General features: G+C 65.9%; 51 protein-coding genes, 1 tRNA gene and 1 pseudogene (1 of these 53 only partly in view). 28 read left to right on the top strand and 25 right to left on the bottom strand.

Annotated features, from left to right (window positions below; genetic code table 11):
* The 5 genes from metZ to BMX96_RS17110 form a co-directional block, all read left to right on the top strand.
* On the top strand, window positions 1-843 hold the 3' portion of the coding sequence (metZ, locus tag BMX96_RS17130; RefSeq protein ID WP_091846629.1) for an O-succinylhomoserine sulfhydrylase. 339 nt of this gene lie to the left of the window's left edge; 843 of the gene's 1,182 nt are visible here — the last part of the coding sequence; its start codon lies beyond the left edge, outside the window; it ends in the stop codon at window positions 841-843.
* Between the two features lie 142 nt (window positions 844-985).
* Window positions 986-2,026 (top strand): GTP cyclohydrolase FolE2, encoded by a 1,041-nt coding sequence (gene folE2 / locus BMX96_RS17125; protein WP_407944680.1) that lies wholly within the window; start codon window positions 986-988, stop codon window positions 2,024-2,026.
* Complete coding sequence (locus BMX96_RS17120) at window positions 2,023-2,655, top strand: GNAT family N-acetyltransferase (protein ID WP_091846591.1); 633 nt, start codon at window positions 2,023-2,025, stop codon at window positions 2,653-2,655. The genes folE2 and BMX96_RS17120 overlap by 4 nt, the downstream gene beginning before the upstream one ends.
* A gap of 57 nt (window positions 2,656-2,712) precedes the next feature.
* Window positions 2,713-3,288 carry a DUF6151 family protein gene (locus BMX96_RS17115; protein ID WP_091846590.1) on the top strand — a complete coding sequence of 192 codons (576 nt, stop codon included), beginning with the start codon at window positions 2,713-2,715 and terminating at the stop codon, window positions 3,286-3,288.
* Window positions 3,285-4,766, top strand: coding sequence for a TrkH family potassium uptake protein (locus BMX96_RS17110; RefSeq protein WP_091846589.1), 1,482 nt, complete (start codon window positions 3,285-3,287; stop codon window positions 4,764-4,766). Before BMX96_RS17115 ends, BMX96_RS17110 begins: the two co-directional genes overlap by 4 nt.
* Before the next feature lie 7 nt (window positions 4,767-4,773).
* On the opposite strand, the gene BMX96_RS17105 is transcribed toward BMX96_RS17110, so the two are convergent.
* Window positions 4,774-5,766 carry a P1 family peptidase gene (locus BMX96_RS17105; RefSeq protein ID WP_091846588.1) on the bottom strand — a complete coding sequence of 331 codons (993 nt, stop codon included), beginning with the start codon at window positions 5,764-5,766 and terminating at the stop codon, window positions 4,774-4,776.
* Window positions 5,767-5,915: 149 nt separating this feature from the next.
* Here BMX96_RS17105 and BMX96_RS17100 point away from each other — a divergent pair, with 149 nt between their 5' ends.
* The 3 genes from BMX96_RS17100 to BMX96_RS17090 all read left to right on the top strand — a co-directional run bounded on the left by BMX96_RS17100 (window position 5,916) and on the right by BMX96_RS17090 (window position 8,225).
* Complete coding sequence (locus tag BMX96_RS17100; protein ID WP_091846587.1) at window positions 5,916-7,127, top strand: aminopeptidase P family protein; 1,212 nt, start codon at window positions 5,916-5,918, stop codon at window positions 7,125-7,127.
* A 107-nt stretch (window positions 7,128-7,234) separates the two neighbouring features.
* Window positions 7,235-7,552 carry a hypothetical protein gene (locus BMX96_RS17095; protein WP_091846586.1) on the top strand — a complete coding sequence of 106 codons (318 nt, stop codon included), beginning with the start codon at window positions 7,235-7,237 and terminating at the stop codon, window positions 7,550-7,552.
* A 19-nt stretch (window positions 7,553-7,571) separates the two neighbouring features.
* Window positions 7,572-8,225 carry a DUF1523 family protein gene (locus tag BMX96_RS17090; protein ID WP_073129913.1) on the top strand — a complete coding sequence of 218 codons (654 nt, stop codon included), beginning with the start codon at window positions 7,572-7,574 and terminating at the stop codon, window positions 8,223-8,225.
* A 27-nt stretch (window positions 8,226-8,252) separates the two neighbouring features.
* On the opposite strand, the gene rpe is transcribed toward BMX96_RS17090, so the two are convergent.
* A complete protein-coding gene (rpe, locus tag BMX96_RS17085; protein WP_073129918.1) occupies window positions 8,253-8,933 on the bottom strand; it encodes a ribulose-phosphate 3-epimerase in 681 nt (226 codons plus the stop codon).
* Window positions 8,934-9,083: 150 nt separating this feature from the next.
* Between rpe and deoC the strand changes: the two genes are divergently transcribed.
* A complete protein-coding gene (gene deoC / locus BMX96_RS17080; protein ID WP_073129922.1) occupies window positions 9,084-10,061 on the top strand; it encodes a deoxyribose-phosphate aldolase in 978 nt (325 codons plus the stop codon).
* Window positions 10,062-10,097: 36 nt separating this feature from the next.
* The gene (locus BMX96_RS17075) at window positions 10,098-12,431 is read left to right on the top strand and encodes an aldehyde dehydrogenase family protein (protein WP_091846585.1); all 2,334 of its coding nucleotides are present in this window, start codon (window positions 10,098-10,100) and stop codon (window positions 12,429-12,431) included.
* 27 nt (window positions 12,432-12,458) lie between these two features.
* Here the strand turns inward: BMX96_RS17075 and BMX96_RS17070 are convergent, their stop codons facing one another.
* The 3 genes from BMX96_RS17070 to BMX96_RS17060 are packed head-to-tail and all read right to left on the bottom strand — an operon-like array spanning window position 12,459 to window position 14,988.
* Window positions 12,459-13,214, bottom strand: coding sequence for a LamB/YcsF family protein (locus tag BMX96_RS17070; RefSeq protein ID WP_091846584.1), 756 nt, complete (start codon window positions 13,212-13,214; stop codon window positions 12,459-12,461).
* Entirely contained in the window at window positions 13,211-14,233 is a 1,023-nt protein-coding gene (locus BMX96_RS17065) for a 5-oxoprolinase subunit C family protein (RefSeq protein WP_091846583.1), read from the bottom strand. The genes BMX96_RS17070 and BMX96_RS17065 overlap by 4 nt, the downstream gene beginning before the upstream one ends.
* Window positions 14,230-14,988, bottom strand: coding sequence for a 5-oxoprolinase subunit B family protein (locus BMX96_RS17060; RefSeq protein ID WP_091846582.1), 759 nt, complete (start codon window positions 14,986-14,988; stop codon window positions 14,230-14,232). The genes BMX96_RS17065 and BMX96_RS17060 overlap by 4 nt, the downstream gene beginning before the upstream one ends.
* Before the next feature lie 101 nt (window positions 14,989-15,089).
* Between BMX96_RS17060 and BMX96_RS17055 the strand changes: the two genes are divergently transcribed.
* The 3 genes from BMX96_RS17055 to BMX96_RS17045 all read left to right on the top strand — a co-directional run bounded on the left by BMX96_RS17055 (window position 15,090) and on the right by BMX96_RS17045 (window position 17,949).
* Window positions 15,090-16,058, top strand: coding sequence for a TRAP transporter substrate-binding protein (locus BMX96_RS17055; protein WP_091846581.1), 969 nt, complete (start codon window positions 15,090-15,092; stop codon window positions 16,056-16,058).
* A gap of 65 nt (window positions 16,059-16,123) precedes the next feature.
* Window positions 16,124-16,648, top strand: coding sequence for a TRAP transporter small permease (locus BMX96_RS17050; RefSeq protein ID WP_091846580.1), 525 nt, complete (start codon window positions 16,124-16,126; stop codon window positions 16,646-16,648).
* On the top strand, window positions 16,648-17,949 hold the full coding sequence (locus tag BMX96_RS17045) for a TRAP transporter large permease (RefSeq protein WP_091846579.1): 1,302 nt from the start codon (window positions 16,648-16,650) through the stop codon (window positions 17,947-17,949). Before BMX96_RS17050 ends, BMX96_RS17045 begins: the two co-directional genes overlap by 1 nt.
* A 19-nt stretch (window positions 17,950-17,968) precedes the next feature.
* On the opposite strand, the gene BMX96_RS17040 is transcribed toward BMX96_RS17045, so the two are convergent.
* From BMX96_RS17040 to BMX96_RS17025, 4 genes are all read right to left on the bottom strand, one after another.
* Complete coding sequence (locus tag BMX96_RS17040; protein ID WP_073129948.1) at window positions 17,969-18,484, bottom strand: winged helix DNA-binding protein; 516 nt, start codon at window positions 18,482-18,484, stop codon at window positions 17,969-17,971.
* Between the two features lie 144 nt (window positions 18,485-18,628).
* Complete coding sequence (locus tag BMX96_RS17035; protein WP_091846578.1) at window positions 18,629-18,814, bottom strand: hypothetical protein; 186 nt, start codon at window positions 18,812-18,814, stop codon at window positions 18,629-18,631.
* Window positions 18,815-18,958: 144 nt separating this feature from the next.
* Window positions 18,959-19,034, bottom strand: a tRNA-Ala gene (locus BMX96_RS17030).
* A gap of 98 nt (window positions 19,035-19,132) precedes the next feature.
* Entirely contained in the window at window positions 19,133-19,465 is a 333-nt protein-coding gene (locus BMX96_RS17025) for a TIGR02300 family protein (protein ID WP_091846577.1), read from the bottom strand.
* Window positions 19,466-19,484: 19 nt separating this feature from the next.
* On the opposite strand from BMX96_RS17025, the gene BMX96_RS17020 reads away from it, so the two are divergent.
* Both BMX96_RS17020 and BMX96_RS17015 read left to right on the top strand, forming a co-directional pair.
* The gene (locus BMX96_RS17020) at window positions 19,485-20,282 is read left to right on the top strand and encodes a M48 family metallopeptidase (protein WP_330220654.1); all 798 of its coding nucleotides are present in this window, start codon (window positions 19,485-19,487) and stop codon (window positions 20,280-20,282) included.
* Between the two features lie 32 nt (window positions 20,283-20,314).
* Complete coding sequence (locus BMX96_RS17015; protein WP_091846627.1) at window positions 20,315-20,986, top strand: GntR family transcriptional regulator; 672 nt, start codon at window positions 20,315-20,317, stop codon at window positions 20,984-20,986.
* Between the two features lie 104 nt (window positions 20,987-21,090).
* Here BMX96_RS17015 and BMX96_RS17010 read toward each other — a convergent pair whose 3' ends face one another.
* From BMX96_RS17010 to BMX96_RS17000, 3 genes are all read right to left on the bottom strand, one after another.
* The gene (locus tag BMX96_RS17010) at window positions 21,091-22,710 is read right to left on the bottom strand and encodes an acyl-CoA dehydrogenase family protein (protein ID WP_091846576.1); all 1,620 of its coding nucleotides are present in this window, start codon (window positions 22,708-22,710) and stop codon (window positions 21,091-21,093) included.
* A gap of 81 nt (window positions 22,711-22,791) precedes the next feature.
* Window positions 22,792-23,424, bottom strand: coding sequence for a ferric reductase-like transmembrane domain-containing protein (locus BMX96_RS17005; RefSeq protein ID WP_091846575.1), 633 nt, complete (start codon window positions 23,422-23,424; stop codon window positions 22,792-22,794).
* Window positions 23,396-23,887: a peptidase associated/transthyretin-like domain-containing protein gene (locus BMX96_RS17000; protein ID WP_091846574.1), complete on the bottom strand. Its 492-nt coding sequence runs from the start codon at window positions 23,885-23,887 to the stop codon at window positions 23,396-23,398. The genes BMX96_RS17005 and BMX96_RS17000 overlap by 29 nt, the downstream gene beginning before the upstream one ends.
* A gap of 468 nt (window positions 23,888-24,355) precedes the next feature.
* Here BMX96_RS17000 and BMX96_RS16995 point away from each other — a divergent pair, with 468 nt between their 5' ends.
* Window positions 24,356-26,344 carry a bifunctional 2',3'-cyclic-nucleotide 2'-phosphodiesterase/3'-nucleotidase gene (locus tag BMX96_RS16995; RefSeq protein WP_091846573.1) on the top strand — a complete coding sequence of 663 codons (1,989 nt, stop codon included), beginning with the start codon at window positions 24,356-24,358 and terminating at the stop codon, window positions 26,342-26,344.
* A gap of 640 nt (window positions 26,345-26,984) precedes the next feature.
* Here the strand turns inward: BMX96_RS16995 and BMX96_RS16990 are convergent.
* Both BMX96_RS16990 and BMX96_RS19415 read right to left on the bottom strand, forming a co-directional pair.
* Window positions 26,985-28,433: a calcium-binding protein gene (locus tag BMX96_RS16990; RefSeq protein ID WP_091846572.1), complete on the bottom strand. Its 1,449-nt coding sequence runs from the start codon at window positions 28,431-28,433 to the stop codon at window positions 26,985-26,987.
* A gap of 558 nt (window positions 28,434-28,991) precedes the next feature.
* The gene (locus BMX96_RS19415; RefSeq protein ID WP_139210137.1) at window positions 28,992-29,306 is read right to left on the bottom strand and encodes a hypothetical protein; all 315 of its coding nucleotides are present in this window, start codon (window positions 29,304-29,306) and stop codon (window positions 28,992-28,994) included.
* A 58-nt stretch (window positions 29,307-29,364) separates the two neighbouring features.
* Between BMX96_RS19415 and BMX96_RS16985 the strand changes: the two genes are divergently transcribed.
* The 11 genes from BMX96_RS16985 to BMX96_RS16945 all read left to right on the top strand — a co-directional run bounded on the left by BMX96_RS16985 (window position 29,365) and on the right by BMX96_RS16945 (window position 40,247).
* Complete coding sequence (locus BMX96_RS16985) at window positions 29,365-29,604, top strand: hypothetical protein (protein ID WP_139210136.1); 240 nt, start codon at window positions 29,365-29,367, stop codon at window positions 29,602-29,604.
* Between the two features lie 164 nt (window positions 29,605-29,768).
* Entirely contained in the window at window positions 29,769-31,064 is a 1,296-nt protein-coding gene (xylA, locus tag BMX96_RS16980) for a xylose isomerase (protein WP_091846570.1), read from the top strand.
* 241 nt (window positions 31,065-31,305) lie between these two features.
* Window positions 31,306-31,467, top strand: a complete 162-nt coding sequence (locus BMX96_RS19710; protein WP_175481778.1) for a hypothetical protein — start codon at window positions 31,306-31,308, stop codon at window positions 31,465-31,467.
* Window positions 31,464-32,606, top strand: coding sequence for a Gfo/Idh/MocA family protein (locus BMX96_RS16975; RefSeq protein WP_091846569.1), 1,143 nt, complete (start codon window positions 31,464-31,466; stop codon window positions 32,604-32,606). The genes BMX96_RS19710 and BMX96_RS16975 overlap by 4 nt, the downstream gene beginning before the upstream one ends.
* Window positions 32,603-32,725 carry a hypothetical protein gene (locus tag BMX96_RS19765; protein WP_330220653.1) on the top strand — a complete coding sequence of 41 codons (123 nt, stop codon included), beginning with the start codon at window positions 32,603-32,605 and terminating at the stop codon, window positions 32,723-32,725. Before BMX96_RS16975 ends, BMX96_RS19765 begins: the two co-directional genes overlap by 4 nt.
* A 190-nt stretch (window positions 32,726-32,915) precedes the next feature.
* Entirely contained in the window at window positions 32,916-33,866 is a 951-nt protein-coding gene (locus tag BMX96_RS16970; protein WP_139210135.1) for a hypothetical protein, read from the top strand.
* A gap of 120 nt (window positions 33,867-33,986) precedes the next feature.
* Complete coding sequence (locus BMX96_RS16965) at window positions 33,987-35,195, top strand: hypothetical protein (RefSeq protein WP_139210134.1); 1,209 nt, start codon at window positions 33,987-33,989, stop codon at window positions 35,193-35,195.
* Window positions 35,196-35,217: 22 nt separating this feature from the next.
* The gene (locus tag BMX96_RS16960) at window positions 35,218-36,843 is read left to right on the top strand and encodes a hypothetical protein (protein ID WP_139210133.1); all 1,626 of its coding nucleotides are present in this window, start codon (window positions 35,218-35,220) and stop codon (window positions 36,841-36,843) included.
* A 10-nt stretch (window positions 36,844-36,853) separates the two neighbouring features.
* Window positions 36,854-37,900, top strand: a complete 1,047-nt coding sequence (locus tag BMX96_RS16955) for an aminotransferase class I/II-fold pyridoxal phosphate-dependent enzyme (protein WP_091846565.1) — start codon at window positions 36,854-36,856, stop codon at window positions 37,898-37,900.
* Between the two features lie 250 nt (window positions 37,901-38,150).
* Window positions 38,151-38,981, top strand: a complete 831-nt coding sequence (locus BMX96_RS16950) for a peptidoglycan recognition protein family protein (protein ID WP_214606867.1) — start codon at window positions 38,151-38,153, stop codon at window positions 38,979-38,981.
* A gap of 189 nt (window positions 38,982-39,170) precedes the next feature.
* A complete protein-coding gene (locus BMX96_RS16945; RefSeq protein ID WP_139210132.1) occupies window positions 39,171-40,247 on the top strand; it encodes a hypothetical protein in 1,077 nt (358 codons plus the stop codon).
* Here the strand turns inward: BMX96_RS16945 and BMX96_RS16940 are convergent.
* The 3 genes from BMX96_RS16940 to BMX96_RS16930 all read right to left on the bottom strand — a co-directional run bounded on the left by BMX96_RS16940 (window position 40,244) and on the right by BMX96_RS16930 (window position 45,396).
* Window positions 40,244-41,635: a sigma 54-interacting transcriptional regulator gene (locus BMX96_RS16940; RefSeq protein ID WP_091846562.1), complete on the bottom strand. Its 1,392-nt coding sequence runs from the start codon at window positions 41,633-41,635 to the stop codon at window positions 40,244-40,246. The two genes, BMX96_RS16945 and BMX96_RS16940, sit on opposite strands and share 4 nt — an antisense overlap.
* Before the next feature lie 123 nt (window positions 41,636-41,758).
* On the bottom strand, window positions 41,759-43,018 hold the full coding sequence (locus BMX96_RS16935; protein ID WP_269085890.1) for an RNA polymerase factor sigma-54: 1,260 nt from the start codon (window positions 43,016-43,018) through the stop codon (window positions 41,759-41,761).
* 428 nt (window positions 43,019-43,446) lie between these two features.
* The gene (locus BMX96_RS16930; protein WP_091846560.1) at window positions 43,447-45,396 is read right to left on the bottom strand and encodes a DEAD/DEAH box helicase; all 1,950 of its coding nucleotides are present in this window, start codon (window positions 45,394-45,396) and stop codon (window positions 43,447-43,449) included.
* Between the two features lie 468 nt (window positions 45,397-45,864).
* Here BMX96_RS16930 and BMX96_RS16925 point away from each other — a divergent pair, with 468 nt between their 5' ends.
* On the top strand, window positions 45,865-47,544 hold the full coding sequence (locus BMX96_RS16925; protein WP_139210131.1) for a hypothetical protein: 1,680 nt from the start codon (window positions 45,865-45,867) through the stop codon (window positions 47,542-47,544).
* 283 nt (window positions 47,545-47,827) lie between these two features.
* Here BMX96_RS16925 and BMX96_RS16920 read toward each other — a convergent pair whose 3' ends face one another.
* The 8 genes and pseudogenes from BMX96_RS16920 to BMX96_RS19705 all read right to left on the bottom strand — a co-directional run.
* A complete protein-coding gene (locus BMX96_RS16920) occupies window positions 47,828-48,442 on the bottom strand; it encodes a LysE family translocator (protein WP_091846558.1) in 615 nt (204 codons plus the stop codon).
* Between the two features lie 39 nt (window positions 48,443-48,481).
* Entirely contained in the window at window positions 48,482-48,670 is a 189-nt protein-coding gene (locus BMX96_RS19410) for a hypothetical protein (RefSeq protein WP_139210130.1), read from the bottom strand.
* A gap of 308 nt (window positions 48,671-48,978) precedes the next feature.
* Window positions 48,979-50,742: an alpha-amylase family glycosyl hydrolase gene (locus tag BMX96_RS16915; RefSeq protein WP_091846557.1), complete on the bottom strand. Its 1,764-nt coding sequence runs from the start codon at window positions 50,740-50,742 to the stop codon at window positions 48,979-48,981.
* On the bottom strand, window positions 50,739-50,969 hold the full coding sequence (locus BMX96_RS19980; RefSeq protein ID WP_236737116.1) for an alpha-glucosidase C-terminal domain-containing protein: 231 nt from the start codon (window positions 50,967-50,969) through the stop codon (window positions 50,739-50,741). The genes BMX96_RS16915 and BMX96_RS19980 overlap by 4 nt, the downstream gene beginning before the upstream one ends.
* Entirely contained in the window at window positions 50,930-52,366 is a 1,437-nt protein-coding gene (locus tag BMX96_RS16910; protein WP_236737115.1) for an alpha-amylase family glycosyl hydrolase, read from the bottom strand. Before BMX96_RS16910 ends, BMX96_RS19980 begins: the two co-directional genes overlap by 40 nt.
* Window positions 52,367-52,799: 433 nt before the next feature.
* On the bottom strand, window positions 52,800-53,936 hold the full coding sequence (locus tag BMX96_RS16900) for a mechanosensitive ion channel family protein (RefSeq protein WP_091846555.1): 1,137 nt from the start codon (window positions 53,934-53,936) through the stop codon (window positions 52,800-52,802).
* Between the two features lie 149 nt (window positions 53,937-54,085).
* Complete coding sequence (locus tag BMX96_RS16895) at window positions 54,086-55,663, bottom strand: sodium:solute symporter (RefSeq protein WP_236737114.1); 1,578 nt, start codon at window positions 55,661-55,663, stop codon at window positions 54,086-54,088.
* Window positions 55,664-55,951: 288 nt separating this feature from the next.
* Window positions 55,952-56,535: pseudogene (locus BMX96_RS19705) on the bottom strand (C45 family autoproteolytic acyltransferase/hydolase); the annotation flags it as partial.

Raw genomic sequence — 56,535 nt, 5'->3', positions numbered from 1 at the left:
TGCCTCTACATCCTCGAAGAGATCCTGACCCGCTTCGGGGTCGAGGTCACCTTCGTCGACGGCACCGACCTGGACCAGTGGCGCGACGCGATCCGGCCCGACACCAAGGCCGTGTTCCTGGAGACGATCAGCAACCCCACGCTCGAGGTGATCGACCTGCGGGCCGTGGCCCGGCTGGCCCACGCGGCCGGGGCGACGGTGGTGGTCGACAACGTCTTCGCCACGCCGATCTTCAGCCGGGCCTTCGAGATGGGGGCCGACGTGGTGATCTATTCGGCGACCAAGCATATCGACGGGCAGGGCAGGGGCCTTGGCGGCGTCATCCTTGGCAGCCGCGAATTCATCCGCAAGACGGTCGAGCCGTACCTCAAGCACACGGGCGGGGCCATGTCGCCCTTCAACGCCTGGATGATGCTCAAGGGTCTCGAGACGCTGGATCTGCGCGTGCGCGAACAGGAACGCACGGCGCGGCATCTGGCCGCAGCGCTGCAGAGCCACAAGGGCCTGTCGCGCGTGATCTACCCGGGGCTGCCGGACAATGCCCAGGCGCAGGTCGTGGCCGAGCAGATGGGCGGCGCGGGCACGGTCATCGCGCTGGACGTGACGGGCGGACGCGACGCCGCCTTCCGGGTGCTGAACGCGCTGAAACTGGTCACGATCTCCAATAATCTCGGGGATGCGAAGTCCATCGTGACCCATCCGGCCACCACCACGCACCAGCGTCTGAGCGAGGCGCAGCGCGCGCATCTGGGCATCACCGACGGGCTGCTGCGGTTGTCCGTGGGGCTGGAGGATGCGGGCGATCTGATGGTCGACCTGACCGCCGCGCTGGACGTCATTTGACATCCTGATGGCGCGGCGCGTCTGGATTTCGGGACGCCCGCGCCTACATGCCCGTTGCTCGGAACGGGGCGAGGACAAGGGCATGAACATACATCTTCACGACCACGACGGAGACATGTCACGGCAGGAGGCGCAGCGCCTGATGGCACGGCTGCGTGCCTGGGCCCGATCGGCGGACCCTGATGATCTTGCAACGCTCGACCCGGCGATTCGATCCCTCGCCGGTGGCCTGGGCGACGATTACCCGGCGCTGGACGATGTCTACGACGATACCTTCCGCGCCGATGCCGCGTATCGCGCGACGATGCCCGACCTGCAAAACGGCCCCGCCTCGCTGATCGAGGGCGCGCCGCGCCAGATCCAGCACGTGGGCATAAGCAATTTCCGCCTGCCCATCCGGTTTCGCACGCGCGACAACGGCGACCTGACGCTCGAGACCTCGGTGACGGGCACCGTGAGCCTGGAGGCCGAGAAGAAGGGCATCAACATGTCGCGCATCATGCGCACCTTCTATCGCCGCGCCGAGGAGACCTTCAGCTTCGCGGTGATCGAAGCGGCGCTGGATGACTACAAGGCCGACCTCGAAAGCTTCGATGCGCGCATCCAGATGCGGTTTTCCTTCCCGATGAAGGTGGAAAGCCTGCGCTCGGGGCTGACGGGATACCAGTATTACGACTTCGCGCTCGAACTGGTCGAGAAGGCCGGCGTGCGCCGCAAGATCGTCCACCTCGACTATGTCTATTCGTCGACCTGCCCCTGTTCGCTGGAACTGAGCGAGCACGCCCGGCGCGAACGGGGCCAGTTGGCCACGCCGCATTCCCAGCGCTCGGTCGCGCGGGTGTCGGTGGTCCTGGACGAGGGTCACGGAACCCTGTGGTTCGAGGACCTGATCGACCTCTGCCGCGCCGCCGTGCCGACCGAGACGCAGGTGATGGTCAAGCGCGAGGACGAACAGGCCTTCGCCGAGCTGAACGCCGCCAACCCGATCTTCGTCGAGGACGCGGCGCGGCTGTTCGCGCTGCAATTGCAGGACGAGCCGCGCGTCGGTGATTTCCGCGTGGTCGCCTCGCACCAGGAAAGCCTGCACAGCCACGATGCCGTCAGCGTCCTGACCGAGGGCCCGACCTTCGACCACGACAGCCTTGACCCGCGGCTGTTCGCGACGCTGTTCCACGTGGGGTGAGCCGGGGCAACGCGCGCTGGGCCGGCGCCGACGACCGCACGGCGCTGGACCTGACGTTGCCCGATGGCGGACGGGCGCGGTTCCGGCCGCTGGTCCCCGACGATGCGCAAAGCCTCGAGCGCGGGTTCGAGTTGCTGTCGCAGCAGTCGCGCTACATGCGGTTCCTGCGCGACAAGCCCGAATTGAGCGGCCCCGAGATCACCGCCTTCACCACGCCCGACGGGACCGAGCACGAGGCGATCGGCGTGGCGCTGCTGGATGCCGATGGCGGCGAAACGCCGGCCGGGGTCGCGCGCTACTATCGCACACGGGACGCGAAGGCGGCCGAATTCGCCCTGACCGTGATCGACCACGCCCAGTCGCGACGGCTGGGCGCGCTGCTTCTGGGCTTCATCGCCGGCGTCGCGCGGGACCGGGGAATCGCTCGGTTCCTCGCATTGGTGCATCGCGACAACCACGTGATGCGCCATATCCTGTCGGATCTCGGCGCTGTCACGGGGTCGCGGCTGGGCGATGACGTGGAAATCGTCCTCCCGTTGCAGCAGGACGCGGCCGATTATCCGGGCACGCCCTCGGGCGATGCGATGCGGATGGCACAGAATGCGCGGCAGCGGCGCGATGTGCCCTGACACCCGCGCGCCGGGCGTGTTAAGCAGCACTTCGGCGAACGGGCGAAAGGCGAATCCATGAGCGACCGGATTTGGCGATGCCGCTGCGGCGCGGTCCAGGCGACGGTCGCCCAGGTGCCGCAAAGCGGTGTGCCCGCCGTCTGCTACTGCACCGATTGCCGCGCCTTCGCCCGCCTGCACGGCGCCGCGGACACTCTCGACCCGGCAGGGGGCGTCGCCCTCTATTCCACCACGTCCGACAGGGTGCGCATCCTGCAAGGGGCCGAGCACCTCGGATGCGAGCGGTTGACCCGTCGCGGGCCGTTGCGCTGGTTCACCACCTGCTGCGACACGCCGCTGGGCAACACCGCACCGTTCCGCGGCGTGCCGTTCTTCAGCCTGATGACCGCGGGCCTGGAGGACGCGCCAAAACCGCGCGTCCGGCTGCATCGCGGATCGGCGACCGGCCGGGTGCCGCGCCCCCATGGCAGCCTTTACGCGCTGGCGCTGGGCGTCGCGCGCCGCGTTCTCGCCTCGCGCCTGTCGGGCCGCTGGCGCGAGACGCCGTTCTTCGACGCGGACGGCCGCCCGGTGTCCAAGCCGGGCCGCCCGGACCAGGATGACCTGCGTCTCGCCTACGGGGCCCGGACATGAGCGGCACCGCGGCGACCCCTTCTGCCCACACCTTCGACCTGCGGCCCGTCGGCTACCTGATCGGGCTTCTCGTCACCTGCCTTGGCGCGACCATGCTGGTGCCCTTCGCCGTCGACCTGGTGGTGGGCAACGGGCAGTGGCCGGTCTTCCTGCAATCCGCCGTGCTGACCATGCTGGTGGGCGGGCTTGCCGCGCTGGCCTGCGCGTCGGGCAACACGGGTCGGCTGGGCCTGCAACAGACCTTCCTGCTGACCACGGGCGTCTGGGTGGCGCTGCCGATCTTCGGCGCGATCCCCTTCGTGCTGGGGCCGCCCGATGCCACGGTGACCGACGCGTTCTTCGAGGCGATGTCGGGCCTGACCACGACGGGCAGCACCGTGTTCTCGGGGCTGGATAGCTTGCCGGCGGGCGTCCTTCTGTGGCGGTCGATGATGCAATGGTTCGGCGGCATCGGCATCGTCGTCGTGGCCATGGTGTTCCTGCCCGAGCTGCGCATCGGCGGCATGCAGATCTTCCGGACCGAGGCCTTCGACACGCTGGGCAAGATCCTGCCCCGCGCCGCCGAGATCGCCAGCCAGATCAGCTGGATCTACGTCATCATCACCTTCGCCTGCTTCCTGACATATATCGCCGTCGGGATGAGCGGCTTCGACGCGATCAACCACGCCCTGACAACCGTCTCGACCGGGGGATTTTCGACCACCGATTCCTCGTTCGGGGCGTTTCAGGGGGCGCCTGAATACGTTGCGTCGGTGTTCATGTTGCTGGCGAGCCTGCCGTTCGTTCGCTACGTCCAGCTGATCGCGGGGCAGGCGCGCCCGATTTTCCGCGACAGCCAGATCCACGCCTACCTGGCCATCATCGCGAGTTTCACGATTGTTCTGGCCGTGTTCCAGATGTGGGTCGACGAATTCGCGGTCGAGCCGTCCCTGCGCGAAGCCGTGTTCAACGTCACCTCGATCATCTCGGGCACAGGCTATGCCTCGGTCAACTACCAGCTCTGGGGTGGCTTCGCGATGGTCGCCTTCTTCGTGCTGGGGCTGATCGGTGGTTGCGCCGGGTCGACCAGCTGTTCGGTGAAGGTCTTCCGCTACCAGATCCTGCTGTCGGCGATCTCGGTCCAGATCCGCCGCATCCACGCGCCCCACGGCGTCTTCGCCCCCCGGTTCGAGGACCGGCGCGTGACGCCCGAGGTGCTGAGCTCGGTCATGGCCTTCTTCGTGCTGTTCATCGTGTCCATGGGCGTGCTGGCCGTCGCGCTGGGGCTGACGGGGCTGGACATGGTCACGTCGCTGTCGGGCGCGGCCACGGCCATCGGCAACGTGGGGCCGGGCCTCGGCCCGATCATCGGGCCCTCGGGGTATTTCGGCCCGCTGAACGACACCGCGAAATGGCTGCTGATCGCCGGGATGCTCGTGGGCCGGCTGGAGCTGATGGCGGTCTACGTGCTGTTCACCAGCGCGTTCTGGAAGATCTGAGACGCGCCTACCCGTAGCGGTCGGACCAGGCCGGCACCGTGTCGCCGGGCGCGGAGCGCGCTTGGTACACTGCCCGCGCGATGGCGCGCGACAAGCACAGCGCGGCGGCGTGCCCGAGCGTCAGCAGGCCCGCGGCGTCCGGCACGTCGCACAGCCCGGTCGCGGCAGCGAAGACCAGGTCCCCGTCGAAGGGCGTGTGCGACGGCAGGATCGCGCGGGCCATGCCGTCATGGGCGACCATGGCCAGCCGCGTGGCCTGCGCCTTGTCGAGCCGCGCATCGGTGGCCACCACGGCGATGGTCGTGTTGGCCCCCTTCACCAGCGAGGGCAGGTCCATCTCGCCGGCAGCAGGGGTCAGGCCACGCGCGCCGAACTCGTCTTCCTGCTCGAAGCCGGCGGCCCAGAACTGGCCGGTGTCGGGGTGCACAACGCTGCCCACCGGGTTCGCCGCGACCAGCGCGCCCACGGTGCTTCCGTCCGGCAGGACCGCCGAGGCCGAGCCGATCCCGCCCTTGATCTTCCCCGCCAGCGCGCCCGTTCCTGCGCCGACGCTGCCCAGTTCCATGTCGGGCCCCGCGCTTTCGACCGCGCGGCGGCCGAGTTCGGGATAGGGGCTCTCGGTCCAGCCGTGATCACCGCCGGCGGCCAGGTCGAACAGGATCGCCGCCGGCACGATGGGCACGCGCACGTCGCCCACGGCGAAGCCGCGCCCGCGTTCACGCAGCGCGGCCATCACGCCGTCCGCCGCCGACAGACCGAAGGCCGAGCCGCCCGACAGGACCAGCGCGTCGACGGCCTGAACCGTGTTCTCGGGCGCAAGGAGGTCGCAGTCCCGCGTGCCCGGGGCGCCGCCCATCACGTGGACCCCCGCGACCATGGGCGCGTCGCCCAATACCACGCTGACGCCGGATTTCAGCGTCTCGTCCCGTGCCTGCCCGACACTCAGGCCAGCCACGTCGGTGATCGCGTTGCGCGGTCCGGGGGCGAAAGGATGCTCCATGGGGCCGATGGTGGCGCCGCGCCGCAGGGCTTGCAAGGCCGGGGTCGCGCGGGCAGTAATCGGGTCACGAGCGCGGGCGATGGCGTCGCCCGCCGATGGCTCCGATCCGTCCTGAACGCCGGGACGCATTTGGTCAGGAGGCATGCGACATGACCGACACCCGACAGGATTTCTATCGCTTCCACAACGGCGGGAAGGCGCCTTTGCCCTTCGTGTCCGAGGAATATGACGCGCGGCTGACGGGGCTGCGTGGCATCATGGCGGCGCGCGGCGTCACGGCGGCGGTGCTGACCTCGATGCACAACATCGCCTACTATTCAGGCTTTCTCTACTGCGCGTTCGGGCGGCCCTACGCCCTGGTGGTGACGGCCACCGACAGCGTGGTGATCGGCGCGGGCATCGACGCGGGCCAGCCGTGGCGGCGCTGTCACGGCGACGCGATCACCTATAGCGACTGGCGGCGCGACAACTTCTGGCGCGCGGTGGCCCATGTCGCGGGGCAGGGCGGCCATGTGGGGATCGAGGGCGATCACCTGACCCTGATGCAGCGCGGCAAGCTGGACGGGTTTCTCAGTCCCGCCCAGGTCACCGATATCGCCCCGGACACCATGGCCCAGCGGATGGTCAAGTCGCCGGCCGAGATTGAGCTGATCCGCGCGGGCGCGGCGGTGGCCGATATCGGCGGCTATGCCATCCGCGACGCGGTGCGCGAGGGCGCGCGCGAAATCGATATCGCCATGGCGGGCCGCGACGCCATGGAGACCGAGATCGCCCGCCGTTTTCCGGAGGCTGAATATCGTGACACCTGGGTCTGGTTCCAGTCGGGCCTGAACACCGACGGCGCGCACAATCCGGTCACCGCGCGCCAGCTGCGCCGTGGCGATATCCTGTCGCTGAACTGCTTTCCCATGATTTCGGGCTACTACACCGCGCTGGAGCGCACGCTTTTCGTGGGCGAGGTCGACGACGCGTCGCTGAAGATATGGGAGGCCAACGTCGCGCTGCACGAATACGGGCTGTCGCTGATCCGGCCCGGTCTCTCCTGCGCCGAGATCGCCCACAAGCTCAACGATTTCCTGGCCGAGCGCGACCTGCTGCAATACCGCACCTTCGGCTACGGCCATTCGTTCGGGGTGTTGTCGCATTACTACGGCCGCGAAGCGGGGCTTGAGCTGCGCGAGGATATCGACACCGTGCTGGCCCCCGGGATGGTGGTCAGCATGGAGCCCATGCTGACCTTGCCCGAGGGTGCGCCGGGTGCGGGCGGCTACCGCGAGCACGATATCCTCGTGGTGGGGGACGACGGTGCTGAAAACATCACCGGCTACCCCTATGGCCCGGGGTTCAACGTGGTGGGCTGACGCCCGGCGGCGTGACGGGCGGAACAGGGGCTGTTAGGGTCGGCAGGACGTTTCATGACGGGGACGACCTTGCCTGCCCGAGTTTTCAGCCCCCAAGGGGCCCGCCCGTGACGCTGCATCTCGTCCTGCCCGCCATCCTGATCGCGGCGCTGGGCTGGGCCGTGCCGCGCGTGCTGGCGCGGTTCTTTCCCGAGGGTGTGAAGCCGCTCCTGCTGCTGGCGGCCGTCGCCGTCCTGCTGATGTGGCTGATCGCCGCCGCCGGCTTCGCGGTGCTTTACGCGCTGACCCCGCCGACACTGCCCGAGGGCCTTGCCGCAGTTTTTTATTGCCTGCGCCTCGGCCTGATCTCGGCGCTGATCTGGTTGCCGGTGCTGGTGCTCAGCGTTGCGGGGTTGCCCCGCCGCTGGACCAAGGCCACATGGTAGCCGGACAAGGGGGACGATCATGCGCTACGTGAAATGGACGTTGATCCTGGGCTGGCTGCTCGCGGTATTCGCCGTGCTGCACTACACCCTGCCGCAGCGCGACATCGTGCGGATCGTCAATACCGAGATCCGGCGCATGGATTTCGGCACCAACTCGATCTTCTGGGCGGGCGGCGACACCGGCAGCGGCGAGGCGGGCGTGAACCGCGACATCCGCTTCATCGAGGCCGTGAACCCCGACGGCAGCCCGCAGGTCTATCGCAACGAGGATACCGGCTGGGGCTGGCCGCCGTATTTCAAGCTGGACAGCTCGGACCTTCAGGCGCAGGCGGCGGACCTGATCTCGACCCGCGATGCGCCGGTCTGGGTGGCGGTGACCCACTACGGCTGGCGGTCGCAGCTGCTGACGACCTTCCCCAACGCGGTGAAGGTGCGGCAGGTGAGTGGGCCGGATGCCAGCTTCGTGCCGTGGTTCAACATCGTGTTCCTGGTCGTGCTGGCGCTGATCGTCGCGATCCTATGGCGCACATGGCTGAATTTCCGCCGTCGCCGGATCGACCCGCTGGTCGAGGACGCGTCCGAGACCTGGGACCAGGTCGAACTGCGCGCCGCCGACAAGCGCCGGATCTGGCGCCGCTGGGTGGATCGCTGGACCGGCAGGGACAAGGGCTGAGCGCGGGGCGTCTCGTGCGGCGTCGGATCAGGCCCAAGTGCCGGAGACCGCGTCGCGGATCGCCTTGATGTTCTTCGCATAGGGTTCGGGATCGTCCACCGACCCGCCCCGGAACACGGCCGAGCCCGCCACCAGCACGTCGGCCCCGGCCTGCACGACCTTCGGCGCGGTCTTCGGGTCGATCCCGCCGTCGATCTCGATATGCAGGGGGCGGTCACCGGCCATGGCGCGCAGCTCGGCGATCTTGCCGGTCATGTCCAGGAAGCTCTGCCCGCCGAAGCCGGGGTTCACGGTCATCACGCAGACGAGGTCCACGAGGTCGAGCACGTGGGCCACGGCGCTGGCCGGCGTTCCGGGGTTCAGCGCCACGCCCGGCCGCATGCCGGCCGCGCGGATGGCCTGGAGCGTGCGGTGGATATGCGGTCCGGCTTCCACGTGGGCGGTCAGGATGTCGGCGCCCGCGTCGGCGAAGGCGTCGATATAGGGGTCGACCGGCGCGATCATCAGGTGCACGTCCATCACCCCCTTGATATGCGGGCGGATCGCTTTTGCCATGGCCGGGCCGAAGGTCAGGTTCGGCACAAAATGCCCGTCCATCACGTCCACGTGGATCCAGTCGGCGCCCGCCTGCTCGACCGCGCGGCATTCGGCGCCGAAATTGGCGAAATCGGCGGCGAGGATCGACGGAGCGATGAGGGTCTGGGACATGGCGGCCTTCCTTCGATGGGCGCGCGCCGCACCGGGCGCGTTCGGTGCCGCCTGCATAGCGCCAAGCGCCCGCCGCCGGTAGCCCACCGTGGGGGAAAGCTTGCGGGGTGGGGGGACATTTGGCACAAGGGCCGCCTGAAAGGATTGATCATGTCCGACCCTGCCATCCAGCTGAATGCCCATGCCCACGCGCGCAACCCGGGATTGCCCTTCGATCTCGACCGGGTGCGCGCCGTGCAGGCCAACACCTCGGCGATCGAGCGTCGCGCGGCGTCGCTGCCCGGACGCCGGTCGGTCAAGAAGGACTGGCAGGCGGCGTGGCTGCTGCGCGCGATCACCTGCATCGACCTGACGACGCTGGCCGGTGACGACACCGCGGGCCGGGTGCGCCGCCTTTGCGCCAAGGCGCGCCAGCCGGTGCGCGCGGACCTGCTCGAGGCGTTGGGCATGGGGCCGATCACCGTGGGCGCCGTCTGTGTTTATCACGACATGATCGAACCGGCGATCGAGGCCCTTCAGGGCAGCGGGATCCCCGTCGCGGCCGTCTCCACCGGTTTTCCGGCGGGCCTGTCGCCGCTGGACCTGCGCATCGCCGAGATCGAGCGCAGCGTGCAGGCCGGCGCGTCCGAGATCGACATCGTCATCTCGCGCCGCCACGTGCTGACCGGGAACTGGCAGGCGCTTTACGATGAAATGCGCGCCTTCCGTGCGGCCTGTGGACCGGCACACGTCAAGGCGATCCTCGCCACGGGCGAGCTGGGGTCGCTGCGCAACGTCGCCCGCGCGTCGCACGTTTGCATGATGGCGGGGGCCGATTTCATCAAGACATCGACCGGCAAGGAGTCGGTGAACGCGACCCTGCCGGTGAGCCTGGTGATGGTCCGCGCGATCCGCGAATACCAGCGACAGACCGGCGTGAAGGTCGGCTACAAGCCCGCGGGCGGGATCTCGAAGGCGAAGGACGCGCTGACCTATCTCGCTCTGATGAAGGACGAACTGGGCGACGACTGGCTGCGGAACGATCTTTTCCGCTTCGGCGCCTCGTCGCTTCTGGGCGATATCGAGCGGCAGCTCGAACACCATGTCACCGGGCGCTATTCGGCCGGGCACCGTCACGCGCTGTCGTAGGCGGCGCTTTCAAGGTATTTTCGGAAAGGTGAAGCCATGACCGTGGCCGAGATCTTCGAGACGATGGACTACGGCCCCGCGCCGGAAAGCAGCGCCGAGGCGATGGCGTGGATCGACGGCCATGACGGCCGGTTCGGCCTGTTCGTCGACGGCACCTTCACCGAACCGGGCAGCAGCTTCGACACGCGCAACCCGGCGACCGGCAAGACGCTGGCGCAGGTCACGCAGGCCACGCCCGAGGACGTCACGGCGGCGGTGGCGGCGGCCCGCAAGGCCCAGCCCGGCTGGGAGAAGCTGGGCGGACCGGGCCGGGCGCGCATCCTCTACGCGCTGGCGCGGATCATCCAGAAACAGTCGCGGCTGTTCGCGGTTCTCGAAACCCTCGACAGCGGCAAGCCGATCCGCGAGGCGCGCGACATCGACGTGTCGCTGGTGGCGCGGCATTTCTATTACCACGCCGGCATGGCGCAGATCATGGAAGACGAGCTGCCGGGCGCGCGGGCGCTGGGCGTCTGCGGCCAGGTGATCCCGTGGAACTTCCCCCTGCTGATGCTGGCTTGGAAAGTCGCGCCGGCGCTGGCCATGGGCAACACCGTCGTGCTGAAGCCCGCCGAGTGGACGCCGCTGACGGCGCTGGCCTTCGCCGATCTCGCGCGCGAGGCCGGGCTGCCCAAGGGCGTTCTGAACATCGTGACCGGCGACGGCGCGGTGGGCGAGGCCGTGGTGGGTGCCGACGTGGACAAGGTCGCCTTCACCGGCTCGACCGAGGTGGGCAAGGCCATTCGCCGCGCCACCGCCGGCAGCGGCAAGGCGCTGACGCTGGAACTAGGCGGCAAGTCGCCCTTCATCGTGTTCGACGACGCCGATCTCGACTCGGCGGTCGAGGGCATCGTCGACGCCATCTGGTTCAACGGTGGGCAAGTCTGCTGCGCCGGATCGCGGCTGATCGTGCAGGAAGGCATCGCCGAGGATTTCCACGACCGCTTGCGCACCCGGATGGCCAAGCTGCGCGTGGGTGATCCGCTGGACAAGTGCATCGACATGGGCGCCATCGTCGACCCGGTGCAGCGCGACCGCATCGCGGCCATGGTCGACGGGACGACGGGCCAGGTTCATCGCGGTGACGCGCCCGAGGGCTGTTTCTATCCGCCGACGCTGATCACCGGGCTCGATCCTGCCGATCCGCTGATGCAGGACGAGATCTTCGGCCCGGTGCTGGTCGGCACCACCTTTCGCACCCCGGCCGAGGCGGTGAGCCTTGCCAACAACACGCGCTATGGCCTGGCGGCGACGGTCTGGACCGAGAACGTGAACCTGGCGCTCGACATCGCGCCCAAGCTCGCCTCGGGCATCGTCTGGGTGAACGGCACCAACATGATGGACGCGGCGGCCGGTTTCGGCGGTGTGCGTGAAAGCGGCTTTGGCCGCGAAGGCGGCTGGGAAGGGCTGCGCGCCTACGTGAAGGGCCCCGAGGGCAAGGCGCTGAAACCGGTCGCGCCGGTGGCCGCGCCGAAGGAGGCGAAGGTCACGGGGCTGGACCGGACGGCGAAGCTTTATGTCGGCGGCAAGCAGGCGCGGCCCGATGGCGGCTACTCGCGCGCCGTGTGGTCGCCCAAGGGCGCGCTTCTGGGGCATGTGGGCCTTGCCAACCGCAAGGACCTGCGCAACGCGGTCGAAGCGGCCCGCGGGGCGGGGGCGTGGTCGAAGACCACGGGGCATCAACGCGCGCAGATCCTGTATTACATAGGCGAGAACCTGTCGGCCCGCGCGGGGGAATTTGCCGCCCGGATCAGCGACATGACCGGGGCCACCGCCAAGCAGGCCGAGACCGAGGTTGCGGCCAGCGTCGGCCGGCTGTTCACCTGGGCGGCCTGGGCCGACAAGTACGACGGCCGCGCCAAGGGCGTGCCGATCCGCGGCGTCGCGCTGGCCATGAACGAGCCGGTGGGCGTCATCGGTCAGTTCGCCCCGGACGAGATGCCGCTTCTGGGCCTAGTCTCGGTCATCGCGCCGGCCATGGCCATGGGCAACCGCACGGTGACCGTCGCCTCGACCGCCTTTCCGCTGGCGGCCACGGATTTCTACCAGGTGCTGGAGACGTCCGACGTGCCCGGCGGGGTGGTGAACATCCTGACCGGCGACGCGAACGAGCTGGCCGCGCAGATGGGCGGGCACATGGATGTCGACTCCGTCTGGTCGTTCTCGTCGTCGGATATCTCGGCCACGATAGAGGCCGAGTCGGCGCACAACCTGAAACGCACCTGGGTCAACAATGGCCGGGCGCGGGACTGGTCGGTGACCGATGCGCACACCTTCCTCGCGCAGGCGACCGAGGTGAAGACGGTCTGGATCCCCTACGGCGAGGGCTGACCCGGGTCGCCTTCGACTTTTCGGGGATCAGAAGCGTTTGATGGTCACGCCGTCGGATTCGAGCCGCGCGCGCAGGGTGCGGGCGGCGGCGACCGCCGACGGCTCGTCCCCGTGCAGGCAGATCGTGTCGATCCGCGCCTCGATCTCACGGCCCGAGGCGGCGATGATGGCGCCTTGGCGCACCATGGCGCTGATCCGCTCGGCCGCCTCGTCGGCATCGGTGATCATCGCGCCGGGCGTGCCGCGCTGGATCAGCGTGCCGTCGTCGTTGTAGCCGCGATCGGCGAAGATCTCGCAGGCCATGTTGGCGCCAAGGGCCTCGGCCGCCTCCTGCATGGGGGTCGCGGCCAGCACCATGATGATGAGATCCGGGTCCACCTGCAGCGCCGCGTCATAGGCGCGCCGCGCCAGTTCGCCGTCCACCATGGCCATGTTCGACAAGGCGCCGTGCAGCTTGAGGTGTCGCACCGCGCCGCCGGCGGCCTTCGCCATCGCCTGCGCGGCGCCCAGCTGGTACTGCACCAGGTGGGCGACCTCGTCGGGGCGCATGGTCATCTTGCGCCGCCCGAAGCCCTGGAGGTCGGGAAAGCCCGGATGCGCGCCGATGCCCACGTCGTTCTTCACCGCCCGCGCCATGGTCGCCGCCATCACGTCCGGATCACCCGCGTGGAACCCGCAGGCAATGTTGGCCGAGCTGATGATGTCCAGAAGCGCTGTATCGTCGCCCATCTTCCAAGGGCCGAAGCTTTCGCCCATGTCGGCGTTCAGATCGACGGTGGTCATTGCGTGTCTCCTGTCTCGGGGCGGCCGGCGGTGACGCCGGAGATGAGTTGATAGCTCAGCAGGTCGCGCATCTTGGCCGGATCGCGCACCAGCGGGCGCACCGCCTTCTTCAGCGCGGTCAGCTGCGCGTCTTCGGACTGGTGGGCGGCGAGCGCGGCGTCGCGGTCGACGAAGGCAAAGCGCAGCTTCGCGCCCGGCGCGGCCTGCGCGGCCTTCGGCAGGTCCACGGGCAGGACGCTGCCGATGCGGGGATAGCCGCCGGTGGTCTGGCACTCGGGCAGCAAAATGTAGGGCGTGCCTTCACCTGTCATCTGGATGTCGCCCGGGACGATGACCTCGGACACGAGACCCAGCTGGTCGCGGGTGGCGAAGGGCGCGCCGTCGTGGTTCAGGCGCACGCCCTGCCGGTTGCCGCGCTGGTCCCGGGTGAAGGTCGTCTCGGTGAACCGCTCCAGGTCCTCGCGCGCGAACAGCGCCGTGTGGGTCGATGGCAGGATGCGGATGTCGCCGCCCTTGAACCGGTCCGAAACCTCGAGGATCTGCTCGACCGGGCCGCCCTTGTCCTTGCCCATTGGCAGTTCTGTGCCGGTCTCCAGCTTCGGTCCCAACCCGAGGGCAAGGTGGGCCGCGCGGCTGCCGAGGATCGGCGCCGTGTCGATACCGCCGCCGACGCTCAGGTAGGACCACACACCCGAGGTCGCGGGGCCGAGCGCAAGGGTCTGTCCCGGCTTCACCAGGTGCGATGCCGACCAGCGCAGCGGCTCGCCGTCAAGGCTGGCGCGCATGGGCGCACCGGTCAGCGCGATGCGCGTCGGGGCGTCGACGGTGAAGCTTCCGCCCATGGCCGACAGCTCCAGCGCGGCGAGATCGGGCGACTGCTCCAGCAGCGCGGCGCCCTCGAGCAAGGCGAGCCGGTCGGCCGCGCCGCCGCGCGACAGGCCCTGGCTCAGCCAGCCGCGGCGGCCGAGATCCTGCACCGACGCGCCGGGTCCGATCTTCTGCACCGTAAGCGTGCTCATCGGATCGCCTCGTGCGTGGCGCCCGCCAGCGGTTCTTGGGCCAAGCGCTCCAGTTCGTCGGCGGAGACGGCCCGCAGCTGCACCTCGTCGCCGGGCGCGAAGGCGATGGGGCGGTCGGGATCGTCGGGCCGGAACGCCTTGAAGCGCGTCATGCCCACCTGCCGCCAGCCCGTGGGACCCGAAGTGGCGAAGATGATGAGCTGGCGCACGGCGGTGACCACGGCGCCTTCCTTGACCGTCGGGGTCAGGTCCTTCTGGCGGGCCAGATCCCAATGGTCGTCCATCTGCCCGAGATAGGCCTGGCCTGGCGCGTATCCCAGCGCCAGCGCGCGCAGGGGCCGGGCGCAGATCTCGCGCACCGCGGCCTCGACGCTCAGACCGGCAAGCTCGGCCGCGTCGGCCAGCTGCGGGGCGTGGTCCCCCTCGAAGCTGGCCGGGACGGTCCAGAGCGTACGGTTCGCCGGCAGATCCGCGGCCAGCCAGTCACGATCCGCAAGGATTTCGCGCAGCCGCGCCTGCAAATCCGCCGGCGGCAAGGTCGCGGGGTCGAACGAGACATAGGCCGAGCACAGTGACGTTGCCGTTTCGCGCAGGCCGGGCCACCCTTCGGCATCGATCCGGTCCCGGAAGGCGAGTGCCGCGCGATTCGCGGCGTCGTCCATCCGGTCGGAAAAGGTGATGAGCATCCCGTCCAGCCCCAGGGGCGTCAGGCGGGGCGGGTCGGGGCGGTCGAAAAGGGTATCCGGCAGGCTCATTTCCCTGGCGCCTCGTGTTACCTCAATCGAAACATTGACGATATGATGATAAAGTGTCAACGTTCCGCCAATAAAAACCGACACCAACAGGAGAGAGACACATGACCAAGCTTCACCACAGCCTTTTCGCCGCCGGCCTTGCCGTGGCCGCGACGCCCGTGCTGGGCGACACGTGGGATTTCCCCACGCCCTACGGCGACGGCATCTTCCACACCGCCAACATCCAGCAATTCGCCGAAGAGGTGGAGGCCGCGACCGATGGCGGGCTTGATTTCACCATCCACTCGGCCGGCTCGCTGTTCCCCCACGCCGAGATCAAGGGCGCGGTACGGTCGATGCAGGTGCCGATCGGTGAGTTCTTCCTGTCGCGCCTGTCGAACGAGGACGCGGCCTACGGGCTCGACTCGCAGCCCTTCGTCGCCACCTCCTACGAGGATGCGCGCAAGCTGTGGGAGGCGCAGGAGCCCGTCATCACCGAACTGCTGGCCGCCGAGGGGCTGATGCCGCTGTTCTCGGTCCCGTGGCCCGCGCAGGGTCTTTATACCACCGGCGAGATCGAGACGGTGGACGACCTGAACGGTCTGCGTTTCCGCGCCTACAACGCCCAGCTCGAGGAATTCGCCGCGCTGGCCGGCGCCGCCCCCGTGCAGGTCGAGGCGCCGGATATCCCGCAGGCCTTCAGCACCGGCCAGGTCGAAGCGATGATCACCTCGCCCTCGACCGGCGCAAACTCGAAGGCGTGGGACTTCCTCAGCCACTACTCGCCCATCAACGCCTGGGTGCCGAAGAACCTCGTCGTGGTGAACCAGCGCGCCTTCGACCGCCTGCCCGAAGATCAGCAGCAGGCCATCATGGACGCCGCCGAAGCCGCCGAGCAGCGCGGTTGGGAGATGTCCATGGCCGAGGCCGAGGAGAAGACGCAGGAACTGGCCGATAACGGCATCACCGTCTACGAGCCGTCGGAAGAACTGGTCGCCGGCCTCCAGGCCATCGGGCAGGACATGCTCGAGACCTGGGACGAGAACGCCAGCGACGAGGCGAAGGAAATCCTCGACGCCTACCGGAACTGATACCACGGTTCGCACCGCCCCCGGCCTGATCGCCGGGGGCTTTTTTCTATCCAAGGGGGCAGGGGATGCGACGGTTTCTTGATACGCTTTACTGGGGCGCCGGCTGGCTGGCCGCGCTGTCCATTCTCGGGATCTGCGCCGTGGTGACCCTTCAGGTGGCGCTGAACGTGATCTCGCGGCTGGGCGGCACGGGCGTGAACTTCACCATTCCCTCTTACGCCGATTTCGCCGGCTTCGCGCTGGCGGCGGCGACGTTCCTTGCCGCGGCCTCGACCCTGCGCCACGGCGTCCATATCCGGGTGAACCTGCTGGTGCAGCGGTTTCCGCCGCGGCTGACCTGGCTGTCCGAGGTCGCCGTCCTGGCGGTGGGGGCGGGCATGATCGCCATCGCCACCTACTGGACCGCCATGCTGGTGGGCGAAAGCTGGCACTACGGTGACCAGTCCACGGGCATCATCGCCGTGCCGCTTTGGATCCCGCAGATCCCAATGGTGGTGGGGCTGGGTCTTCTATGCGTGGCGCTGGTCGATACGTTGGTCGAGGCCATCCGCACGGGCCGCCCCGTCCTGATCGACGAGGGGGATGCGTGATGAGCGATCCCGCCACGTTTGCCGTCCTGTTCGGGCTGCTGATCGCGCTGCTGGCCATGGGGCTGTGGGTCGCGCTGTCGCTCATGGTCATGGCCTTCGTCGCCATGGCTTTCTTCACCAACGCGCCCGAGGGCCTGGTGCTGGCCACCACGTTGTGGGGGCATTCGCACAGCTGGCCGCTGGCGGCGCTGCCGCTGTTCATCCTGATGGGGGAGATCCTCCTGCGATCGAGGCTGTCCGAGGACATGTTCAGCGGGCTCGCACCGTGGCTCGGCCGGGCGCCGGGGCGGCTGCTGCACGTCAACATCCTGGGCTGCGCGATCTTCGCCGCCGTCTCGGGCTCGTCCGCCGCCACCGCCGCCACCATCGGCAAGATGAGCGTGCCCGAGCTGAAATCGCGCGGTTATCCCGAAAGCTTGATCCTGGGCACGCTGGCCGGATCGGCGACGCTGGGCCTGCTGATCCCGCCATCGATCATCCTGATCGTCTACGGCGTCGCGACCGAGCAGAGCATCGCGCGGCTGTTCGTGGCCGGTATCCTTCCGGGCCTGCTGCTGGTGGGGCTGTTCGCGGGCTACGTCGCCGTGCGCGCGCTGATGAACCGCGATCTCATCCCGGTCGAGGCGGGTGACTTTTCGCTGATGGAGAAGCTCAAAGCCTCGCGCCGGTTGGTGCCGGTGGTGTTGCTGATCGCGGGGGTGATCGGCTCGATCTACACCGGGATCGCGTCGCCCACGGACGCCGCGGCGGTGGGGGTGTTCCTGTCGCTGATCCTCGCGTCCATGTCGTCGTCCTTCGGCTGGGCCGAGTTCAAGGCGGCGCTGATGGGGGCGACGCGAACCTCGTGCATGATCGCCTTCATCCTGCTGGGCGCCGCGTTCCTGTCCATCGCCATGGGCTTCACCGGGATCCCGCGCAACCTGGCGGCCTGGATCGGATCGTTCGAGCTTCCGACCTACGCGCTGCTGGCGGCGCTGACGGTGTTCTTCATCGTCCTGGGCTGTTTCCTCGACGGCATTTCCATCGTGGTGCTGACCACGTCGATCATCCTGCCCATGGTCGAGGCGGCGGGGATCGACCGGCTGTGGTTTGGCATCTACCTGGTGCTGGTGGTCGAGATGAGCCAGATCACGCCGCCGGTGGGGTTCAACCTGTTCGTCATCCAGGGGCTGACGGGGATCAACATCCTGCGCGTGGCGAAGGCGGCCTTGCCGTTCTTCCTGCTGCTGCTGCTGGGTGCCGCGCTGATCACCCTGTTCCCGGGCATCGTCACCGTGCTGCCCAACGCCATGGGCAACTGACGGCGCCGGGTGCCGCGGCTCAGAGCGACGCGGCGGCGCGGCTGGCCTGGTCGTATTGGCCCGATAGACCGCGCAACAGCGCCGCGGCCTCGCGCAGGGCCTGGCCGTCGACGCCGGCGCCGGGCAGCCCCTGCAACAGGCATTGCTGCCGGAGCGTGCGATAGCGGTCGCACAGGTCCCGGCCCGCGTCCGACGTCGTGTAGAACACCTCTTTGCCGCGCTTCTCGGCGGTCAGCAGGTCCAGCTTGACCAGCTTGCGCAGGGCGTATGTCACGGTGTGGGTGTCCTCGATGTTCAGCAGGAAACAGATGTCGCCCACGCGCTTTTCGCGGTCGCGGTGGTTGGCATTGTGCAGAACCAGGATTTCCAGCGGTCCCAGCTCGGGCATCCCGCTGGCCGCCATGCATTTCGTCATCCACCGGTAGAAGGCGTTGTGGGCCACGATCAGCCCGTATTCCAGCTCGGACATTTCCCAGGAATCGCCCTCGGCCAGGTGGCGGGACGACACGATGCGGCGGGTTGGCTGGTCGCTCATAAGCTGCCCTTCCTTGATAACTTGACGATAAGTTATCAATAAGAGCGGGCCCTGGCGAGGCCGCGTCTCAACGACCGCGCATCGAGCGCATGCGTCACGGTGCCGCCTACGATCCGGGCCGATCCCCGTCCGCGACGTGGGTGACTATTCCGAAGGGGATGCTTCGACCTTCGCAAGTTGCCAGGCGGGCAGGGCGGCCGTGCCGATCTGCTGGTCAAGGTCGTCCGCAAGCCCGTCCAGTGCATCGGCCAGGCCGGAAAATCCGTTCCACCGTGCCAAGCGGGCGCTCAGCTTTATCCGATCGCGTTCGGTGGAAAGTTCGTTTCGCATCAGAGCTCTCGCTGTCAATTTCACTTGTGTCAACTTATGCTGACATTGGTGAATCCGGCCTTAAAGAGACCGGTAAAATTCGACTCAGAGACGCCAAAAAAAGCTGGGCGGCCAGAAAACGGGAATTTTCGAGATGGGGGGATTTGGTGGACCCTAGCGGGATCGAACCGCTGACCTCCTGCATGCCATGCAGGCGCTCTCCCAGCTGAGCTAAGGGCCCTTGGTGCAGGGCCTCTGCCCTGCGATGTGCGCCGTCTTAGAGACGGATCCGGGGGGGTTCAAGCAGAAAAACGCGCCGATCCCCCCAAGTTCTCTGCATCAGCTGTCGTCGTCGTTCGACGCCACGTCAGCGATGTCATCCAGCGAGACATCATCGTCATCGTCGTCGTCTTCAAGGACGTCATCGCCCAGATCGACATCGGACGATTCGCTGTCGTCGTCCAGGATGACTTCCTCGTCGTCCTCGACCTGGTCCTTCTTCTTCGATTCCTTGTCGGCCTTGTCGGCCACCATGGTGCGGCCGCCCTTGCCGGTATCCAGCTGGACCACCTCGCCCGTGTAGGGGCTGACGACAGGGTTGGCGTTCAGATCATAGAACCGCTTGCCGGTCGTTGGGCAGACCCGCTTGGTTCCCCATTCTTCCTTGGGCATGAGAGACCCCTTCTTGCGCATGTCCGTGAAATCAGGCCGCCACCTGCCACAGGTGCGCAAGGCTGTCAAAGCCTTTCGCGGGCTGGTCTGGACCGTTGGTGAAAGCTATGCCGAGGATATGGGAGCGCGCGATGAAGATGTGAAGGTCCTGCCCGGCGATCCCCCGGTCACCGTCGTGCTGCGCCGGTCGGGCCGCGCGCGCCGGATCAGCCTGCGGGTGTCGGGGCTGGACGGGCGCGTGACGCTGAGCCTGCCGCCGGGCGTGTCCGACAGCAGCGGCCTGGCCTTCGCGCAGGAGCGGTCGGACTGGATCCGGCAGCACCTGGCGAAGCGCGTGGCGCAATCCCCGGTCGTGCTGGGCGCGCATCTGCCCGTCCTGGGCCGGCCCCGCCGGGTCGAGGCGGGGCTCCGGGCGAAGATGTCGGGCGATTGCCTGACGGTGAACCGCGCACGCCCGGTTGGGCCGCAGGTGCAGAAGCTGGTGATGGACGCCGCGCGTGAGGCCCTGGCCGAGGCGAGCCACCGTTATGCCCGCGCGGTGGACCGCAAGGCCGGACGCATCACCCTGCGAGACACGCGGTCGCGCTGGGGGTCGTGCTCGTGGCAGGGCAATCTCATGTATTCGTGGCGCCTGGCGTTGGCGCCGCCCGAAGTGCTGGATTACGTCGCGGCCCACGAGGTCGCGCATCTCGTCCACATGGATCATTCGCCCGCGTTCTGGTCGGTGGTCGCGCGTCTGCGGCCCGACTGGAAGGTTCAGCGCGACTGGCTGCGCGCCCAAGGCGCGACCCTTCACGCGTGGCGCTTCGACGATTGACGCCGCCCGGGCGCGGGACAATCATGCCGCCCATGTTGATGCAGAACCGGCCCGAGCCGCCCCAGACCCAATCGGCCCATGACCGGGTCTACCGCGCGCTGCGGCTGCAGATCATGCATGGCGAGATCGCGCCGGGCGCGGCGCTGACCCTGCGCGGGATCGGGCGGCAGTTCGACGTGTCCATGACCCCCGCGCGCGAGGCCGTGCGCCGCCTTGTGGCCGAGGGCGCGCTGACGCTGTCGAGCTCGGGGCGCGTCACCACGCCCGAGCTTTCCCCCGACCGGATCGAGGAGCTGGCCGCCCTGCGTGCGCTGATCGAGGTGGAACTGGCCAGCCGCGCCCTGCCGCGGGCCCATATCGCCATGATCGACCGAATGCGCGTGGTGAACGAGTCGATCAGCCAGGTGATCGTGAAGCGAGATGCCGTGGGCTACCTGCGCCTGAACCTGGAATTTCACCGGATGCTCTACCTGCGCGCGCAGGCGCCCGCGATGCTGGCCATGGCCGAAACCGTCTGGCTGCAGCTGGGACCGACCATGCGCAGTCTCTACGGCCGGATGGGGCGCACCCAGGCGCCGCAGGGACACCGCGCGATCCTGGCCGCGCTCGAGGCCGGGGACGAGCCCGGGCTGCGGCTGGCCGTACGCAGCGACGTGACCCACGGGTTGCGCATGATCCTGTCGGGCGAGGGCGCCGCGCGCTGAGGGACCGGCGCGGGTGGGCCATGGTCGAGGGGGCGCCGCCCCCGTCCGCTGCGCGGACTCCCCCGGAGGTATTTACGGAAAGATGAAGTCGGGTGGCGCGGCTCTTAGTCCGAGGTGAACAGGTGGGCATGCGCGCCGCGTCCTGCGCCGTCGGGCAGCGCCCCGCGCGTCCGGCCCCGCCCGGGGTCCAGGCGTGTCGCGCAGAAGGCCGGGGCCAACGGGTGTCCGGCCTCGATCAGTGCCGCGGCCGAGAGGAGCGTGGCTGCGCTTTCGGCGAACCAGCGCGCCTCGGGCTCGGGCACGGCGCCCGGCCATTGCGCGCGATGCGCCGCCAGCCCCGCGTCGTAAAGGCCGTCATTGCCGCGCGCGGCGTCGAGCGTGGCGTCCAGCGCTTCGGCCGCGCCGGGCGCCCGCGCGAGGCTGCGCAGGATGTCGAGACAGATGACGTTGGCCGAGCCTTCCCAGATCCCGTTCAGCGGCGCCTCGCGGTAGAGCAGGGGCAGGGCGGTATCCTCGACGTAACCCATCCCGCCGAGCGCCTCCATGCATTCGCCCACCACCAGGGGGCAGAGCTTGTTGTTCAGGAACTTGGCCAGCGCGACGCCGACCCGGGCGAAGGCGCGGTCCTGCGGATCGTCGCCGTCGAAGGCGCGCGCCACCCGCAGCGCCAGGGCGAGGCCGCCCGCCACGTCCAGTGCCAGGTCGTCCAGCAGCGCGGCCATGAGCGGCTGGTCGATCAGCCGCCGCTGGAACGCCGTGCGGTGGACGGCCCAGTGGTGCGCCTCGGCCAGCGCGGCGCGCATGAGCCCCACGGGCGCCATCGCGGTGTCGAGCCGCGTGTGGTGCACCATCTCGACAATGGTGCGCACGCCGTCGCCAGGATCGCCCAGCGGCAGGGCCAGCGCGTTGCGGTAGACGATCTCGGCCGAGGCGTTCGACCGGTTGCCGAGCTTGTCCTTCAGGCGCTGGATCTCGATCCCGTTGCGCGCGTCCTCGAGCCAGCGCGGGACGAGGAAGCAGCCGAGCCCCGCATCGGTCTGCGCGAGGGTCAGGAAGGCATCCGACATGGGCGCCGAGCAGAACCACTTGTGCCCGGTCAGCCGCCAGTGGTCGCCGTCCCGCGCGGCGCGGGTGCTGTTGGCGCGTACGTCCGATCCGCCCTGCTTCTCGGTCATGGCCATGCCGATGGTCGCGCCGCGCTTGGCGGTGACCGGCGCCACGGACGGGTCGTACTCGCGGGACAGCGCGGCCTGTGCCCATGTCTCCGTGGCCGGACCGGCGGCCCGGAGCACGGGTCGCGCGGCGTAGGTCATGGTCAGCGGGCAGCAATGCCCGGGCTCGACCTGGCTGGCGAGGTAAACGCAGGCGGCATGGGCCTGGTGGTTTCCCCCGGGCTCCCACGCGCGACTGTGGTAGCCCGCACCGGCGGAGAGGCTCATGAACGCGTGATACGCAGGATGAAAGGCGACCTCGTCCAGTCGGCGCCCCGCCGGGTCGAACAAGCGCAGTTCGGGCGCGTGGCGGTTGGCGTCTCGGGCGGCCTGCCGCCGGGTCGCCTGGCCCAAGGCCGCGCCATAGGCCGCGAGCTCTGGGTCATCCCGCGTTACGGGCGGCAGAAGGTGTAGCAACAGCGGGTCGCCGGCGAACAGGTCTGAATCGCCGCGATGGGGCGGCTGGTTGAGCACCTCGTGGGTGTCGAGATCACTGCGCGGGGGAAGCGTCACGGCATGGGGCCTTTCGGCAGGTGGCAACGGGCAGGGTCAGGAAACCATGCAGCGTCGCCCGTGGAAAGCGCCGCCCTTGCGTCACCGCGGGCTGCGCGGCAGCGACCGCCAGACCGCTGTCAGCGCGGCCGCGATCAGCAATCCCGACAGGGCGAGCTTCGACCACCAGCCCATGGTGCCCTGGATGAGAACCGCGTGGCCGACGCTGAGGCCCACGATCGCCACCACCGCAGGAAGATGAAGTCGCCGCCATCGACGGGGGCTCAGTCGCAGCCGCTTGCGCAGCAGCGCCAACGCGCCGGTGGCCAGCACGAGCCACATGGCCATCACGCCCAGCGTGGAGAACAGGGTCGGCGCCGCGAAGGCGAGGGCATCCAGCATATCCGGCGGACTGGTGATCCACAGAGCGGCGACGTGCAGCACGATGGCCGCGACCAGCGCGTGTCCGGTGACCCGGTGAGCCCGGCGCGCGGTTGCACCCGATAGCCCGGGCAGCGCGCCCAGGGCCAAGAGCGGTTGCACCAGCATCAGGCACAATCCGACGATTCCCGCGAAGCCGCCGATGATGTAGATGGGCTGACGCCACGCCAGCAGGGGCGAGGCAGCGGCCACGCCGAGCGGAACCGCGAGCACGATGACCAGTGCGCCCCAGGCAAGCCATTTCCGGTGGCGCGCGGCTCGCGTCTCAGGCCGGTTGAAGGACGAAGTCCACATGCAGCGTCGTGTCGCGCGGCGAGGACATCACCGGTCGCAGGAAAACGGTCTGGAAGTCGCCGCTGTCATAGGCCAGGTGCCCGTGGGCCTGTCCGAAGGCGGGCACGATTTGCGGCATGTCCATCGTGAACCGGCCTTCGTCATCGGTCAGGGTGGCGCCGTGGCTTTCGGGGTCACGCTCGTGACCTTCGGTGGTATGCGCCCATATCTGGATGCGCTGGCCGGGCAGGGGGGCGCCGTCGCCCGCGCGGCGAACGGTGCCGGTCATCAGGAAGCCGCCACCACCGATGCGGTCGACCACCGGCGCGCCGGGGCGGTAGTTGTTCGCCCCGCCGCGCATGGTCGGCGTGGGCGCCAGTCCGGCGGCGCTGGCTGGGACGCTCAGGCCGCCCAAGGCCGCCGCACCTACGGTCCCGCCGACAAGCCCGAGCAGGCGGCGGCGCGTCTGTATGAGGGAACTCATGTTTCGGACCTCCAATCGGTATGACTGGTAGATAGCACCGGGGCGATGGCCGATGAACCCGACCTGACGGCACCGTGAAGGACCATGGTCGATGGAGTGCCGGTCCCGGGATCCGCTGCCGCGACCCTTGGCCGTTGCGTGCGAAGGATCGGCGCGACCCGGCCGCGGCAACTTGCAGGACGAGGAGCTCGCCTGGCCGAAGGGATGTGCATCGACCAACACGTCGCTTGAGCGATCGATGATCGCCCGGACCTGCCCCTCCGAAGCAATTCCGGCGGCCTCGCTCGGCCCTCGCGATCCCGTCGCGAAGATAACGGCCCGGACGCCTGCCGGCGGTAATGTGCCCATGATCCCATCGACGTCACTGCTACCGCTGGGCGGGATCCCGAGAGCATCTTTTCAGCCAGGCTGACTGAGACTAGCCTTCCCGGGTAACCAGCCCGAATCCCGACCCACCGGAGATACGCCATGTCACGACCCGATTCCCGCGCACTCGCACGTCCCGTCACGCGGCGCGATTTTCTCGCGACCGGCGCCGCGCTTGGCGGCATGGCAGCCCTGCATCCTTTCTCGGCGAAGGCCCAGGCGGGCCAGGCGCATCTGCGGCTGATGGAAACCACCGACCTGCACGTCCATGTCTGGCCTTACGACTATTACGCCGACCGCGCGGTCGACGATTTCGGCCTGGCCCGTACGGCCGCCCGGATCGCCGAAGTCCGGTCCGAGGCGTCGAATTCCGTGCTGTTCGACAACGGTGATTTCATCCAGGGCAATCCCATGGGCGACTACATGGCCTTCGAGAAAGGGCTCCCGGACGGCGTCGTGCATCCCATGATCACGGCCATGAACGTCCTGGGTTTCGATGCCTCGACCCTCGGCAACCACGAGTTCAACTACGGCCTCGACTACCTGATGGAAGCCATTGATGACGCGGAGTTTCCCGTTGTTTCGGCCAATGTCGCCCGCGTGCCGCTGGGCGCGTCGCCGCTCGAGGACGACACGCTGGTGCCGCCTTACGTCATTCTCGACCGCGAGGTCGTGGACGGGGCCGGCGAGGCGCACCTGATCCGCATCGGCGTGATCGGTTTCGTGCCGCCGCAGATCATGACCTGGGACAAGCGCCACCTGGAAGGCAACGTCGCGGCGCGCGACATCGTCGAGACAGCGCGCGCCTACGTGCCGCGCCTGAAGGAAGAGGGCGCCGATATCGTCGTCGCGCTATCGCATTCGGGTATCGAGGCGCCCTTTGTCGAGGGGATGGAGAACGCGTCGCTCTACCTCGCCGAGGTGGACGGAATCGACGTCATCATGGCGGGTCACCATCACCGCCTGTTCCCCGGTGAAAGCTACGAGGGAATCGACGGCGTGGACGCGGCGGCGGGAACGCTCATGGGCAAGCCCGCGGTCATGGCGAATTTCTGGGGCTCGCATATGGGCCTGATCGACCTGCTGCTCGAGCGCGACGGCGAGGGCTGGCGCGTGGCCTCGGCCGAGGTCGAGAACCGCCCGATCATGGAGCGGGTGGACGGCGAGCGCACGCCGCTGGTCGAAAGCGAACCCGCGGTGCTCGATGCGACCGAGACCGAGCACGAAGAGACCTTGGCCTATGTGCGCCGCGCCGTGGGCGAGACGTCGGCGCCGCTCTTTTCCTACTTCGCGCAGGTGGCCGACGATCCATCGGTGCAGATCGTATCGCAGGCCCAACGCTGGTATGTCGGGCAACTGCTCGGAGGGACCGAGAACGCGGACGTTCCGGTCCTGTCGGCCGCGGCACCCTTCAAGGCGGGCGGCCGCGGTGGCCCTGAATACTACACCGACGTGCCCGCGGGGCCGGTGGCCATCAAGAACGTGGCCGACCTGTATCTCTATCCCAACACCGTGCAGGCGGTGAAGGTCACCGGCGCGGACGTGCGCGAATGGCTGGAACGCTCGGCCGGCATGTTCAATCAGATTGAGCCGGGCGCGTCCGACACGCCGCTGCTGAACCCGGAGTTCCCGTCCTACAATTTCGACGTGATCGACGGTGTGACCTACCGGATCGACCTGTCGCAGCCGTCGCGCTACGACGTCGAGGGTAATCTCGTGAACCCCGAGGCGCACCGGATCGTCGACCTGCAATTCGAGGGCGCGCCCATCGACGAGACGCAGTCCTTCGTGGTCGCGACGAACAACTACAGGGCCGGAGGTGGCGGCAACTTCCCCGGTATCGACGACGGGTCGGTGATCCTGGTCGCACCCGACACCAACCGCGACGTGATCGTGCGCTACATCCTCGAACAGGGGACCATCAACCCGAGCGCGGATTTCAACTGGTCCTTCGCCCCGCTCGACGACACCAGCGTCACGTTCGAGACCGGTCCGAAGGCGCGCGATTACGTGGACCTCGTGACGGCGGCCGAGGTGGAGTTCGTCGATATGACCGACACTGGCTTCGCACGCTTCCGGCTGACGCTCTAGTCGGAGGCCGGCCTGAAACGCGGCATCCGGGGTCAACGGTTCTCGGGGCAGTTGCCCGCGCTATGCCGCCGCGTGCGAGGCTCGGGCGCTGCTCGCCTGAGCTCAGGGACCTGAACCCGGGGGCGCGGTTCGCATGGCGTCTGTCAGATGCCGGCGAGGACCGCGTTGCGCTCATGAGCTGAGCCCCGCGTCTTCCTCCGTTTCGAAGTGGACTCTCTTCCGACCAAGGGGACGGACGGGATGAAGGGACCACGGTTCGCGGGCATCGGTCAGAGTGAGATCCGCGTCTGGTCGCGAAAGCCATCTGGGAAACGTCCGTTGAGGCGCATCGGGAAAGGGTCCGCCGGACCGTTTCCTGATCCCCCTCCAGCCGGTGCATCTCGCCCGCAAACGGACGCCATAGTTCTTGTTAAAGTTGAGCTGCAGTCAACTGGCTCATGCCAGCTTGGCGCCAACCCTCTCCACAACCGGCGTCCGTCACTCACCCAGCGTCAGAACCAACGCCTTCTGAGCCTACTTGAACAATGATGCACGCAAGCGCTTCCTTTCCCAGCCAAGAGGGCTTCGCGAGCAACTCCAACTTCGAGCGATCCAGTTCTCAACGAGCAAAGTACATTAAGGAACGATCGAAGCCATTTTTTCAGGCGAGTAGATCGAACGTTGCAGGACCAGCTTGAACGTTTATCCGCTCAAGCCCCGCGCCATCCACAAGCGCCCATAGAATTTGGCCAGTGGCTTTGAAGATCACGAAAGCCTCGTCTACATCCGGTGACCCGCTGTTTGCAGATGAAGCGAAATTTACGTGCAAATCTGCCGAATCCGCATTTGGCTTTCCAAGCAAAAGGACATCGACATCCCCATCGAAGTCCTGCACCCAATCCGAACCGTGACCCGAAACACCCGCGTGATAAATTCGGTCATTTCCAGAACCGCTAACGATTTGGTCTGATCCGAAGCCGCCATTTATGAAGTCATCTCCATCTCCGCCGTACAATGTATCGCTCAGCGCGTTCCCGTTCAGGACATCGTCGCCGGCCTGACCGATCAGAAAGTCCGCCCCTTCATTGCCTTCGATATGGTCGGCACCGGAGCCTCCTTCAATCCTGTCGTTTCCGTGGCCTCCAGATAGCACATCATTACCATCGCCCCCGAAGCTACTGTCGTCTCCCATATTGCCCCAGATGAAGTCGTCGCCGGTTTGACCGAACAACACATCATTTCCGCTCCCCCCCCAAACCGAGTCAGAGCCCGCACCTGCTCTGACGGTGTCGTCGTTGAGTCCGGCCGCTATGAGGTCCGCGAAACCGCTACCCAAGATTACCGCCAGAGTATCAGCATACGAATTGTCGTCGTCATTGATCATCACGCCGTCGAGCACTGTGTAGCCCGCTGGGATATAATTGACCGGGTCTATAAATCCGAATGTTGGCAGTTGCTCCAGATCGGTCAGTTCAGCCCGAGGCAGATTGCCTGCACCTACGAAATGGGCTTCGTAGTTACCGGGGACTGCCCGCCATGAAAGTGTCGCCGGGTCCCATTCTTGACCGTCCGAGCGACCGTCTCCGTTGGTGACCCTCGCGCCCTCGAGGGCGTAGAATATGTACCCGTCACCGGTGTCGATGAGCAGCCATTGCTGGTCTCCGACGGCACTATCCGTCGGGTCCGTCTCATAGTGGACAACGCGCCATTCGTATCCGCCTGTCGTTCCAAAGCCGATCATCAATTCGGATAGAGAAATCGTGACACCCTGGATCTCCAATGTATCCCGGCTCGCATCAAAATCCTCGATGCGGCCAACATAAACATCATCGATATTCTCAAAGCTATTCGAGCTTTCCGCTGCTGAGTTCGTAAAGTTGAAGGTATCAGCGCTCCTATCGGTCGTGGAGTCGTCCGGCCCGCCAGTGCCATCGCCGCGAACGTGGTGGGCGTGTGCGAACTGATTGATTGGCTTGAATATGATATTTATCAGATCCCTCCCGGCCTTGGCGTAGGCATGGATCTGGGCGGTAGATACCTCTGCGATAACGTCAATTGCATCATCGCCCCGGGTTCCACTGATATATCCCGCTCCATTATCACTCGCCATATTATTCTCCTAGGTTTTGACTTGTTGATCTTTGACAGGTTGAAGCGTTTCGCCATTCGATCGGAAAAGGTGTATTTTCCGGACGCGCGTTTGATCGAGATGGAGCCTGTGCCCGGGATGAGTGACGTTCATTTCGAACGGGTCCCAAAGACAGGTTGGTTTCGATAGCGCCATTTTTCGTGAAGGACTGATCAGTATCGCGAAAGCCTTGTCGGAATCTGATCATCTCCAGAATGTTCGTCGCAAACCAGTGCGTAGATTGCGGAGTTTGACACTATCGGCTTCCCCTTCGAGGGGATGGCGCGGAGCAGTATTGAAGTCGATCTATCATTCGATCGGTCCCTCTCCGATTTCCATTTCCTGAAGATCCGAGCTGAAAATCTTGCCGAAAAGTAACTTGTTCAGTTACCCAGGCGCGAAACAGATTCATCAGGTCGATAGGACGGATGACACCACATCTTTTTTCCGTCGATTAACCTTGTTTCCAGTCCTTCGCCGCCGGCAGACTGCCGAGAAGACACCACGTCCTCTTTGCGCATCCAACCACCTCTCCACGAATCAACTCATGGTTGCATTTAAACCCTCTGAATCGATGCTTGGCAACTGGGCCTCTGGAAAAAGCCGATGTCGGGGCGCGCGATCTGTCAGCCCCGCCCAGTTGTCTTGAAGAGTTCCCATCCCCTGCTGCTTTAGGATCGCGATGATCTGATCTTCGCCGATCCGCGCGCTCGTGATTCCGCCCGTCTCCCCAGTCGGGACGGACACTCCCTCGAAATGGAAGTGGATGCCCTTGAGGCGCTGCGCATCGAACCGCTGGAAGAGTTCGACCTGATACTGCCCAGGGTCACGCAGGTGGCCGACGACAAATGACATCGAACGCCTGCGCAAGGCGGTGGCGTGCGGCGTCGGGCTTGGCGGGCGTCGCGGCGGCGTGGGCGACGCGTTGCGCGGATCGCCGGATTACCAGTTCACGGCGGGTGGCCAATGGATTGCGCATCCCTGTGACATCATCGACTCCGACATTGACGCGACGCGCCCCGAGCATTTTCTCACCGCGGGCACCGAGGGGTTCGACTATCTTCCCGAGCAGTATTTCATGCATGGGCCTCCAGAAAACGAGGTGTTGGCGACGACCATCTTTTCTGGTGAACATGCGCCCGAGACGGCGTGAGCCGTGATGCCCGTGGTCTGGACCCGCAGCGTCGGCGAGGGCCGCGTTTTTCTATTCCGCGCTCGGACACCAGGCGTACGAGCTCACGCAACCGAGCGCGCGAGATCCTGCGCCGTGGCCTCGTTTGGCCGCCCGTACAGACAAAACCTAAGGAGACCCGCCAGATGAGCGACTTTTTCCAGGGCCAGGCCCCGCTGCGTTTCGACCCCGATGCCGACGGCCTGGCCTTCCGCCACTACGATCCCGACGAGAAGGTCATGGGAAAGCGGCTGGAGGATCACCTGCGCTTTGCCGTCGCGTACTGGCACAGCTTCGCCTGGCCCGGCGGCGATCCGTTCGGCGGCCAGACCTTCGACCGCCCGTGGTGGGGCGAAACCATGGAAGGCGCGCGCCTGAAGGCCGATATCGCGTTCGAGATGTTCGACATTCTCGGCGTGCCGTTCTTCTGCTGGCATGACCATGACATCCGCCCCGAGGGCGACACCTTCGCCGAAAGCAAACGCAATTTTGACGAGATCATCGACATCTTCGAGCAGAAGATGGAGCAGTCGAAGACCAGGCTTCTCTGGGGCACGGCCAACCTGTTCTCGCATCGCCGCTTCATGTCGGGCGCCGCGACGAACCCGGACCCCGAGGTCTACGCCTGGTCGGCCGCGACGGTGAAGAACTGCCTCGACGCCACCCATCGCCTGAACGGCGAGAACTACGTCCTGTGGGGCGGGCGCGAGGGCTACGAGACGCTGCTGAACACCGACATGGGGCAGGAGCTCGAGCATATGGGCCGCTTCCTGACGATGGTGGTCGATTACAAGCACAAGATCGGCTTCAAGGGGCAGATCCTGATCGAGCCCAAGCCGCAGGAGCCCACCAAGCACCAGTACGACTACGACGTGGCGACGGTCTACGGGTTTCTCCAGCGCTTTGGCCTCGAGAAAGAGGTGAAGGTGAACATCGAGCAGGGCCATGCGATCCTGGCCGGTCACAGCTTCGAGCACGAGCTGGCGCTGGCCCGCGAGTTGGGGATCCTCGGTTCGATCGACATGAACCGCAACGACTACCAGTCGGGCTGGGACACCGACCAGTTCCCCAACAACGTGCCCGAGGTGGCGCTGGCGTACTACGAGGTGCTGAAGGCCGGCGGCTTCACGCAGGGGGGCACGAACTTCGACGCCAAGCTGCGCCGCCAGTCGCTGGATCCGTCCGACCTGATCGCCGCCCACGCGGGCGCGATGGATGTCTGCGCGCGCGGGCTGAAAGCGGCGGCCAAAATGTTGGAGGACGATGCGCTCGAGGCGCCGCGCCGGGCCCGCTACGCCGGGTGGGAAACGGACGCGGCAAAGAAGATGCTGTCCAGCGACCTGGAAGCCGTTGCCGCGCCCGTCGAGCAGGGAAAGGTGAACCCGCAGCCACGGTCGGGACAGCAGGAGAAACTCGAAAACATCGTAAATCGATACGTTTGAGGGCCCGGGGGAAGGGATTGATGGAGACCATCAAGAGCCCGGAGTTCTTTGGGCGCATTCCGCGGGTGACAAGGTGCTGTCCAATTCATGACGCGCCATCAGCAGGTAGGCCGCTGAACGCGGCTACACGGGCGTTCAGCTTCCCGTCCGGGACGCGCGTCTCGTCGATCTCGACAAGCTCGCGACTTCGCAGAGCCACTGCGACGTGTGGGTCGGTTGAGCGCATGGGACCGGCGTCGAGGTGACGGACCTGTCGACCCACATCCTGGGCCAGCTCATGGCGGGTCATTCCGCCTGTGATGCCCGGGTCGACGGCGTCGCCGCGGCCCACGCCCTCGACAATTCCGCGGGCGGCGATATCGACGACGCGACAAACCGCAAGCTGCTGGGGATCGATACATGAGCCGGATCAGACTTGGCATGGTCGGCGGTGGATCCGACGCGTTCATCGGGGCGGTGCACCGCATCGCCAGCCGCATCGACGACCATTACGAACTGGTGGCCGGGGCCCTGTCCTCGACCCCCGAACGGTCGAAGGAAAGCGGTGCGGCGTTGGGGCTGGATCCCGCGCGCACCTATGGCAGCTTCGACGAGATGGCCGAGGCCGAGGCCGCCCGCGACGATGGCATCGAGGCGGTCAGCATCGTCACCCCCAACCACATGCATTACCCCGCCGCACAGGCCTTCCTGAGCCGTGGCATCCACGTGATCTGCGACAAGCCCCTGACCGCGACGGACGACCACGCCGACGCGATGGCCAAGGCCGTGGCGGACAGCGATGCCCTGTTCGTGCTGACCCACAACTACACCGGCTACCCAATGATCCGGCAGGCCCGCGACATGGTCGCGGCCGGGACGCTTGGCCAGATCCGCATCGTTCAGATGGAATACCCGCAGGACTGGATGATGGGATCGCCCGAGCGGGACGGCGTGAAACAGGCCGAATGGCGCACCGATCCCGAACGCTCGGGCGCGGGCGGGGCCATCGGCGATATCGGCACCCATGCCTTCAACCTGGGCGGTTTCGTCACGGGCCTGACCGCCACCGAACTGGCGGCCGACCTCCACAGCTTCGGCAAGGGTCGGGTGCTGGACGATAACGCGCATATCATGCTGCGTTTCGATGGCGGCGCGCGCGGGATGCTGTGGTGCAGCCAGGTCGCGGCCGGGTGCGAGAACGGGCTTCGCCTGCGGATCTACGGCGAAAAGGGCGGCCTGGAATGGGGACAGGAGGACCCGAACTACCTGTGGTTCACCCCCCAGGGCGAGTCCACGCGCCGGATCACCCGCAACGGCCCCGGAGCGTCCGAGGCGTCCACGTCAGTGAGCCGCATTCCGCCCGGGCACCCCGAGGGATACCTGGAAGGCTTCGCCAATATCTATACCGAGGCCGCGGCGGCGATCCGCGCGGTGCAGGGCGGCGAGTCGCGCGACGCGGTGATGGGCAAGCTGCCGGGCATCAGGGCAGGGCTCGAAGGTATGGCCTTCATCCGCGCCTGCGTCGCCTCGTCGAAGGGCAACGCCACCTGGACGAAGATATGAGCGGCTCTCCCGTCCTGGCCTTGCGAGACGTCACCAAGAGCTTCGGCCCGGTCGAGGTTCTGCACGGCGTCTCGCTGGAGCTGAGGGCGGGAGAGGTCCTTGCCTCATCGACAGGCTAATGGGGCGCGCCCGAAGGGCAGGGCACGTTGGCCAGTATCCCAAGACCTTCAACAACGCTTTGAATTGCCGGGATCGTCGGAAGATTCGCCGAGTTGATCCCGCGCAGACTTGAACTCGGGCAGGCCGGGAGCCTCCATTGGGACCCTGCACGACCGAAGAAATCTCGGCCCCTGCCGAGCCCGGAGACGCATGTCGGTGTTCGACGCCGCGGACGGCGAAGATGTCTTCGCACCGGTCGTCCGATCCTCGCCCGGTAGCGAAGCGAACTTCGCGGTGCGTGCAGGATGCCCTGTTGTTCTTCTGGAAAATCCCCACCCGACAGCGGGCACGGAACTTGCTTGGAAGCTAGCAGGATGCCCCGAGCAGCGTGGCATCGGAATTCCACAGGAGATGACCATGCACAATATCGACCGCACCCTGACCGATGTCGGCGACGAATTGGAGTACTTTGACGAACTCGAATACGACGACATGGACGAATTCGAAGCGGAATACGAAGCCGCGGACGATGACGAATTCGAACTCGAATACGAGGAAGACTACGAAGACGAGTGGGACGAGCTCGAAGCCGGCGTCTTTGACGAGGACGAAGAATACGAGTTGGCCGCCGAACTGCTGTCCACCTCGACCGACGAAGAACTGGAAATGTTTCTCGGCCGGCTGATCAAGCGCGCCGCCAAGAAAGTGCGCCGGGCCGTAAAATCGCCAGTGGGCCGGGCCCTTCGGCGCGGATTGAGGCGTGTCGCGAAGCGCGTGCTTCCGCATATCGGCCGGGCTGCGGGAACCTTCGTCGGGGGACCGGTCGGCGGTCGCATCGGGAGCCGCCTGGCGCGCGCGGGCGGCAAGGTGTTCGGGCTCGAGCTTGAAGGCCTCAGCGGTGAGGATCGGGAATTCGAGGTCGCACGCCGGGTGGTTCGTCTAGCCGGAAAGGCCGCCCAGAACGCGGCGAGCCAGAGCTCGACCGGTAGCGCCGTCACCGACGCGAAAAAGGCCGTGGCGAAGGCCGCCGCCGTTCATGCGCCAGGCCTCGTCGGCCGCACGCCGATGGCAGGTGCCGTTCACCGGGCAGCCGGTTCGGTCCGCGGTGGCAGCGGCCGCTGGGTCCGCCGCGGCGGCAAGATCGTACTGATCGGTGCCTGACCCAGCCAACATCGGAGAGCGCGCGTCATGGATCCCTCAACCATCGCCTTCCTGCGACACGAAGCCGGCGCGTTGCTGGGCCGTGCGCTCGACATTCGCCCGTTCGTTCTGACGGGGCCCATGCCGCCCGCAGCCAACGTCGATCGAGCCGCACAGGTCGCGACCGAGCGCTATTTCGCAGCAAGCCGCACGGCCCTCATCTCGCGGATCAAGCGGTACGTGGACTGGCTGGGGTCGCGGGAGGCGGCGCGCGCTTCCGCCCGTGAGGGACAGCGCCGATTTTCGGTGCTGCGCCTGCTGTTCAACCGCGTGCTCACCCACCTGGATCTCTACTCGGACGCGCTGTCGCAGCGAGGCGAACGGGATACCGGGGTCCAGCTTGCCGGGCTTGACGTGCTCGCCGCAGACGCGATGGCGCTGCCAGGCTATTTCGAAAGTCCACCGCTGATCTGCTATCTCGACCGCGGCATCGGCGCCGCCATCCGTCGGGCGCGAACGCGCCTTCCGGGCGGCGGAAAAAACCCTTCGGCGATCATACGTGTTCCGCGTGAGCGGATGATCGGGACAGGCGTCGCCTCGTCTCTGGTCCACGAAGTCGGCCATCAGGCCGCGGCGCTTCTGGGGTTGGTCAACAGCCTTCGAACCAGACTTCGCAAACACATCGCCACGCTCACGTCCACCGAAGCGCAGATCTGGCAATGGTTCGAGCGCTGGATTTCCGAGGTGATCGCGGATTTCTGGTCGGTGGCGCGTCTCGGGATCACCTCGACCCTCGGTCTGGTGGGAGTCGTGAGCCTGCCGCGGGCCTTCGTCTTCCGTATCGGAAGCGACGACCCGCACCCGATCCCTTGGATCCGCATCTTCCTCAGCGCCGAGATCGGAGCCCGTCTGTTCCCCGATCCCCAGTGGGACCGCCTCGCCCGCCTTTGGGCAGCGCTCTATCCGGCCCCTCCGACCGACACGCCCGAAGGCCGTCTCCTGAACGATATCCGCGCAAGGCTTCCGGCCTTCGTCGATTTCCTTGTCGGGCATCGCAGCCCTTTGCTGGGTGGGCGCAGCCTCGAACAAGTCATGCGGCCGAGCGCGCGCAATCCAGAGGCGCTGCGCCGTCACGCCCAGAGTTGGCTCGACCGACCGAACCGGGTTCTGAGCGCCCCTCCGGCCTTTGCCGTTGCGGTTCTCGGCCAGGCTCGCATGGACGGCGCCCTATCGCCCGCCGCCGAGCGCCGCGTCCTGCGAAAGCTTCTCGATCACTGGGCGCTTCAGCGCGCGATCCACCCGCCCGGACGCGACGGGGGAACGATCCGGCAGCTTATTCCTGCAACCTGATCATGCAAGAAGGACCATCGACATGGCACAGAAGCCCAAACAGAATACATCTTCTTCCGGGACCGGACTTCCCGGCACACGGGGTCCGGACGATATGGACCCGATCGGCGGCGGGGGGCCCGTCAAGGTCGAGCTGCAGCGGACCGCGCGTGTGCAGACGGCAGACCAATCCCTATGGATGGCCGTCCGGAACCGATCCAAGGCGATTGCCTTCCCACGCTACCACGCATTCATCGACGCCGTTCTGTGTGACGGTGAATTCGGCCCGCCGGATGCCGAGAGGGCCGGAGGGATCGGCGCTCCGACGGTGCAGGACCGGCGCTCCAGCCTCACGAACCGCAAGACGATCCTCGGCACCGACAGCTACAAGCTCCTGCGCCAAGCCACCGAGGCGTTCCTGATCGTGGAATGCGGCTTGTTCATCAAGGACGGTGAAATCTTCAACGAGAATAGCCCCTTCGCTCATTTCGACGCGTTGCGCGATGTGAATGGAGAGGCCGGGCGGCTGGAGGTCAGTGAAGACACGGTCCGCAGCCTGATGGACGCGCTCGAAGACTACGTCGATGCTCCGAACACATATCTGCGACGGATCGCGACGGCGATCGCGGGGACGCAGAGCCTGGGCGACGACAGCGAGGTTCTCCCGTACTGCGATGGCATTCTGCGCCACCGTCTGACCAATCCCTGCATGATCGAACTGATCTGGTCCTACTGGCACGAGCAGGGGATGCTGGTGCAGTCCATGAACGCGATCCTGAAGCGTTTCCAGAACAAGCGGAACGGTCCCGACGATCCGCTGCTGAACTTCGAGCTCGATCCGCTGCGGGGCCTCAACAACCTGCTTTGGGGGTTCCTCCAGGATGAATCCAACCGTCTCAGCGTTTCGCGCCGTGCCTACGAGTACGACCATCACTACGGACTGACGCTGATCGGCAAGACGGTCGAACATTTCACGCCGGCCGACAGCCGCGTCCGCTTCATCGAAGCGTTCCACACGCTGCTCTATCGCGCGATGATGTTCTATCGCGAGGACGACGACACCACGGTCATCGCGGATGGGTTTGCCCTGCTGAATGCCCTGCGCGAAGTTCACATCATCCTCGGCGAAGGCGCGCATAACCAGTACGGCGACCTGCCCTGGCAGGCCCGCAAGGAGATGCTGATCACCCAGTGGCTGCTCTCTCGACCGGAGATCCGTGAGTTCATCCGCGGCCGCCACATGGTCCCGTATCAGGAAAGCTGGATGGGTCCGGTCGACGACATGAAGCGGCTACAGGGTTGGACCGACGTCAGCGTTACCCATTTCCACGAACTGGGCGAGTTCGGCGAGCAGATCCTGCTGTCGGTGCGCTTCGGCAACTGGATGCTGATCAACGACCAGAACTCCGCCAAGAACTGGGCGCGCGATTTCAGGCCCGAGATCCAACGCTACATCCACGCCTATGCCTCGGTCACCGGAGTCGATCTCTCGATCGATCTCACGGACAGCCGAGGCGCCGAGGCGCGGATCAGGCAACCGTCCGAACTGATGGCTGCCCGGTCGCGGACTTTGCCCCGTACCAGTCGCGCGAGCCACGCCCTGCCGCGTCCCCGCGGCACCGCGATGCGCTCGGGACCGAACAAACCGCGCCTGCCGGTCAGAAGGTGAGGGCGGTGGTGTGGTCTCGATCGACTTCACCTCGGCGCTCTATCTCGACATGGAGCATCCGTTCGCCTCGCTGCGACAATGGCCGCGCCTGACGACCGGCCGTCCCGCCGCGCTCCGGCCCTTGCCGGACGTGGCAGGGCTGGAGCGTTCCGCGGCGCGGCTGGCAGGAGCCGAGGCGGCGGCCCTCTACCCGTCGAGCCTGCACGCGATGGTGGACGTTCTGGTTACCATGCGGCACGGCGACCTGACGGTGGACGGGGCTGCCTACCCCATCGGGCGGCGGGCCGCCCTGGGCAAAGAAACGCAGCGTTTCTGTCATGCCTGCCCGTCCTCGCTGCATCGCCTACTCGCCTCCAGATCTGAGCGTCCCGTGGCCGCAATTCTGCTCGACGGGTTCTGCACAGGCTGCAACCGGCCGGCGCCGCTCGGGCAGATCCTCTCCATCGCCGCCGCGCATGACGTGGAGGTTATCGTCGATGACACGCAAGGCTTTGGCCTCCTGGGTCCACATGGCGGCGGCACCATTGCGCGGCTGGACCGCTGGCCGGACAATCTGACCGCCGTGGCCTCCACCGCGAAGGCCTTCGGCGTTCCGGCCGCTCTCGCGTTCGGCCCGAAGCGGCGGATCGCCCACCTGCGGGAATGTGGTGCGCTGAGGCAGCACGCCTCTCCGGTCTCCGCGGCCGATACGGCTGCCCTGAACCACGGCTTCGAGTTGAACGGCAGGCACGGCGCCTGTCGGCGCGCGCGGCTCTGGCGACTGGTGGCACAATTCCGATCGCTGCTCGCACGCGACGGCATCTCGACTGTCGGCATGCCTTTCCCGGTCGTCACGATTCCAATCGCCGAACCGGTCGTGCTGCTTCACGTCCAGGCACGCCTCGCGCGGCTCGGGATCACGGCCCTTGCCCGCCGCTTGTGCCGGCCGGGCCGTCTTGGCCTCAGCTTCATTCTAACCGCGTCTCACGACGCCGCAACGGTCGCGCGTGCGGCTCTCGCCCTCAACCGCATTCTGGAGGACCAAGATGACCTACAGCCTCGACACGCTTTTGCCTGACCACGAGATCGACACCGATGCCGACGCGGAGTTCGAGGCGATGCTGCGCCCGCGCCGCGCCCGGCGCCGCCCTGCCAGACTGCGAGGCCGCGTCCGGCGTCGACCGCGTCGCGGACCCGTTCGGCCAGCCCTCGGGGGCGCGCGTCGGCACCCGGCAACGCGGCCTCCGCGTCGATTGCGGCGCCTGCGTCTTCGTCCGCGCCCCCGCGGCGCGCGGCCACATGTATGTCCCGCACATGGTGAAGAGTTCATGCGCTGGGTACAAAGCTCGCTGAACTTGATCGACGGGACCGCGCTGCCCACCACGGGACGCGCAACACCTGCCACGCGCCGGGCGCTCAGGAGGTTCCAAGCCTCGGCCGGGCTGATCGTGGATGGGATCGCGGGACCGGAAACCGAGCGGGAGCTTGTTGCCGCCCGAGCCAGGGACGGCGCCGCACAATCGTCGAAGGAGCTGGATTCCGCCTTTCGCCGTGAGGAAGAGGAAGAGATGTTTCTGGGTCGCTTTTGGCCCCTCTTCGGTCCCAAGATCATCGACCGCACCGACAAGGCTCTGAAATCCAAGCGCAAGGGCACGCGAGACCTGTCGACGGTCTACGCGCTGGTCCTGCATCAGACCGCTTTCAGTCGCGGCAACGATATCGAGAAGTACAACAAGGTCGGGACACACTATGTCATCCTGCCGGATGGGACCATTCTGCAGAACCATCCCGATTCCGCGTATCTCTGGGCCTCGAACGGGTTCAACAGAGGCAGCGTCGCCGTCGAGTTCGTCGGCAACTTCCCGAACACCGACGGCAAATGGTGGAAGGGAGACAAGTTCGGCCGCCACATTCCAACTGCCGAGCAGATCGCGAGCGGACGTGCCCTGGTCCGCCACCTGATCAGGACAATCGAACTCACCCACGTTCTGGCGCATCGCCAGTCGAGCCGTACACGCGCCAATGACCCCGGTCCCGACATCTGGAAGGGCGTCGGCCAGTGGGCGGTCGACACGCTCGGGCTGAAGGACGGAGGTCCCGGTTTCAAGGTCGGGACAGGCCAGCCGATCCCGGACAGCTGGCGGATCTGGAGCCGTTGAGCGTCCGCCGAGACAGAAGGAGACAGATCGATGAACGAGATTCCCCCGACACGAAAGCGAGTGGACCATGGAGCCGGTTGCCATTGCGCCGCGTGCACCGCCCGAAGAGGTCGGCACAGGAACGGGGCGTGTGGCTGTGCGTCTTGTCGCGGCTCGACCGATAGGGCCGCTGGTGAACTCCACCTGGAGGTGACCCCCGCAACGCCGGAGATCCCGAGTTGCGATCCGGCGCGGCATGTCTTCCGGAAGATGAACGTCATCCGGTGGAACAGCCGCCGGACGCCGTGCCGGCGCAACATTCCGTCGGGCACCGACCTCGGTATCCTGACCCGTGCGCGCACCCGGATTCCGCTCCGCAACGCGCAATGGTTGATCAAGGAGGCCAAGTCGCGACAGCCGGACAAGAGCCAATGGGTTCACCGGGTGCCCCGCAGCTATCTCGACAGCCTCGTCGATCTGACCGTCGAACTCTTCATTCAACAAAAGCCGGGCATGTCCGTCGACGACATCAAGTCCACCTTCAAGGCGTATCTCGAAAACCGGCACACGACAGAGCTCGGGACGAGCTGTGACAGCGGCTTCTTCCTGTTCTACATCGGGTCGGGCAGCGCAGCGGGCAAGTCGCTGATCGAGCGCAACTTCGAGCTTGCGCGGTTTGGCGTCGACCTTGATCGGCTCTTCCAGCGCGCGAACGTCACTCCATCCGCGACCAGAACCTGCTCCGGGCGACCGGACGAACTGCCCGCCCGGTTCTTCCTTCTGGCCTACGTGACGCTTCCCGACGCGATAGACGCCAAGCTGCGCGATCCGCTTCCGAGACCGAAACCAGCTACTCCATCTGTCCGTACGAGGACGATCCAGGTGCTTGAGGACCTCAGGAAACTTCCCAAAAGCGCGCGCCGCGACCATACGATCTGCCTGGTGGAGAAACTGCGCAAGCGCGACACGGACAGCCGCTATGTCATCGAGCAATGGGCCAACGCCTATGCGAACATGGCATCCGGCGGCGCTCCACCGCCCTGGCACAAAACTGAAGATGCCCGCGCGGAATTCAGAACCCTCGTGCGGCTGATCAAGTCGCGCAATGGGTTCCGGGATCGGATTCTGGGACTCAACGACGATGTATTCGCCGGTCTCATGCGGGTGAACCGGGAGTATCAGCTCACCGGTTCAGCAGCTCCGTCGAATACCGCGAGACGGATGCGCGACTGGATCTTCGACCAGCAGCACAATCCGAAATCGATCTATTCGTGCTACAATGACTAGTGGGACTCCGATCCCGATTGCTGTGCCTGGCGCAATTGTAGCGCACGCGGTGTGACAGACAGCAGCTTCGCGGCGGCCGAAACGTTTCCGTCGCATCGCGAAAGCGCCAGGCGCACGGCCGCATCGGTCGCCTCGCGGGCGATATCCTTGAGGCTCATATGCGCCGCAAGCGCCCCGTCTGCCGCGCGGGCGAATTCACATGCCTCGGGCGCCTCCGTCGCGCAATCATGGGTCGGCCTGAGTTCGGCTGGAACCATCCCCGGTGTTACCGGGCCGGCACCGGGATACCTCAACGCGAGGCGCTGGACGATTTGCTGCAACTCGCGAACGTTGCCGGGATATTCCCGTTCCGTGAGCAACGTCGCGACGGACGGCTCGATTTCCACGGCGCCTTCTTCTCCCAGACATGCCGCCAGAAAGTGTCGCGCGAGTGGAAGGACATCGCCGCGCCGATCGCGGAGCGGTGGCAGACGGATCGTGCAGCCGGCGATCCGGTGATAGAGGTCGGCGCGGAAGCTGCCATCCGCCACCTCCTGCGCGAGGTCGCGGTTTGTCGCGCAGACCAGCCGAAAATCAGACTGCACCCATTCGTTGCTGCCGACGCGTTTGAAGCGCTTTTCCTGGATTGCGCGCAGGAGCTGAACCTGGAGCAGCCGATCGAGCTCGCCGATCTCGTCGAGGAACAAGACTCCCCTGTTGGCGAGCGCGAAAGCACCCCGCCGCATACCGACGGCGCCGGTGAACGCCCCCCGATCGTGCCCGAAGAGCTCGCTCCCCGACAGCTCGGGATTGAGCGTGGTACAATCCACGGTGATGAGATCCCCCCCGGACCTGTCGCCGGACAAGCTTTTGACGAAGCGTGCGCAGAGCTCCTTTCCGGTGCCGCTTTCTCCCGTCAGAAGTATGGGCAGCGTGCCGAACAGCGCCGCCTCCGCCACGCGCCGGAGAGCGTCCGTCCAGACGCCGCTGCTCCCGACGAGATTGCGGGTAACGCGTTCGGATTTCAGGACTGCGTCGAGCTGAGTCATCCTCTCCAGCCGCATCTTGATCCGACGGCAGAGGTCGGCGGCAAGGTCGGCGCTCGGCCCCTTGGCGTGCCAGATGTCGGTCAGACCCGCTTGAAGAAAGCGCCAATCCGCGGAGCCGTCCTCTGCTGCCCGTCCGGCCGCGATCCCCAGGATCTGCCGCCGACCTTCCCGGCAAACATCTTGTACCGCAGTCAGGCTGCCTGGGTCGTCAGGGTCAAACACCAGAAGAGCGGCACTGTCCTCGACGGGCTCGGACAGCACGTCCAAGCTGAGCCCGCAGAGAGGCGCCTCTGCGAGCAACCGTTTGAGCATCGCTTCCGGCTCGCGACCGATAGCCTTGGCCCAAATCGCGCGTGCCATGACCGAAGCCCCCCGGCTCTCAAGTTCAACACGACGTGCTCCCAACCCTCTTCACGAATTAATCGCCGGCCTGTGCCGTGCGTACAAGCTCAACGGGCACTGGACCCTCGAGCGTCCATGCCCTCACCCCAAAGGACACGATAGCGTTCCGCCGTTTGCTGGCTCCGCTCTCCGCGGTGCGGCCGCGATCCCGAGCATGTGGCGATACTTCGCGACAGTCCGCCTGGCGATCGTGACCCGACTGTCGACGAGCGCCCGGGCGATTTCTCCGTCGGTGAGGGGGCGGTGCCGCGATTCCGACGCCACCAGCTTGCGCATCTGGATCAGAACGGCGTCCTGGGATAGTCCGTCGTGTCCATCGCCCGGCGCCCCCGGGCAGAATAGCGACTTCAGGGGAAGACGACCGCGGGGAACGTCAAGCGTTCGATCCCGAACCGCCCGGCTGACTGTACTTGCATGGAGGGAAAGACGGTTGGCGACATCGGCTTGCCTGACCGGCTTGCGCGGAGCCGTGGCATCGGCGACGAAATCGGACTGAAGCTCGACCAGGACGCTCGCGACCCTCACCGAGGTCTCGCGACGAAGTGCCATCGCATCGACGACACTCCGGGCTTCGGCCAGGAGCGTGGCATCCGCGTCCGGTCCGGCCTCTATCGACAGGCTGGGCGTCTCTTCCTCGTTCGATTCAACCCTCCATCCTGTCCCGTCACGCCGCACGATCAGATCGCATTGCGCAGGCGGCAAGGGCGTCACATCGAATTGCAGGCCGGGCTTGGGATCGAGCCGTCGGAGCTGTCCGAGCAGCGTCGTCAGGTCGTCCAGGGAACAGTCGCATTTCTCCGCCAGCTCCTCGAGCCGCCCTTCGGCCACGAGAGACAGATTTCCCAGAAGCGCTGAGAGGTCCCACGTCAGTTCCCCGTTTCGCTCCAGTTGCAGGCGCAGACACTCCGACAACGACCGTGCAAACATGCCTGCCGGTGCGATATCCTGGACGCGTTTCAGTGTCGTCTGGACGCTTGTGATCGAGGCACCCGTTCGCTTCGCGATGCGCTCCAATGGTTCGGTCATCCATCCGGTCGGCTCCAGGCCCTCGAGAAGCGCCATGACGATCTTTCGTTCGGGCAGGTCGAAGCGTTCCAGCGACAGGCGTTCCAGAACCGACTGGTGCATGCTCTGATTTCGCTCGGCGATGGGGTATTCCGGCAGCGAGCCATATGCTCGGCGACGACGTCGCAAGTACGGGTTCGCGGCGACCAGATCGCTCAGAAAGGCGTCGAGGGTTGCACCGGTGAGCGACAGTATTCTGACGGACGTCTTCATCGCATGCGACATTGCGAGCGCCTGCCTTTGGCTGCACGCAAGTCGGGTTCGAGGCGTCCGCATCATGTCCCCACACACGCTGCAACACGGCGGGCAGCGCGCCTAAGTTGAATTGCCCTATGTCTAGTCTACCATGAAGCAGCCGATTCGGGCCAGAAGCGGAGGATCACGCGGATTGATCGGCCGCTGGCGCAGCTTGAAAAGCTGTTAAGACGCGGCTCGGTCGTTAACGAGCGGCCGCATGCTGGTCCACCGAATTGGATCATCTCTCGCGGACCGCGGCGGGGACGATACCTTGGTCTGTCGCGTCGACACGATCCGCAATTGAACTTCTTATGTCGAGAAGCCCACGCTTTCGGATTCGCCGAGGCCGCGGTTCCAGCACCTCGCAGAATCCGCCAGAGCGGGCTCGAACGAGACCGTCGCCACTAGTCGTATGAAGGTCGGCCAAGGGGCGAGATCGACACCGCGACTGTAGGGACGGCGACCTTCTACGATTTACCACGTGACGGTTTGGAGCCTCCAGGCTGCCGCCTGGTTGGGCCGGCCTTGTTCAGGGTCTTTTTTGAACCTTTGCTCGTAGCAACCGCTGCCGCGCGGGCCCGGTTCTTCTTGCTGCTCGGCTTGCCCTTGGGCGGGGGCGAACCCTTGGGTTTGCGCTTTGGTTCGGCGGCAACACGCGGCTCTGCGGGAGCGCGGTCGACTGCGTCCTTGAGGCCATCGCTAGTCCGGAACGCGCGCGTTCGATCGGGCTTCGTCGCCTGAGCAGGCTCCTGCCTGGCCGACGAAGACGCCTCGGGGCGATGCGGTTTGGCACCGGCGGCCCTGCGCCCGACCGTGTTGCGCGCGAGCCCCGATCCCTTGGTCGCGAGGTCTGGTGGCGAAGCCAGTTGGCTGAGCTGCGCGCCTTTCTCCAGCACCATGCTCTCACCGACGCTCGCCAGGAGAGTCGCGACGGCTTCGTTACGGATCTGCACGAAGCTCTGGTCCTTCTGAACCCGAATTGCGCCGATGTCGTCTTTCGTCAGGCCACCTGCCTTGCAGAGCATCGGCAATAGACGGCGCGGCTCGGCGCCCGCGTCGCGACCGCCCGACACGGAAAACCACGTCGCCGGGCCGAATTCCTTGACGGGGTCCGGCTTGGTCCCCGGCTCGGCCAGTTCCTCGGGCGGGGCACGCAGGGTGTGCAGCAGGCGCAGGTAACCGGTGGCGATCTGCTCGGGCGTGAAGGCATCGAGAAGCCGCTTCGCGCTCTCCTGCTCGTCCTCGGTCGCCGGCTCCTGCCACGCCGGATCCGAGAACAGCCGCTCTTCATCCATCGCGCGGATTTCGGCGGCGGACGGAGCGCTGCCCCACTCGGCCCTGACCTTGGCCCAGCCCAGCAGGCGTTCGGCCTTCTTGCGTGTGCGCGGCGTCACGATCAGCGCGCTCACGCCCTTGCGCCCGGCCCGGCCGGTGCGCCCCGACCGGTGCAGCAGGGTTTCCTGGTTGGAGGGAAGCTCGGCATGCACGACGAGATCGAGCCGGGGCAGGTCGATGCCGCGCGCCGCCACGTCGGTCGCGACGCAGACCTGCGCGCGCCCGTCGCGCATGGACTGCAAGGCGTGGCTGCGTTCGGTCTGCGACAGCTCGCCCGAAAGCGCCACCGCGTTGAACCCGCGGTTCGACAGCCGAGCCGCGAGGCGGTTGACCATGGCGCGCGTGTTGGCAAAGACCAGCGCATTGGGGGCTTCGTGATAGCGCAGGGTATTGATCACGGCGTTGTCGACATCGCGGTCGGTCACCATCATCGCCTGATACTCGATGTCGTCGTGCTGCGGCGTTTCGGACTTTGCGACGATCCGTTCGGCGTCGTTCTGGTAGCCTTTCGCAAGAGCGGCGATCGCCGGCGGAACGGTGGCCGAGAACAGCAGGGTCTGCCGTTCGGGGGGCAACGCGTCCAGGATGAATTCCAGCTCCTCGCGGAACCCGAGGTCGAGCATCTCGTCGGCCTCGTCGAGGACAACGGCGCGCACGTCGGAGAGGTCGATGGAGCCGCGGGTGATGTGGTCGCGCAGCCGTCCCGGGGTGGCGGCCACGATATGCGCCCCGCGTTCCAGCGCGCGGCGTTCGTCGCGCATGTCCATGCCGCCCACGCAGGAGGCCAGGACCGCCCCCGCCTTGGCGTAGAGCCAGCCGAGTTCCCGTTTGACCTGCAGGGCCAGCTCACGCGTCGGGGCGATAACTACGGCAAGAGGTTTGGCGCCCGGCGCAAAAGAATGATCATCCCCCAGAAGCGTGGGCGCGATGGCAAGGCCGAAGCCCAGCGTCTTGCCTGAGCCGGTTTGCGCCGAAACCAGCAGGTCACGGCCTTTCAAGGCGGGGTCGAGCACCAATGTCTGAACGGGTGTCAATTTGGAATAGCCACGGTCATCGACGGCCGCGCGAAGTGCAGGGTGCATGGGGGGTTACTCTCGGGAACTGCTCGGGGCTATCCGGGCCGGCGAGCGGGCAGGTTTCGCGCCGGCGAGGGCGCACAGTTAGGCGCCTCTAGAGCAATAGCGAACGTTTGTATAGGTTCGAGGTCGGGCAGGCGCACTCTTTGGCGCCTTACCGGGGGCGCGATGATCAGACGGGCTTCTGCCCGTTATGCCGCGGCACCGGAAAAGGGGAGTTTGTGCCTCAGCGACATCGCTGTCGAACTTACCACCCGCGGCATACAGACGCCGCGGTGGACCATGGCACGTTTCGACGGTCAGCAATCTGCTGGCGAGGTTGATGGCATAGCGGCTCAGCGCAGCCTGGGTGTCTGGTGGCTCCAAACCCGATGCCCGGAGGCATCCACTGGTCGTGCCTGGGAAGAAGATTGACTCAAGGGGTTTGCGTGCGGAATACTCCTAATAGTTGATTTTATATAAGGATTTACCACCATGTGGCGTTCCGCTTGCGTTACCGCATGTGCAGCAATCAGCCTTCCGGCGGTCTGCCTTGCGCAGGAAGCTCCTGCCAACGGACTTCAAAAGCTGATGTATTACAGGAGCTTCCTCCAGGACTCACAGGACTGCGCGGTGACCGTGGAGAGCGGACGTCCAAGCTTTTCGGAAGCCGTCTCCGGTTCGGCGGCTGCAACCTGCCCGGACGCATTTGCGTGGGTTCAGTTCTTGGAGGCAATTGCCGGGCTGAATGCAGGAACCGCCGAGCCCGTTCCGTTCTGGAATTGGGGCGTGGACCAGACGGTGTGGATGAACGAACCGTTGCCCCTGTGCACCGAAGCGAACCAGACCGATTGCTGCGATCCGAACGCGCAAATCGATCCTTCCGGGCCAATGCCGGAACACTGTCCTGTCTTCCGAGGCGACTATTACGATCCCGGTCCGCTTCCTGCACAACCCCACGGCGCGCCGAGCGGCAACACCCTGAGCCATTCCGGCCTGCGTCTGGCGGACGAGATCGATCCGGGTCGGCTTTTGCGGGACATGGAGCTGGAATGGGTTTTCCGCAACAAGCCCTTTGTCGATTACACCTACCGCAACGACCTGTACAACAAGGAGGGTCTGGGCGCGCGGAACCAAGCCCAGAACGACGCCCTGTCGTCAGGGGATATCGCCCGCGCCCACGCTCTTGAGGTCCGATATCCGACCGACGCCGTGATTGTGAAGGTCGACCTTCTTCATCAGGACGTGATGCTGGCAACTGGCCTGATCCAAGGCGAAGACGCGGATGGAAATCCCGTGGAACCCCCCAATAACCCCGAGTTTCCGTACCTCACCGTCGACGTGCAAAATCCCGCCGAGGGCAGCGTAAATGGTCTCTACTACGTGCTGGCCATGACCAATGCTTCCAAGGATCTGCCAATTTGGCACTGGTACGCGATCGAGCACGTCGCCAACCTCGGGCGGTGCGATTACATCGGGTGCAACGACAGCTTCGGATACGCGGCAGGTACCGAATCCGAGAGCGGGGCTGTTTTCGGCAGCACGTATATTCCGCCAATGACGGTTCTGAACAACAATCTGGCAACGCAACCGGATGAGCCTGATCCGAACTCCCCGCTGTTCGTTACGGGGAAGGTCTACCTTCCGGAAATGACCGGTGAGTCGATGACCCCCGAATTGGAGGCGCTGTTCGACGCCCTCGACATCGGGACAGCGGAGGCGGACGCGAATCCAGACGTCCTTGCCCCGCAGGATCCAGCCTGGCGAAACTACCGCCTCAAGGGGACACAGACGACGTTTGTCACCCCTACGGGCATTCCGACCGGGACCGGGGCAACGATCACGGAAGGCGGGTTCGTCAATTCGGCATCCTGCACGAGCTGCCACTCGCAAGCATCGGTGGATGAAACAGGAAATTCGGGGATGCAAGGCGTCGGGTCCGACTGGACTCCAAACCTGCTCGGCTTCGACAGGATCGTCATGGGGGCGCCTTCGATGGCCTGGTTCTATTCCAACGGCGGGCCAAGCGTGGAGGCAACCCAGGTGGATTTCATTTGGGGTATCCTGGGGGCCCAGTGCGTCGAGAAGGTTATCACCGAGGTTGGCGGTAAGGAAACGGTTGTCCCGAGTTGCAAGAGTTATCCGACGTCGCCCACGATCATTTCGGCCGAATGAAACCTCGAACGCGGTTTCCACGACCGGCAGCATCTGTCTCGACGAGTTGAGCATCGACGACGTGAACAGCGTCGTCGACCGGTTTAGGCTGCTGCGCGTCATGGCCGGAGCGAGAGGCGCTCGCGACCTTTGCGAGAACGAACTTCCGGACATATCAGGTCGTCGAAGAGCTTGACCGGAGCGCCCGGCTTTTGGGACAGCCGAGGCGCATTCGGGGCGACAGCCGTCCGGGGTTCGCCGACCGCTCGCAGAGCGCAAAGGGCCTGATCGGGGCGCGACGAGGTCAGACCGCGCTCCAGGCGATTGCCGCGACGCCTACGAGCAGCAGGGCGCCGCCCGAAACCGCGTTGAGCCGCCGTGCCTGCCCGGCGACGACGAGCATTCGTGACATGGCAAGATAGGGCGCGAGGGCGGCCAGCGAGGAGATTACGACAGCCGTTCCAGAGAAGAACAGCAATCCTAGCGGCTCATGCGTCAGGCTGGCCTTCAAGAGACCGGGAAAGATGGAGACGAAGAAGACCAGCGCCAACGGGTTTGCCAACCCGACCCAAATCCCGTGGAGGAACAGGCGGATGTGGCTCCCTTTCGACTCGATGGGTGTGGTGTCTCCGTCGGCCGACGTAGTGAGCACCTTCCACCCGCACCATACGAGGAAAGCGCCGCTGGCCACCTGAAGGCACAGCATCACCTCGCTGTCGATCTCGCGCGCCGTGATGATGAGACCGAGCGCGATCGCGGTCCAGACCGCCTCGGCGACCAGGATACCTGCGACGGCGGCCACTCCGCCTGGCATGCCTGATCGCGCCGTGGCCGCGCCAACAAGGGCCATGTTCTGACCGGGGGCGAGGTAGGCGGCGAAGTTGGCAGTTGCCAGCGCAATCCAGATTTCAGGGGTCATGTCATCCTCCGGTTCCTTCCGGACGGAGTGACACGAACATCAGTGCGGCGATGTGAACCTGTTCACAACCAAGCGCGCCTCGGCCACCGACTGGCCCTGCGATACCAGAACATCGACTTGCCGCAGCTTCGCGACGATCTCTTCGTGATTATGCGCTTCGCCGGGGTATCGCCCCACTGGATCGATTCCTGATCCGGCTTCGATCCGGGGTATTCCTTCGTCCTTCATCCGGCGCGAAAGCCAACTTCAGGGATGACCACATTTCAGGGGCAGGCCAACTCGTTCACTGACATTGCTCAATTATTGGCAGGATGATTGCCAAAATGGTTGGAAAATCAGCTGGGAAAAACTCAAAATCTCGGTGGCTCCGAGAATTTTCCATTGGTATTAAAGATTTATGGGTCGATGGCTGCCGCCACGGTGCGAATTCTGGCGGAGGGGGCGCGACCGGGATCGAACGTTCTCTAACGTACAAGACATTGAAATCACCAAACCAAGTTGCTCCGAAATGGCTCTCCGCTGTGACGTTCAGAGCCCTATCCAGTACCGCTCGCAGTCATGGGCCCATTCACATTCGTGTCGTGGACCCAACTCTCGGCGCGGTGGATCACGGCGAAATCGAGCGGCCCCAGGCGGAGGCCCTGCTTCTCGCGGCACGGGCGCGCACCTGCAATCTCGATCAGCTCGTCGCCCGGCTCCACCGGAAACCAGCGCTTGTCCATCGAAACGTTAATCACGAAGGTCATGCAGCGCTCATCGTCGTAGCGATCATAGGCGATCACCGGCGCGACGTCGGATTCGTAGACCCGCTCGCGCCCGGTGCGCAGCAGCGGTTCCTCTTTCCGCCACGCGAGCAGCGCCCGGGTGAAGTTCAGGACCGAGTCCGGATCCTTCTCCTGGGTGGTGACGGCATGGTCGCGGTGGTCGTCGGGCACGGGCAGCCAGGCCTCCTCGGCGTCGGTAAACCCCGCCTGCTTGCCGGATTTCTTCCACGGGATCGGCGTGCGCACGCCGTCGCGCCCCTCGAAATCGGGCCAGAAGGCCTTCGCCCAGGGGTCCTGCAGATCCTCGTATTCCAGCTCGGGCTGCGGCAGGCCCAGCTCCTCGCCCTGGAAGATGATCCCGCCACCCAGCAGCGTGGACTGCATGAACAGCAGCAGCTTGGCCGCCTGGTCGTGACAGCCTTCCCTCTCGGCGAAAAGCGTCAGGTTGGACACCGCGCGCACCGAGTCGTGGTTGGTGAACACGTTCATCATCCAGCCCGAGGCCATGAACTCGACCCGCACGCGCAGGATGTCGCGCCAGTCGTCCAGGGACTTGGCGGCGTTGATGAGGTCGAAATCATAGACCGCGTGCAGCCGCTGATCCTGAAGCGTGTACTTGACCGCGAAGCGCGAGCTGTCCACGTCCGCAAGCTCGCCGATCAGCACCCGCTCGGGTTCGTATTCGCGCACCGCCCCGCGGAACGCCTCGAGCACCTTGGCGGATTGCGGGACGTCGCGGTCGAACAGGTGCAACTGCTTGCGGAACGGATTGTTCGGCCCGCCGCCCACCATGATGTTCTGCTCGCCCGTGGGCGACGGCGGGTTCGACCGCAAAGCGGGGTCGCAGCACAGGCATTGCACGGCATCCAGGCGGAACCCGTCCACCCCGCGGTCCATCCAGAAGCGGAAGATGTCCAGCACAGCCTCGAGCGCCTCGGGGTTCTGCAGGTTCAGCGCGGGCTGACAGGTCAGGAAGGGATGGTAGTAATACTGCGACCGCCGAGGGTCCCATTGCCAGGCCGAGCCGCCAAAGCTGCTCAGCCAGTTGTTCGGCGGGCCGCCATCCTCGGCCCCGTCGGCCCAGATGTACCAATCGGCCTTCTCGTTCTCGCGGTCCTGCCGGCTTTCCTTGAACCAGGGATGCTGGTCCGAGGTATGGCACGGCACCAGGTCGATCAGCAGCTTCATGCCTTTCTCGTGGACCTTCTCGGTCAGCTCGTGGAAGTCGCCCATCGAGCCGTAGAGCGGATCGACATTCGAGAAATCGCTGATGTCGTACCCGAAATCGACCTGCGGCGACGGATAGAAGGGCGACAGCCACAGTCCGTCCACGCCCAGGCTGGCGATATGGTCCAGCTTCTCGATGACGCCCTGCAGGTCGCCGATGCCGTCGCCGTCGCTGTCGCGGAACGAACGGATGTAGACCTCGTAGAACATCGCCCCGCGCCACCATTCCTGCGCGTCCCGCGACCGGTCACGGCGCGGGCGGTGCAGCATCGCCTCGGCGACGAGGGCCTCGCGTCCGGTATTCTTCATCCCGCGCCTCCCGTGCTGGCGAAGAAGGCGCCATGCGCCGGCAGGCGGACCAGGTCGCCCTCGCGCGGGGCGCCGAAGCCGTGGCCCTCCAGCGCGGCGCCGCAGCGAGTCTCGGGCATCTCGATCACGGCTTCGTCGGCGCCGAGGTTGAACAGGCAGGTCAGGGTTTCGCCCCCGTGTTCGCGGGTCAGCCCCAACACCGGCTGCGGCAGATCCAGGAATGCCATGCCGCCATGCGCAGTGCCGGCTGTTCTCGCCGCCAGTTCAGGAAACGGCTCATCTGGTTCAGCGTCGAGCCCGGCAGCGTCTTCTGCCGGTCCACGGCGCGGTCCAGGTGCTCGGGCGGAACCGGCAGCCAGGGTTCGGTCTTCGAGAAGCCGCCGTGAGGTTCGCCGCCCTCCCAGGGCATGGGCGTGCGCGCGCCGTCCCGGCCCTGGAAGGACGGATAGAATTCGCGCCCGTAGGGATCGACGATGCGGTCATAGGGCACGTGCGCCTGGGCCAGGCCCAGCTCGGACCCCTGGTAGATGCAGCACGCGCCGCGAAGACAGGTCAGCGCGGCCAGGATCACCGTCACCGCCTCGGGGCAATCCTCTTTGCCAAGGCGGGTGACGGCGCGGTGAAAGTCGTGGTTGTCCAGCGCCCAGCAGGGCCAGCCGTCCCGCGTCTCGTGTCCCAGCGCCGCGGCGGTGTCGCGGATCAGCCCGGCGTCGATCTCGTCGGCGCCGAGGAACCAGTAACCGTAGGCCAGCTGCAACCGGTCCGGCGCGGTGTATTCGCGATGCAGCCGCGCGCCGTCGCCCTCGTGCAACTCGCCCAGAAGCACGCGATCCTCGTAGGCGTCACTGAGCGCGCGCAGCCGTTCGAGAAAGGCCAGGTTCTCGGGCTGGGCGATGTCGCGCGTGTGGCGCTGCATCGAGTAGGGGTTGAAGCGGAAATGGGCACCGGGGTTGACCTCGGGGTTGTCGGGATTGTCGCGCAGGTCGCTGTCGTGGAAATAGAACGCGCAGACATCCAGCCGGAACCCGTCGACGCCCATGTCCAGCCAGAAACGGCAGACGTCCAGCACGGCGTCCTGCACCTCGGGATTGTGGTAATTCAGGTCGGGCTGCTCGCGCAGGAAATTGTGCAGGTAGTACTGGCCGCGGCGCGGCTCCCATTGCCAGGATGAGCCGCCGAAGACCGACAGCCAGTTGTTCGGGACCGTGCCGTCCTTCTTCGGGTCGGCCCAGACGTACCAATCGGCCTTGGCGTTCTCGCGCCCCTCGCGGCTTTCCAGGAACCAGGGGTGCTGGTTCGACGTGTGCGACAGCACCTGGTCCATGATGATCTTCAGGCCCAGTTCGTGGGCCCGGTCCAGAAGCGCCTGGAAATCCTCGAGCGTGCCGAAAAGCGGATCGACGGCCCGGTAGTCGGAAACGTCGTAGCCGAAATCGAGCATGGGCGAACGCACGAAAGGCGAGATCCAGACGGCATCCGCGCCCAGCTCGGCGATATGGGGCAGTTTCTCGCTTATGCCCTTCAGGTCGCCCACGCCATTGCCCGTCGTGTCGAGGTAACTGCGCGGGTAAATCTGGTAGATCGCGGCGCCTTGCCACCAATTTGGCTCTTGCGTCTCGGTCATGCCGGTCCTCCGTTGCTGTCGCATGGAAAACGGGAGCCTAGCGGGACAGTTCCCAATTCTGCTTTGATCCGCGAAGTGGCCTACCCCTCAAAGATGGTCCTCCCTCAAGTAGGGTTTCGAGCCAGATGGAGGGCAGAAGAATGCCCCAGAAGAAGGATAAGCCCGAAGAGATCGTCGCGAAGCTCCGGCAAGTCGACGTGTTAGTGTCGCAGGAAGGTGCTGTCAGACGAATGCGAACTGGTCTCTGCTTGGACAGAGATGCAGCCCTCTAATCCACAGCAAGACGGCGCCACTCAGCGAGCGCGGCGGTGCGGCGCAGCTTGAAACGATGTCGGCTTGAAAAGCTGCGTTCAACAGATCCTCGACGTTACAAAGCGAAAGCGGGAACCGGATGTAAAGCATCACCGCCAGGCGGATGATCTCGAGGGTAAGGTCACCTTGCCTGCCTGCCATCGGACGTCGTCTCGCCCCAGTGTCCTCTGCCATCGACCTGCAACTCTCCCCGCGTCCGCGGCAGGGCCCGCGGATACGCATCGCGCAGCCATTCGAGCATCTTTTCACGAACCTCGCAGCGAAGGTCCCATACCCGCGGCGAGGTGCGCGCAGTCATCAGGGCGCGGATCTTGACGCTTTTCTCGCCGGTCTCGACGACTTGCAGGTTGGCGACATCGTGGTCCCAGAGGCTGCTTTCTTCCAGGAACTCGTTCAGCTTTTCGCGCATCCGCTGCACCGGCACCGTGTAGTCGAGGTTCCAGGTCACGGCCCCGATCACCTGCGCGCTTTCCCGGGTCCAGTTCTGGAAGGGCTGCTCGATGAAATAGGACAGCGGCACGACCATGCGGCGCCTGTCCCAGACCCTCACTACGACGAAGGTGGCGAAGATCTCCTCGACCCAGCCCCATTCGCTCTCGACGATCACCACATCCTCGAGGCGGATCGGCTGCGTGATCGCGATCTGGATGCCGGCGATCAGATTGGTCAGGACCGGGCGCGCCGCGAGACCCAGGACCAGTCCGGCCGCGCCGGCGGATGCGAAAAGGCTGACACCGTATTCCTGAACCCCCTCGAAGGTCAGCAGCGCGGCGCCCGCGGTCACAAGGACGATGATGATATTCGTTGTCCGCTTCAACAGGCGCAACTGGGTCACATGCTTGCGCGCCCCGAGGTTGTCGTCGACGTCGAGGTTGAAGCGGCGCGTGGACCGGTCTGCGAAATGATTGGTCAGCACGATCAGCAGCCAACCGACCAGGACGATCAGTAGGACCAGCGCCGCGTGTTCGATCACGTCTTCCACTTGCCGGTCCAGGTTGGTGCGCGGCACGGTAAAGATCAGCGAGGCCAGGACGAAGGCGACGCTGAGCGGCCGGCGGGCCCGCCGCAAAAGCGAGCGTGTCATGCCGAACCGCTTCTCGATGCGCGCCAGCAGCACCCGGTACAACAGCGCGTGTAGCAATAGTGCCGCGCAGGCCGCGAGCGACAGGACGATCAGGGCGCTGACACCGTCGGTCAGATGCGGGGCCCACTGCTCCGGCAAGGCAGATGTCAAAGTATCGCTGAGGTCGAAATCCATCGAAATGCTCCTGCAAAACCGCTGGCCCCTGACCGGCTCATCGCGACGGGCGGGTGCGCAACGGACGGTCTTGACGCGGGCGATGAACCCGCCGCCCGCGTGAACCTCCCGGCCGCAGGCCGGGCATCACGCGTCGGCGCGGCACTCGTTTACCAGAACCACCAGATCATCCCGCCCATGCAAAGGATCAGGAGGACCGAAAGCAGCGTCCGGTCCAGGTAGATCGGGCTTTCCAGGCGGAACAATTCTTCCCGGGCCTCGCCGGAGTTCCAGACCAGGTCCGTGGTGCTTTCTTCCGTCGACTGGCGCGTGGCCGCTGAAATCCCCAGGTGAAGCCCGATCGCGATCAGCATCATGATGGACGACATCACCGTGTAGTGGATCTCGGGCAGCCCGAGATTGGACCAGATCTCGTAAACCTCTTTCGTGATGAAGATCGGGATCCCGACGACTAGCCCGAACAGGATTGTCCAGAACGCGCCGTTCCCGTTGAGCCACGGAACGAAGATGCCCAGCACGTAGACCACCACGATCGGGGGGATGATGTAGGACAGCGACGACTGGAAATAGGAGAACAGCGACTCGAACCCGGAAATCATGGGCGCGTATATGGCGCCGATGACCATGCAGATACCGGTTACGACCTTGCCGATCTTCACGTAGGTCTGTTCATCCAGGTCGGGCTTCAGCGGCTTGACGAAATCCAGCGTCACGAGCGTGCCCGCGGAATTGAGCGCGGAGTCGAGCGACGACATGATTGCCGCGATGAGCGCGGCCATGATCAACCCGCGTATCCCGATCGGCATCAGCTCGAATGCAAGGGTCGGGAAGGCCAAGTCGGGCGTCGACAGGTCGGGGTATAGCTTCAGTGCGATCAGTCCCGGCAGGATCATCAGGAACAGGTTGGGGATCTTCAGAAAGCCCGCGAAAAGCGCGCCGATCTGCCCTTCGCGCAGCGTTTTCGCACCGAGCGTCCGCTGCACCACGAACTGGTTGATCGTCCAGTAATAGAACCCGAGCAGGATCACGCCCCACAGTCCTGTCCACGGCAGAAAATCGTTCGAGGCCGGAAGGATAAGGTGCGTCTTGCTGTCGTCGACGCCGGTGAACAGCTCTTCCCAGCCGCCCACCTCGTCCAGACCGATCCAGAACAGCGCCGCGGCCCCCACGATCAGCAGGATCGCCTGGACCGTGTCGGTGACCACGACTGCAGAAAGACCGCCCAGGATGGTATAGATCCCTGCCACCAGGGCCAAGACCGCGACGGCGGTCCACAAGTTCAGGTAATCGGTCACGTTGGCGATCACCAGCCCGCCCGCATAGAGCGCGCCGGCCGTGTCGATGAACATGATGGCGAGGATCGTGAACAACGAGAACGCCCGGCGAGAACGGACATCGTATCGCTTTTCCAGGAATTCCGGGACCGTCGAGACCTTTGCCTTCAGGTAAGACGGCAGGATGAAGATCGCGAAGATGATTAGGACAAAGGCCGCGGTCCATTCGTAATTGAAGATAACGACCCCGTTGCCATAGGCGCCGCCCATCAATCCGACGAAGCTGGAGCCCGACATGTTGGACGCGAAAAGCGAGAAGCCGATCAGGTACCACGGGATCGTTCGTCCGGCGAGGAAATAGCCATCGGAATCCGATCCCTTGTTCTTGCGGGAAATATAGATGCCGTGCGCGACGACGCCGACGAAGTAGAGGACGACGATCGCGTAATCCAACCAACTGAGAGTGAAATTGGCTTCTTGCATGCTGACCTATCGCAGACTTTCATCATTCAATGGGTCACCAACACAGCCTTGCAGGCGAGGTTCCGATGCGCGCGGGCCCCGGCAATGCCCGCAGCGAGCTGAAAAGGCCTTAGTCATTGGGCTTGAAGGGTTTTTTTAATCCACGTGGGCACGCAATTCGCATCGAAATCGATGCAGGCCGCCCGAGACTGGGGCGCGGCGCCGACGGATCCTGCCGTCGGCGCCGCCAGATTGGTGCAGATCACGTACCCATAGGGGTCAGGAGCGGGCTGCGGAGTCGTCCCGGCGCACGACCGGCTCGCCCGCCGCAGCCGGAGCGTTCAGCGTTCCCTCCGGGGCATAGCGCCGGGCGAAGTCCATGCCGAAGGCGACCCAGTCGGATGGGGTGAAAGCGGCCCAGTCCGACCAGTCCCAGTTTTCGAGGGCATCGACCGGCGCCCTGCCCGCACCGTAGGAAATCACCCGCTGGCCCTCGTCGAACGCATCGAGCGTCTGCTCCCACACGTCCTGCGGCCAGAGCAGCCGCAGCGCGCGCCGCGACGGGTCGTATTCCGCCGTGAACAGCGTGCCGAACCCGCCCGCGTGGTTGGTCTGGTAGAGCGGCGCGTCGAGGAAGCGATCCGCCAGCGCAGCGGGCGCGATGTCGCCCGAGATCAGCAGCTCGACGTGATCGCGACGCTCGATGGTCCGCGTAAAGGCCGGGCGATCCGCCGGATCGGTCCCGTGCTGGTGGTTGGTGGCGATAGCGGGCCCCATCTCGCGCAGACCGCCGCCGGGGTAAAGCTCCACCGACGATACCCGCCCCGAGGCGTCCGCCAGAACGAGGTTGTAGGCCATGTGCG

It is taken from the genome of Palleronia pelagia (genome assembly GCF_900110115.1).
Taxonomy (GTDB): Bacteria; Pseudomonadota; Alphaproteobacteria; order Rhodobacterales; family Rhodobacteraceae; genus Palleronia; species Palleronia pelagia.
Note: the sequence above shows the minus strand (reverse complement) of the source record. Positions and strands in the feature narration are given on the sequence as shown.

Bases quoted from the DNA above. Each gene is read 5' to 3' on its own strand.
- folE2 (WP_407944680.1), top strand. From the start codon at position 986: ATGGCACGGCTGCGTGCCTGGGCCCGATCGGCGGACCCTGATGATCTT.
- BMX96_RS17115 (WP_091846590.1), top strand. From the start codon at position 2,713: ATGAGCGACCGGATTTGGCGATGCCGCTGCGGCGCGGTCCAGGCGACG.
- BMX96_RS17110 (WP_091846589.1), top strand. From the start codon at position 3,285: ATGAGCGGCACCGCGGCGACCCCTTCTGCCCACACCTTCGACCTGCGG.
- BMX96_RS17105 (WP_091846588.1), bottom strand. From the start codon at position 5,766: ATGGAGCATCCTTTCGCCCCCGGACCGCGCAACGCGATCACCGACGTG.
- BMX96_RS17100 (WP_091846587.1), top strand. From the start codon at position 5,916: ATGACCGACACCCGACAGGATTTCTATCGCTTCCACAACGGCGGGAAG.
- BMX96_RS17090 (WP_073129913.1), top strand. From the start codon at position 7,572: ATGCGCTACGTGAAATGGACGTTGATCCTGGGCTGGCTGCTCGCGGTA.
- rpe (WP_073129918.1), bottom strand. From the start codon at position 8,933: ATGTCCCAGACCCTCATCGCTCCGTCGATCCTCGCCGCCGATTTCGCC.
- deoC (WP_073129922.1), top strand. From the start codon at position 9,084: ATGTCCGACCCTGCCATCCAGCTGAATGCCCATGCCCACGCGCGCAAC.
- BMX96_RS17075 (WP_091846585.1), top strand. From the start codon at position 10,098: ATGACCGTGGCCGAGATCTTCGAGACGATGGACTACGGCCCCGCGCCG.
- BMX96_RS17070 (WP_091846584.1), bottom strand. From the start codon at position 13,214: ATGACCACCGTCGATCTGAACGCCGACATGGGCGAAAGCTTCGGCCCT.
- BMX96_RS17065 (WP_091846583.1), bottom strand. From the start codon at position 14,233: ATGAGCACGCTTACGGTGCAGAAGATCGGACCCGGCGCGTCGGTGCAG.
- BMX96_RS17060 (WP_091846582.1), bottom strand. From the start codon at position 14,988: ATGAGCCTGCCGGATACCCTTTTCGACCGCCCCGACCCGCCCCGCCTG.
- BMX96_RS17055 (WP_091846581.1), top strand. From the start codon at position 15,090: ATGACCAAGCTTCACCACAGCCTTTTCGCCGCCGGCCTTGCCGTGGCC.
- BMX96_RS17050 (WP_091846580.1), top strand. From the start codon at position 16,124: ATGCGACGGTTTCTTGATACGCTTTACTGGGGCGCCGGCTGGCTGGCC.
- BMX96_RS17045 (WP_091846579.1), top strand. From the start codon at position 16,648: ATGAGCGATCCCGCCACGTTTGCCGTCCTGTTCGGGCTGCTGATCGCG.
- BMX96_RS17040 (WP_073129948.1), bottom strand. From the start codon at position 18,484: ATGAGCGACCAGCCAACCCGCCGCATCGTGTCGTCCCGCCACCTGGCC.
- BMX96_RS17035 (WP_091846578.1), bottom strand. From the start codon at position 18,814: ATGCGAAACGAACTTTCCACCGAACGCGATCGGATAAAGCTGAGCGCC.
- BMX96_RS17025 (WP_091846577.1), bottom strand. From the start codon at position 19,465: ATGCCCAAGGAAGAATGGGGAACCAAGCGGGTCTGCCCAACGACCGGC.
- BMX96_RS17020 (WP_330220654.1), top strand. From the start codon at position 19,485: ATGTCCGTGAAATCAGGCCGCCACCTGCCACAGGTGCGCAAGGCTGTC.
- BMX96_RS17015 (WP_091846627.1), top strand. From the start codon at position 20,315: ATGTTGATGCAGAACCGGCCCGAGCCGCCCCAGACCCAATCGGCCCAT.
- BMX96_RS17005 (WP_091846575.1), bottom strand. From the start codon at position 23,424: ATGTGGACTTCGTCCTTCAACCGGCCTGAGACGCGAGCCGCGCGCCAC.
- BMX96_RS17000 (WP_091846574.1), bottom strand. From the start codon at position 23,887: ATGAGTTCCCTCATACAGACGCGCCGCCGCCTGCTCGGGCTTGTCGGC.
- BMX96_RS16995 (WP_091846573.1), top strand. From the start codon at position 24,356: ATGTCACGACCCGATTCCCGCGCACTCGCACGTCCCGTCACGCGGCGC.
- BMX96_RS16990 (WP_091846572.1), bottom strand. From the start codon at position 28,433: ATGGCGAGTGATAATGGAGCGGGATATATCAGTGGAACCCGGGGCGAT.
- BMX96_RS19415 (WP_139210137.1), bottom strand. From the start codon at position 29,306: ATGTCATTTGTCGTCGGCCACCTGCGTGACCCTGGGCAGTATCAGGTC.
- xylA (WP_091846570.1), top strand. From the start codon at position 29,769: ATGAGCGACTTTTTCCAGGGCCAGGCCCCGCTGCGTTTCGACCCCGAT.
- BMX96_RS16975 (WP_091846569.1), top strand. From the start codon at position 31,464: ATGAGCCGGATCAGACTTGGCATGGTCGGCGGTGGATCCGACGCGTTC.
- BMX96_RS19765 (WP_330220653.1), top strand. From the start codon at position 32,603: ATGAGCGGCTCTCCCGTCCTGGCCTTGCGAGACGTCACCAAGAGCTTC.
- BMX96_RS16970 (WP_139210135.1), top strand. From the start codon at position 32,916: ATGTCGGTGTTCGACGCCGCGGACGGCGAAGATGTCTTCGCACCGGTC.
- BMX96_RS16965 (WP_139210134.1), top strand. From the start codon at position 33,987: ATGCCGCCCGCAGCCAACGTCGATCGAGCCGCACAGGTCGCGACCGAG.
- BMX96_RS16960 (WP_139210133.1), top strand. From the start codon at position 35,218: ATGGCACAGAAGCCCAAACAGAATACATCTTCTTCCGGGACCGGACTT.
- BMX96_RS16950 (WP_214606867.1), top strand. From the start codon at position 38,151: ATGCGCTGGGTACAAAGCTCGCTGAACTTGATCGACGGGACCGCGCTG.
- BMX96_RS16940 (WP_091846562.1), bottom strand. From the start codon at position 41,635: ATGGCACGCGCGATTTGGGCCAAGGCTATCGGTCGCGAGCCGGAAGCG.
- BMX96_RS16935 (WP_269085890.1), bottom strand. From the start codon at position 43,018: ATGCGGACGCCTCGAACCCGACTTGCGTGCAGCCAAAGGCAGGCGCTC.
- BMX96_RS16930 (WP_091846560.1), bottom strand. From the start codon at position 45,396: ATGCACCCTGCACTTCGCGCGGCCGTCGATGACCGTGGCTATTCCAAA.
- BMX96_RS16925 (WP_139210131.1), top strand. From the start codon at position 45,865: ATGTGGCGTTCCGCTTGCGTTACCGCATGTGCAGCAATCAGCCTTCCG.
- BMX96_RS16920 (WP_091846558.1), bottom strand. From the start codon at position 48,442: ATGACCCCTGAAATCTGGATTGCGCTGGCAACTGCCAACTTCGCCGCC.
- BMX96_RS19410 (WP_139210130.1), bottom strand. From the start codon at position 48,670: ATGAAGGACGAAGGAATACCCCGGATCGAAGCCGGATCAGGAATCGAT.
- BMX96_RS16915 (WP_091846557.1), bottom strand. From the start codon at position 50,742: ATGAAGAATACCGGACGCGAGGCCCTCGTCGCCGAGGCGATGCTGCAC.
- BMX96_RS19980 (WP_236737116.1), bottom strand. From the start codon at position 50,969: ATGGCATTCCTGGATCTGCCGCAGCCGGTGTTGGGGCTGACCCGCGAA.
- BMX96_RS16910 (WP_236737115.1), bottom strand. From the start codon at position 52,366: ATGACCGAGACGCAAGAGCCAAATTGGTGGCAAGGCGCCGCGATCTAC.
- BMX96_RS16900 (WP_091846555.1), bottom strand. From the start codon at position 53,936: ATGGATTTCGACCTCAGCGATACTTTGACATCTGCCTTGCCGGAGCAG.